At 66.6% G+C, this 55108-nt stretch carries 59 protein-coding genes and 1 tRNA gene (1 of these 60 cut by a window edge); 28 read left to right on the top strand and 32 right to left on the bottom strand.

The window, feature by feature from the left end; genetic code table 11:
- Positions 1-112 precede the first annotated feature (112 nt).
- A complete protein-coding gene (locus ACX0GZ_RS03190) occupies positions 113-2104 on the bottom strand; it encodes a TonB-dependent receptor domain-containing protein (RefSeq protein ID WP_458813317.1) in 1992 nt (663 codons plus the stop codon).
- Positions 2105-2283: 179 nt separating this feature from the next.
- Here ACX0GZ_RS03190 and ACX0GZ_RS03195 point away from each other — a divergent pair, with 179 nt between their 5' ends.
- Complete coding sequence (locus ACX0GZ_RS03195) at positions 2284-3126, top strand: DUF72 domain-containing protein (RefSeq protein WP_458813319.1); 843 nt, start codon at positions 2284-2286, stop codon at positions 3124-3126.
- Positions 3127-3179: 53 nt separating this feature from the next.
- Here ACX0GZ_RS03195 and ACX0GZ_RS03200 read toward each other — a convergent pair whose 3' ends face one another.
- The 5 genes from ACX0GZ_RS03200 to hemC are packed head-to-tail and all read right to left on the bottom strand — an operon-like array spanning position 3180 to position 8056.
- Positions 3180-4289 carry a CaiB/BaiF CoA transferase family protein gene (locus ACX0GZ_RS03200; RefSeq protein ID WP_458813321.1) on the bottom strand — a complete coding sequence of 370 codons (1110 nt, stop codon included), beginning with the start codon at positions 4287-4289 and terminating at the stop codon, positions 3180-3182.
- Between the two features lie 20 nt (positions 4290-4309).
- Positions 4310-5494: an acyl-CoA dehydrogenase gene (locus ACX0GZ_RS03205; RefSeq protein ID WP_458813323.1), complete on the bottom strand. Its 1185-nt coding sequence runs from the start codon at positions 5492-5494 to the stop codon at positions 4310-4312.
- A 14-nt stretch (positions 5495-5508) separates the two neighbouring features.
- On the bottom strand, positions 5509-6438 hold the full coding sequence (locus ACX0GZ_RS03210) for a hypothetical protein (RefSeq protein ID WP_458813325.1): 930 nt from the start codon (positions 6436-6438) through the stop codon (positions 5509-5511).
- A gap of 32 nt (positions 6439-6470) precedes the next feature.
- On the bottom strand, positions 6471-7145 hold the full coding sequence (locus tag ACX0GZ_RS03215; RefSeq protein WP_458813327.1) for a uroporphyrinogen-III synthase: 675 nt from the start codon (positions 7143-7145) through the stop codon (positions 6471-6473).
- Positions 7142-8056, bottom strand: coding sequence for a hydroxymethylbilane synthase (gene hemC, locus ACX0GZ_RS03220; protein ID WP_458813329.1), 915 nt, complete (start codon positions 8054-8056; stop codon positions 7142-7144). The genes ACX0GZ_RS03215 and hemC overlap by 4 nt, the downstream gene beginning before the upstream one ends.
- Positions 8057-8121: 65 nt before the next feature.
- Between hemC and tsaD the strand changes: the two genes are divergently transcribed.
- Positions 8122-9249 carry a tRNA (adenosine(37)-N6)-threonylcarbamoyltransferase complex transferase subunit TsaD gene (gene tsaD / locus ACX0GZ_RS03225; RefSeq protein ID WP_458813331.1) on the top strand — a complete coding sequence of 376 codons (1128 nt, stop codon included), beginning with the start codon at positions 8122-8124 and terminating at the stop codon, positions 9247-9249.
- Entirely contained in the window at positions 9246-10223 is a 978-nt protein-coding gene (locus tag ACX0GZ_RS03230) for an NAD(P)H-dependent glycerol-3-phosphate dehydrogenase (protein WP_458813333.1), read from the top strand. The genes tsaD and ACX0GZ_RS03230 overlap by 4 nt, the downstream gene beginning before the upstream one ends.
- Positions 10224-10353: 130 nt before the next feature.
- Here ACX0GZ_RS03230 and ACX0GZ_RS03235 read toward each other — a convergent pair whose 3' ends face one another.
- Complete coding sequence (locus ACX0GZ_RS03235) at positions 10354-12243, bottom strand: AsmA family protein (RefSeq protein WP_458813335.1); 1890 nt, start codon at positions 12241-12243, stop codon at positions 10354-10356.
- A gap of 40 nt (positions 12244-12283) precedes the next feature.
- Complete coding sequence (locus tag ACX0GZ_RS03240) at positions 12284-12445, bottom strand: DUF1674 domain-containing protein (RefSeq protein WP_458813337.1); 162 nt, start codon at positions 12443-12445, stop codon at positions 12284-12286.
- A 62-nt stretch (positions 12446-12507) separates the two neighbouring features.
- On the opposite strand from ACX0GZ_RS03240, the gene htpX reads away from it, so the two are divergent.
- The 4 genes from htpX to ACX0GZ_RS03260 are packed head-to-tail and all read left to right on the top strand — an operon-like array spanning position 12508 to position 17210.
- Positions 12508-13467, top strand: coding sequence for a zinc metalloprotease HtpX (htpX, locus tag ACX0GZ_RS03245; protein WP_458813339.1), 960 nt, complete (start codon positions 12508-12510; stop codon positions 13465-13467).
- Positions 13464-14765 carry an RsmB/NOP family class I SAM-dependent RNA methyltransferase gene (locus tag ACX0GZ_RS03250; protein ID WP_458813341.1) on the top strand — a complete coding sequence of 434 codons (1302 nt, stop codon included), beginning with the start codon at positions 13464-13466 and terminating at the stop codon, positions 14763-14765. The genes htpX and ACX0GZ_RS03250 overlap by 4 nt, the downstream gene beginning before the upstream one ends.
- Before the next feature lie 46 nt (positions 14766-14811).
- Positions 14812-15477 (top strand): ribulose-phosphate 3-epimerase, encoded by a 666-nt coding sequence (gene rpe, locus ACX0GZ_RS03255; protein ID WP_458813343.1) that lies wholly within the window; start codon positions 14812-14814, stop codon positions 15475-15477.
- Entirely contained in the window at positions 15474-17210 is a 1737-nt protein-coding gene (locus tag ACX0GZ_RS03260) for a heparinase II/III family protein (RefSeq protein ID WP_458813345.1), read from the top strand. The genes rpe and ACX0GZ_RS03260 overlap by 4 nt, the downstream gene beginning before the upstream one ends.
- An 88-nt stretch (positions 17211-17298) precedes the next feature.
- Here the strand turns inward: ACX0GZ_RS03260 and msrA are convergent, their stop codons facing one another.
- The 6 genes from msrA to pabB all read right to left on the bottom strand — a co-directional run bounded on the left by msrA (position 17299) and on the right by pabB (position 22051).
- A complete protein-coding gene (gene msrA, locus ACX0GZ_RS03265; RefSeq protein ID WP_458813347.1) occupies positions 17299-17970 on the bottom strand; it encodes a peptide-methionine (S)-S-oxide reductase MsrA in 672 nt (223 codons plus the stop codon).
- Positions 17971-18010: 40 nt separating this feature from the next.
- Positions 18011-18166: a hypothetical protein gene (locus ACX0GZ_RS03270; protein ID WP_458813349.1), complete on the bottom strand. Its 156-nt coding sequence runs from the start codon at positions 18164-18166 to the stop codon at positions 18011-18013.
- A gap of 133 nt (positions 18167-18299) precedes the next feature.
- Positions 18300-18653, bottom strand: a complete 354-nt coding sequence (locus ACX0GZ_RS03275; protein WP_458813351.1) for a type II toxin-antitoxin system RelE/ParE family toxin — start codon at positions 18651-18653, stop codon at positions 18300-18302.
- A gap of 27 nt (positions 18654-18680) precedes the next feature.
- Complete coding sequence (locus ACX0GZ_RS03280; RefSeq protein ID WP_458813353.1) at positions 18681-18944, bottom strand: type II toxin-antitoxin system Phd/YefM family antitoxin; 264 nt, start codon at positions 18942-18944, stop codon at positions 18681-18683.
- A gap of 84 nt (positions 18945-19028) precedes the next feature.
- Complete coding sequence (locus ACX0GZ_RS03285; RefSeq protein WP_458813355.1) at positions 19029-20228, bottom strand: pyridoxal phosphate-dependent aminotransferase; 1200 nt, start codon at positions 20226-20228, stop codon at positions 19029-19031.
- Positions 20229-20272: 44 nt separating this feature from the next.
- A complete protein-coding gene (gene pabB, locus ACX0GZ_RS03290) occupies positions 20273-22051 on the bottom strand; it encodes an aminodeoxychorismate synthase component I (protein ID WP_458814311.1) in 1779 nt (592 codons plus the stop codon).
- Between the two features lie 129 nt (positions 22052-22180).
- On the opposite strand from pabB, the gene ACX0GZ_RS03295 reads away from it, so the two are divergent.
- Together ACX0GZ_RS03295 and ACX0GZ_RS03300 are read left to right on the top strand one after the other, a co-directional pair.
- A complete protein-coding gene (locus ACX0GZ_RS03295) occupies positions 22181-22840 on the top strand; it encodes an MBL fold metallo-hydrolase (protein WP_458813357.1) in 660 nt (219 codons plus the stop codon).
- 105 nt (positions 22841-22945) lie between these two features.
- Positions 22946-23959 carry a histone deacetylase family protein gene (locus ACX0GZ_RS03300; RefSeq protein ID WP_458813359.1) on the top strand — a complete coding sequence of 338 codons (1014 nt, stop codon included), beginning with the start codon at positions 22946-22948 and terminating at the stop codon, positions 23957-23959.
- A 2-nt stretch (positions 23960-23961) separates the two neighbouring features.
- Here ACX0GZ_RS03300 and ACX0GZ_RS03305 read toward each other — a convergent pair whose 3' ends face one another.
- The 10 genes from ACX0GZ_RS03305 to ACX0GZ_RS03350 all read right to left on the bottom strand — a co-directional run bounded on the left by ACX0GZ_RS03305 (position 23962) and on the right by ACX0GZ_RS03350 (position 32610).
- Positions 23962-24465, bottom strand: a complete 504-nt coding sequence (locus tag ACX0GZ_RS03305; protein WP_458813361.1) for an MAPEG family protein — start codon at positions 24463-24465, stop codon at positions 23962-23964.
- A complete protein-coding gene (locus tag ACX0GZ_RS03310; protein WP_458813363.1) occupies positions 24437-26260 on the bottom strand; it encodes a M61 family metallopeptidase in 1824 nt (607 codons plus the stop codon). Before ACX0GZ_RS03310 ends, ACX0GZ_RS03305 begins: the two co-directional genes overlap by 29 nt.
- A 95-nt stretch (positions 26261-26355) precedes the next feature.
- Positions 26356-27099, bottom strand: a complete 744-nt coding sequence (locus ACX0GZ_RS03315) for a FliA/WhiG family RNA polymerase sigma factor (RefSeq protein WP_458813365.1) — start codon at positions 27097-27099, stop codon at positions 26356-26358.
- Positions 27096-29177, bottom strand: coding sequence for a flagellar biosynthesis protein FlhA (flhA, locus tag ACX0GZ_RS03320; protein WP_458813367.1), 2082 nt, complete (start codon positions 29175-29177; stop codon positions 27096-27098). The genes ACX0GZ_RS03315 and flhA overlap by 4 nt, the downstream gene beginning before the upstream one ends.
- A 4-nt stretch (positions 29178-29181) precedes the next feature.
- A complete protein-coding gene (locus ACX0GZ_RS03325; RefSeq protein ID WP_458813369.1) occupies positions 29182-30072 on the bottom strand; it encodes a lytic transglycosylase domain-containing protein in 891 nt (296 codons plus the stop codon).
- Positions 30073-30151: 79 nt separating this feature from the next.
- Positions 30152-30469, bottom strand: coding sequence for a flagellar protein FlgN (locus tag ACX0GZ_RS03330; protein ID WP_458813371.1), 318 nt, complete (start codon positions 30467-30469; stop codon positions 30152-30154).
- A complete protein-coding gene (gene flgM, locus ACX0GZ_RS03335; protein WP_458813373.1) occupies positions 30456-30743 on the bottom strand; it encodes a flagellar biosynthesis anti-sigma factor FlgM in 288 nt (95 codons plus the stop codon). Before flgM ends, ACX0GZ_RS03330 begins: the two co-directional genes overlap by 14 nt.
- An 87-nt stretch (positions 30744-30830) precedes the next feature.
- Positions 30831-31367, bottom strand: a complete 537-nt coding sequence (locus ACX0GZ_RS03340) for a flagella basal body P-ring formation protein FlgA (protein ID WP_458813375.1) — start codon at positions 31365-31367, stop codon at positions 30831-30833.
- Positions 31364-31945 carry a flagellar motor protein MotB gene (locus ACX0GZ_RS03345; RefSeq protein ID WP_458813378.1) on the bottom strand — a complete coding sequence of 194 codons (582 nt, stop codon included), beginning with the start codon at positions 31943-31945 and terminating at the stop codon, positions 31364-31366. The genes ACX0GZ_RS03340 and ACX0GZ_RS03345 overlap by 4 nt, the downstream gene beginning before the upstream one ends.
- Positions 31942-32610, bottom strand: coding sequence for a motility protein A (locus tag ACX0GZ_RS03350; RefSeq protein ID WP_458813380.1), 669 nt, complete (start codon positions 32608-32610; stop codon positions 31942-31944). Before ACX0GZ_RS03350 ends, ACX0GZ_RS03345 begins: the two co-directional genes overlap by 4 nt.
- A 299-nt stretch (positions 32611-32909) precedes the next feature.
- On the opposite strand from ACX0GZ_RS03350, the gene flgB reads away from it, so the two are divergent.
- The 13 genes from flgB (at position 32910) to ACX0GZ_RS03415 (ending at position 43809) form a co-directional block, all read left to right on the top strand.
- Entirely contained in the window at positions 32910-33260 is a 351-nt protein-coding gene (flgB, locus tag ACX0GZ_RS03355) for a flagellar basal body rod protein FlgB (protein ID WP_458813382.1), read from the top strand.
- 2 nt (positions 33261-33262) lie between these two features.
- Complete coding sequence (gene flgC, locus ACX0GZ_RS03360) at positions 33263-33673, top strand: flagellar basal body rod protein FlgC (RefSeq protein WP_458813384.1); 411 nt, start codon at positions 33263-33265, stop codon at positions 33671-33673.
- Positions 33673-34353: a flagellar hook assembly protein FlgD gene (locus ACX0GZ_RS03365; protein WP_458813386.1), complete on the top strand. Its 681-nt coding sequence runs from the start codon at positions 33673-33675 to the stop codon at positions 34351-34353. Before flgC ends, ACX0GZ_RS03365 begins: the two co-directional genes overlap by 1 nt.
- Positions 34354-34373: 20 nt before the next feature.
- Positions 34374-35642, top strand: coding sequence for a flagellar hook protein FlgE (locus ACX0GZ_RS03370; RefSeq protein WP_458813388.1), 1269 nt, complete (start codon positions 34374-34376; stop codon positions 35640-35642).
- A 26-nt stretch (positions 35643-35668) separates the two neighbouring features.
- Entirely contained in the window at positions 35669-36415 is a 747-nt protein-coding gene (gene flgF, locus ACX0GZ_RS03375) for a flagellar basal-body rod protein FlgF (protein WP_458813390.1), read from the top strand.
- 12 nt (positions 36416-36427) lie between these two features.
- Positions 36428-37216, top strand: coding sequence for a flagellar basal-body rod protein FlgG (gene flgG / locus ACX0GZ_RS03380; RefSeq protein WP_458813392.1), 789 nt, complete (start codon positions 36428-36430; stop codon positions 37214-37216).
- Between the two features lie 13 nt (positions 37217-37229).
- The gene (locus ACX0GZ_RS03385; RefSeq protein ID WP_458813394.1) at positions 37230-37922 is read left to right on the top strand and encodes a flagellar basal body L-ring protein FlgH; all 693 of its coding nucleotides are present in this window, start codon (positions 37230-37232) and stop codon (positions 37920-37922) included.
- 14 nt (positions 37923-37936) lie between these two features.
- On the top strand, positions 37937-39037 hold the full coding sequence (locus ACX0GZ_RS03390) for a flagellar basal body P-ring protein FlgI (RefSeq protein ID WP_458813396.1): 1101 nt from the start codon (positions 37937-37939) through the stop codon (positions 39035-39037).
- 11 nt (positions 39038-39048) lie between these two features.
- Positions 39049-39393 carry a rod-binding protein gene (locus ACX0GZ_RS03395; protein WP_458813398.1) on the top strand — a complete coding sequence of 115 codons (345 nt, stop codon included), beginning with the start codon at positions 39049-39051 and terminating at the stop codon, positions 39391-39393.
- Positions 39390-40736: a flagellar hook-associated protein FlgK gene (flgK, locus tag ACX0GZ_RS03400; RefSeq protein WP_458813400.1), complete on the top strand. Its 1347-nt coding sequence runs from the start codon at positions 39390-39392 to the stop codon at positions 40734-40736. The genes ACX0GZ_RS03395 and flgK overlap by 4 nt, the downstream gene beginning before the upstream one ends.
- Positions 40737-40742: 6 nt before the next feature.
- Positions 40743-41642 carry a flagellar hook-associated protein FlgL gene (flgL, locus tag ACX0GZ_RS03405; RefSeq protein WP_458813402.1) on the top strand — a complete coding sequence of 300 codons (900 nt, stop codon included), beginning with the start codon at positions 40743-40745 and terminating at the stop codon, positions 41640-41642.
- A 176-nt stretch (positions 41643-41818) separates the two neighbouring features.
- Positions 41819-42682: a flagellar motor stator protein MotA gene (motA, locus tag ACX0GZ_RS03410; protein WP_458813404.1), complete on the top strand. Its 864-nt coding sequence runs from the start codon at positions 41819-41821 to the stop codon at positions 42680-42682.
- A gap of 206 nt (positions 42683-42888) precedes the next feature.
- The gene (locus ACX0GZ_RS03415) at positions 42889-43809 is read left to right on the top strand and encodes a flagellar motor protein MotB (RefSeq protein WP_458813406.1); all 921 of its coding nucleotides are present in this window, start codon (positions 42889-42891) and stop codon (positions 43807-43809) included.
- Between the two features lie 183 nt (positions 43810-43992).
- Here ACX0GZ_RS03415 and ACX0GZ_RS03420 read toward each other — a convergent pair whose 3' ends face one another.
- The 4 genes from ACX0GZ_RS03420 to dapB form a co-directional block, all read right to left on the bottom strand.
- Positions 43993-46845 (bottom strand): TonB-dependent receptor, encoded by a 2853-nt coding sequence (locus tag ACX0GZ_RS03420; RefSeq protein WP_458813408.1) that lies wholly within the window; start codon positions 46843-46845, stop codon positions 43993-43995.
- 157 nt (positions 46846-47002) lie between these two features.
- Positions 47003-47079, bottom strand: a tRNA-Arg gene (locus tag ACX0GZ_RS03425).
- A gap of 50 nt (positions 47080-47129) precedes the next feature.
- Entirely contained in the window at positions 47130-47786 is a 657-nt protein-coding gene (nth, locus tag ACX0GZ_RS03430) for an endonuclease III (protein WP_458813410.1), read from the bottom strand.
- A gap of 4 nt (positions 47787-47790) precedes the next feature.
- On the bottom strand, positions 47791-48519 hold the full coding sequence (gene dapB / locus ACX0GZ_RS03435; RefSeq protein ID WP_458813412.1) for a 4-hydroxy-tetrahydrodipicolinate reductase: 729 nt from the start codon (positions 48517-48519) through the stop codon (positions 47791-47793).
- A gap of 156 nt (positions 48520-48675) precedes the next feature.
- On the opposite strand from dapB, the gene ACX0GZ_RS03440 reads away from it, so the two are divergent.
- A complete protein-coding gene (locus ACX0GZ_RS03440) occupies positions 48676-49056 on the top strand; it encodes a VOC family protein (RefSeq protein WP_458813414.1) in 381 nt (126 codons plus the stop codon).
- A complete protein-coding gene (locus tag ACX0GZ_RS03445) occupies positions 49053-49751 on the top strand; it encodes an NAD-dependent deacylase (RefSeq protein WP_458813416.1) in 699 nt (232 codons plus the stop codon). Before ACX0GZ_RS03440 ends, ACX0GZ_RS03445 begins: the two co-directional genes overlap by 4 nt.
- Positions 49752-49822: 71 nt before the next feature.
- On the opposite strand, the gene hisN is transcribed toward ACX0GZ_RS03445, so the two are convergent.
- Positions 49823-50605 (bottom strand): histidinol-phosphatase, encoded by a 783-nt coding sequence (gene hisN / locus ACX0GZ_RS03450; RefSeq protein ID WP_458813418.1) that lies wholly within the window; start codon positions 50603-50605, stop codon positions 49823-49825.
- Between the two features lie 68 nt (positions 50606-50673).
- Here hisN and ACX0GZ_RS03455 point away from each other — a divergent pair, with 68 nt between their 5' ends.
- On the top strand, positions 50674-51240 hold the full coding sequence (locus ACX0GZ_RS03455) for a peroxiredoxin (protein WP_458813420.1): 567 nt from the start codon (positions 50674-50676) through the stop codon (positions 51238-51240).
- Between the two features lie 54 nt (positions 51241-51294).
- Here the strand turns inward: ACX0GZ_RS03455 and ACX0GZ_RS03460 are convergent, their stop codons facing one another.
- On the bottom strand, positions 51295-51609 hold the full coding sequence (locus tag ACX0GZ_RS03460) for an antibiotic biosynthesis monooxygenase family protein (RefSeq protein ID WP_458813422.1): 315 nt from the start codon (positions 51607-51609) through the stop codon (positions 51295-51297).
- A 115-nt stretch (positions 51610-51724) separates the two neighbouring features.
- Here ACX0GZ_RS03460 and ACX0GZ_RS03465 point away from each other — a divergent pair, with 115 nt between their 5' ends.
- The 3 genes from ACX0GZ_RS03465 (at position 51725) to ACX0GZ_RS03475 (ending at position 54120) form a co-directional block, all read left to right on the top strand.
- The gene (locus ACX0GZ_RS03465; protein ID WP_458813424.1) at positions 51725-52747 is read left to right on the top strand and encodes a GGDEF domain-containing protein; all 1023 of its coding nucleotides are present in this window, start codon (positions 51725-51727) and stop codon (positions 52745-52747) included.
- A gap of 304 nt (positions 52748-53051) precedes the next feature.
- On the top strand, positions 53052-53174 hold the full coding sequence (locus tag ACX0GZ_RS03470; RefSeq protein ID WP_458813426.1) for a hypothetical protein: 123 nt from the start codon (positions 53052-53054) through the stop codon (positions 53172-53174).
- Between the two features lie 94 nt (positions 53175-53268).
- A complete protein-coding gene (locus tag ACX0GZ_RS03475; protein WP_458813428.1) occupies positions 53269-54120 on the top strand; it encodes an SDR family oxidoreductase in 852 nt (283 codons plus the stop codon).
- Positions 54121-54268: 148 nt separating this feature from the next.
- Here the strand turns inward: ACX0GZ_RS03475 and ACX0GZ_RS03480 are convergent, their stop codons facing one another.
- A complete protein-coding gene (locus tag ACX0GZ_RS03480) occupies positions 54269-54892 on the bottom strand; it encodes a YbhB/YbcL family Raf kinase inhibitor-like protein (RefSeq protein ID WP_458813430.1) in 624 nt (207 codons plus the stop codon).
- Between the two features lie 40 nt (positions 54893-54932).
- Positions 54933-55108, bottom strand: partial view of a glutathione S-transferase family protein gene (locus tag ACX0GZ_RS03485; protein ID WP_458813432.1) — the 3' portion only. 499 nt of this gene lie beyond the right edge of the window; only the last 176 of its 675 coding nucleotides appear in the window; the start codon falls outside the window, past its right edge; the stop codon is at positions 54933-54935.

The following is a 55108-nucleotide window of genomic DNA, read 5'->3' on the forward strand; positions in this document are numbered from 1 at the left end:
CCGCTGCCGCGAAATAGCGGCAGCTATTTCGCACATCAGCAGCGTGCCCGGACGGCGGTGCATCGCACCGACCGACGACGCGGCTTTGCCGCGTCGGCCCCCGACAACACCATCAAAAATCCACCGTGAGGTACAGCGACCCCGTCCGCCCCGAAATCGGCGCATAGGCCCCCGCCCCGCGCAGGTCGAAGCCATAGGCATCACCCACATTGCGCACCTGCCCGCGCAGCGTCGCGCTGCGCTCGCCCAGTTTGAAGCGATAGCGCGCGCCCAGATCGACCAGCGTCCTCGACGGAATCTCGACCAGATTGCTGGTGGTCGCGGGCACGTTGCCGCTGTGCGCCACGCGCAGGTCGAACGACAGCCCCGCCACCGCCTTCACCCGCCAGTCGGCGTTGAAGTCGATCAACCGCCCGGAAATCCCCACCGGCCGCTCGCCGACCCGACCCAGTTCGACCGCCGCGCCGGTCACGCGCGGGCGCGACAGCACGCCGCCTGCGACGATGTAGAGATTGGGCGTCACCGTTCCCGCCAGCGACAATTCCACGCCCCGGCTGACGATATCGCCGAGCGGCCCGAACCGCCCGCTCGCGTCGAGATTGTTGTACGGCTTGCGCAGGTCGAACACCCCGCCCACCGCGCGCAATCCGTCGCTCAGCTGATAGCGGAACCCGGCATCGATCTGGCGGGTAAGGATCGCGGGCAGCGGCTGGTTGCGGTTGACCGCGTTGGCGGGCGCGATCCCGCTTTCCTCCAGCCCGCGCGCATGGCCCGCATAAACGGTCAGCCGCTTGCCCAGATAGGCGGCAGCGGTGACGTTGTAGAGCCAGGGATCGGCGCGGGTTTCGACCGCGGCCATGCCCGGCAGTTCGAACCGCTTTCGATAATCGGTGCGCGACACGCCGAAGCTCAGCTCGCCCACGCCCCGCCAGCGCCCTTCATAGGCGATGCCGCCGGTCCACTGCCGTACGCCGTCGCGAGTCTGTTCGGTAAAGGCGTAATCGGGCTCGGGCGCATCGAACGCTTCGCCGATCACGGTCGGACCATAGAAATGAAAACTCGATCCCCCGTAACGCTGGCTGCGGTCGCGCCCTCGAACCGAGAGATGCACGACGTGCAGCCGGTCGCCCTCGGTCAGGCTGCGGGTGACGCGAAACTCGCCCGAGGTCGAGACGAAGCGGCTGTGCGGATCGGCGATGATGAGGCGATCGGCGGCGCCATCGGGCGTCACGTCCAGCAGCAGGTGCGCGAACGCCGACGGCTCGTCGAGCAACGACCGAAACAGTCCTGCGCGGATCAGCCAGTCGCTGGCGGGCGCGACATTGGCAAGCACCCCCTGCAACACGCCGACGCTTTCCAGATCGGTCCAGTCCGGCCCCGCATAGCGCCGCCGTTCGATACGTGGCGGCAGCTGCGCACCCGCCGGAATGTAGATGGGCGGCGCTTCGTCGTCGATCAGGTGGCTGCGCTGATAGAAGGGGATGACCTCGACCGCGTCGCTCGGCCGCCAGCGCAGCGCGGCGGCCGTGTTGTAGGTCCAGCTCTTCACCCCGTCGACGAAATGATAGCGCTGGACCTGTCCGCCCAGCCCCAGGCTGAGCGTGTCGCCGATGGGCACCACCGCATCCGCCTCGATACTGGCATTGCCATAGGTGTCGCCGCCCGCCATCGCCGATAGGGCGAACGCCTCTCCGGGTTTGCGAAACCGGAAATCGACGATGCCGGTGGGCGAGGGGAAGGGATAGCCCTGTGCCGACAGCCCCACCTTGATCGAGGTCGACCGGCGCAGGCGCGTGAGCAGGCTGGCATAGGGATCGAAATACAGCCCCTCGATCCGAACATTGCCGGCGGCAAAGGGGGAGAAGCCGCGAACATTGCTCTGGGAATAGATACCCAGCGTCTCGCGCCCCACCGAAAAGCCGAACCCGTCCTCCGCCTGGGTCACCGCATTTTCGGCGGCGCGTCCCTGCGCGGGCGGCGGCGCGGGGACAGGAGCCGGGGCGGGCGTGGCTTGGGACGCGGCGGGCGGCGGTAACGGTGGCGCGGTTTGCGGGTCGGGCGCATCGGACGTCGCCGCCAGCAATGCCGGAAGAATGAACTTCACCTTCGCGCACCCCCCGAACGCAACATGCGTGCAGACTGGCACCGCCGGGGTTGGATTGACAAGCGGAATTGACGTGATTTCAACGCCATCACCGGCCACTGGATCGTCATTCATGCAAGCCGGGCGCAGAATAACATGTTTCGGGTCGCTCTGGGATGGGCACCGCTTATGCTGGGGGGATGAGCGACATTCGAATCGGCATCGGCGGCTGGACCTACGAACCGTGGCGCGGGGGCACCTTTTACCCGCAAGGCCATCCGCAGAAGCGCGAACTGGAATATGCGTCGCGCGCGGTGACGGCGATCGAGGTCAACGGCACCTATTATTCGAGCTTCGAACCCGACACCTTCGCCAAATGGGCGGCCGAAGTGCCCGACGATTTCGTCTTTGCCGTCAAGGCGTCGCGCTATGCGGTCAACCGCAAGCGGCTCGACGAAGGCGGCGAATCGATCGCCAAATTCCTGGGGCAGGGGATTGTCGAACTCGGATCAAAGCTGGGGCCGATCCTGTGGCAGCTGGCGAACACCAAGAAATTCGACCACCACGAGATTGCGGGGTTCCTGAAACTGCTCCCCGCCAGCCAGAACGGCATTGCGCTGCGCCATGCGGTGCAGGTGCGGCATGACAGTTTCCATGTGGCGGAGTTCGTCGATCTGTGTCGCGAAGCGGGCGTGGCGATCGTTTATGCCGATTCGGCGGATTATCCGGCGATCGCGGATGTGACCGGCGATTTCGTCTATGCGCGGCTGGAAAATGCGGAGGCCCGGTTCGCGGCGGGCTATGCGCCGTCGAAGCTCGACGAATGGGCGGAAGCCGCGCGGGTCTGGGCGAAGGGCGGCGTGCCGGACGGGCTTCCGACCTTTGGCGCGGCGGCAGACAAGGAGGCGCGCGACGTGTTCGTGTTCATGATCAACGGGGCGAAGGAGAAGGCACCGGCGGCGGCGATGGCGTTGATCGAGCGACTGAAAGACAAATCGCAACTCATCCGTTTGTTTCGAGCGAAGTCGAGAAACGTGAGCTAGTGACTCGTGAGCGCTTCTCGACTTCGCTCGAAACAAACGGGTGGCGGATGAGGTTAAACGGGCCGCTCTGGGCTGGGCTTGTCCGCGACCATGCGTGTCCCATCGATGACGATCGGGCTGGCGACGCCGGGGAGGCCATCCAGCATCACCTGCATGCCGCGGGCGATCACCTGCGGGTCGGCGAAGACTTCGGCGACGGTGTTGATCGGGCCAGCGGGGATGCCCGCGGCCTCCAGCGCTTCGTAGAGCGCTGCCTTGTCCCACGCACCGATCGCGGCGGCGAGCAGCGGGATCATGGCGCGGCGGTTCTCGACGCGGGCGGGGTTGGTGGCAAAGCGCGGATCGTCGCCTAGATCGAGGCCGAGCACCGCGCACAACCGCCGAAACTGTCCGTCATTGCCGACCGCGATAATCAGGTCGCCATCGGCGCAGGCGAATGCCTGATACGGGGCAAGGTTGGCGTGGCCGTTGCCCATGCGGTGCGGCACCTTGCCCGACGCCATCCAGTTCAGCGCCTGATTGGCGAGCACCGCGACCTGCGTGTCGAGCAGCGCCATGTCGATATGCGCGCCGCGTCCCGTCGTATCGCGCTGGCGCAGCGCAGCGAGGATCGCGACCGCGGTATACACGCCGGTGAAGATGTCGGCATAGGCGATGCCCGCCTTCTGGGGCGCTCCGTCGGGCTCGCCGGTCAGCGACATGATCCCGCCCATCGCCTGAATGATGAAATCATATCCCGCGCGCGGCGCATAAGGGCCGGTCTGCCCGAACCCGGTGATCGACGCCACGATCAGGCGCGGGTTGAGCGCGATCAGGCTGGCGGGGTCGAGACCGTATTTGACGAGGCCGCCGACCTTGTAGTTTTCAATCACGACATCGGCCTCGGCGACCAGCGCGCCGATTTCGGCCTGGCCCTCCGGCGTCGTGATATCGACCGCGCGGCTGGTCTTGCCGCGATTGGTCGAATGATAATAGGCGGCGTCGAGGTTGCGACCGTCCGCGTCGTGAAGGAAGGGCGGCCCCCAATGCCGGGTGTCGTCGCCCGCACCGGGGCGTTCGATCTTGACCACCTTGGCCCCGAGATCGGCGAGCAGCTGCCCGCACCACGGCCCGGCGAGGATGCGGGCGAGTTCGACGACTTTCAGGCCTGCGAGTGGCTTCAATCCACCCTCCGTTGATTAGGCTAGAACGCCGCGATCCCCGTGATCGCACGGCCCAGGATCAGGCCGTGGACGTCGTGCGTGCCTTCATAGGTGTTCACCGTTTCCAGGTTGATCGCATGGCGCAGGACGTGGAATTCCGCCGCGATGCCGTTGCCGCCGTGCATGTCGCGGGCGACGCGGGCGATGTCCAACGCCTTGCCGCAATTGTTGCGCTTGATGATCGAGATCGCCTCGGGCGCGAGCGTGCCTTCGTCGAACATGCGGCCGGCGCGCAGGCAGGCGTTGAGGCCGAGCGCGATTTCGGTCTGCATGTTGGCGAGCTTCATCTGGACGAGCTGCGTCGCCGCCAGCGGCCGCCCGAATTGCTGGCGTTCGAGCGTGTAGCTGCGCGCCGCCTCCATGCAGAATTCCGCCGCACCCATCGTGCCCCAGGCAATGCCGTAACGCGCCCGGTTGAGGCAACCGAACGGCCCCTTCAACCCCTGAACCTCGGGCAGCAGCGCGTCTTCGCCGACTTCGACGCCGTCCATCACGATTTCGCCGGTGATCGACGCGCGCAGGCTCAATTTGCCCTCGATCTTGGGCGCCGAAAGCCCCGCCATGCCCTTTTCGAGCACGAAACCCTTGATCCCGCCGCCATGTGCGTCCGATTTCGCCCAGACCACGAACACGTCCGCGATCGGCGAATTGGTGATCCACATCTTGGTGCCGGTCAGCCGGTATCCGCCGTCGATCTTTTCCGCCCGCGTCCGCATGCCGCCGGGGTCGGACCCCGCATCGGGTTCGGTCAGGCCGAAACAGCCGACCCATTCGCCGCTGGCGAGTTTGGGCAGGTATTTGCGCTTCTGTTCTTCGGTCCCGTAGGCGTTGATCGGGTGCATCACGAGGGACGACTGCACGCTCATCGCCGAGCGATAGCCGCTGTCGATCGCCTCCACCTCGCGCGCGACCAGACCATAGGCGACATAGCCCAGGCCTGCGCCGCCATATTCTTCAGGCACCGTCGCGCCAAGCAGGCCGAGCTGGCCCATCTCGCGCATGATCTCGCGGTCGAAATCCTCGTCGAGATAGGCGCGGGTGACGCGCGGCAGCAGGCGTTCGCGGGCATAGCTGCGCGCCGAATCGCGCACCATGCGCTCCTCGTCGGTCAGTTGCGCGTCGAGCGCGAAGGGGTCCTGCCAGTCGAAGCGGCCCATATCTGCCATGTCGAATTCGTCCTTCAGTTCGTCGGGGGCGCCGCTTCGGGCGCGGGTGCGCCGCCATCGGGCGCGGTATTTCCGGGGAGGATGGTCGAAAGGTCGGGCACCTGGATTGGGGGTGCGGCCGGCACTACAAGCCGTCCCTGACCCCGAATCGCGGCGGTTTCGATCCGGTCGAGCGCGCGTCGGGCATTCACATAGCGCCGCGCCGCGAGCATCCAGCTTTGCGCGTTGTCGGCGCCGGGCAGCCGCTCGATCTCGGCAATCGCGCCTTCGACCTGGCCCTCGTTCAGCCGCTGGCGCGCGCGTGCCAGCCGGTCGGCGGGGCGCGGGCTTTGCGATCCGCGCTGGCGAATGACGATCAGACTGCCCAGCGAACGGCGGATCGCCGGACCCCAGCCATCGGACAGGTCGGTGCGGATCAGCGAGGGCGCGATCGTTTCGAGTGCTTCGCGCAGGTCGCCGATGGTGACGGGCTCGCGGGCGTTGCGGGTGACGATCGCCACCGCCTGGGGCTCCGATTCGGCGAAGCGCAGCCGCAACTGATCCTCGATATAGCCGAGCGCCAGCCCGCGATCGAGCGCGCGCCGCGCGGCGAACGCGACCATCAATCCTTCGGCACGCGAGGCAAAGCCCGATGCGGTGCGAGAGCCCGTATCGACATCGTCCAGCCGCCGTTCGAGTTCGGCAATCCGCATGGTCAGCGTATCGGCGCGCGCCTGCAACGCGACGGGATCGTTCTGCGAAGGCTGTTCGGTGGGGACGGTCAGCGCTGTCTCTGTCGGGACCGGTGCGGCACGTTCGCCCAGCCACCAGCGCATCCCCAGCGCCATCAGCGCCAGCCCAGCGACGAACGCGATCATCGCGACGATCAGCACCGGGCTGACGCCCTGCGCGCGGGATTCGCTGGTGTGGGCGGGCGGCAGGTCCGGCCCGGTGTCTAAGGTCATGCGCGTCCTTATCCCCGTCGCTCGTGCCAGCGTCAATCGGCGAGGGCGGTTGCCACGGCCAGCAGCGCGGCATCGTTGGGCTGTTCAGCGGCCTTTACGGTTTCCCAGCCCGATCCCGAAGCGTCAGCCACCGCCTCGCTGATCGCGGCGATGGCGATCGATCCGCGGTCCAGCCCGCCTGCATCGACGGCGAGCGCGAACCGCATCGCGGCGCGTGGGGAATGAAGCAGGGCGACGCAGCCGACCAGCCGGACGACATCCTCGCGCGGCACCGCGACCGCTTCGCTGGCATAGACGATGCGGACGTCGGACAGGTGCAGCGCGTCGACGATCACCCGGTCGCGTCCCGCCAGATGCAGCGCGCGGCCGATGCGGTGCTGACCGAGTGTTTCCGAGAGTTCAGCCAGCCCGCCGCTGCCGATGGCGGTGACCTTCAATCCCGCCGCTTCTGCTGCCAGCGCCGTCGCCTTGCCGACCGTGAACACCGGCAGATGCGCATAGTCGTGGAGCCGCGGCCCGGCATTGCGCACCGCATTGGCGCTGGTCAGCACCAGCGCGTCGTGCGCGGCCGGGTCGGCGGGTTGCCAGGCCAGCGCGCGAATCTCGAACAAGGGCAGGCGGACGACGCGCAGCCCCAGCGCGAGAGCGCGGCCAGCGGTCGCGGCGTTGCCGGGTTCCGGCCGCAGGATCGCGACCGGCCGGGTCATGGTCCCGCGAACAGCTTGGCGACCGCGCTCGGCGCGCGTTTCAGCAGGTCGCGGGCGAGCGCTTCGGCGGCGGCATCGTCATCGCCATCGCTGATAATGTCGCCGGTGATATGGTCGCTACCGTCCTCGGCCAGCAATTCCGCGCGGAGCGTCAGCCGATCATCCTCGACTTGCGCCAATGCCGCGACCGGCGAGTGGCAATCCGCTCCCAGCACCGCCAGCAGTGCGCGCTCGGCCATGACGCAGCGCCAGGTCGGTTTGTGGTCGATCGCGTCGACGATGCGGCACGCGTCCTTGTCGTCGGCACGCACCTCGATCCCGACCGCGCCTTGCGCAGGAGCCGGGAGCAAGTCGTCGATGGCATGGCCGATGTCGGACTGGCCCAGCCGGTCGAGTCCGGCGGCGGCAAGCAGGGTCGCATCGGCTTCGCCCGCCTCCAGCTTCGCCAGCCGGGTCGCGACATTGCCGCGGAACAGGAGGATTTTCAGGTCGGGGCGCAGGTTGAGCAACTGTGCCGCGCGTCGAGGTGAACTGGTGCCGACCCGTGCGCCCGTTGCCAGCGCCGCGATCGTCGTCGCCCCGATCAGCCTGTCGCGCACATCGGCGCGCGGCAGCATCGCGGCGATGCGGATGCGGGTCGGGCGGATCGTCTCGACATCCTTCATCGAATGCACCGCGCAGTCGATGTCGCGGTCCAGCAGCGCGCGGTCGAGTTCCTTGGTCCACAGCGCCTTGCCGCCGATTTCGGCGAGCGCGCGGTCCTGCACCCGGTCGCCGGTGGTCTTGATCGGCACGATCTCGACGCCCTCGTCGGTCCAGCCATGCGCAGCGATCAGGGCGCTACGCACCATATTGGCCTGGACGAGCGCCAGCGGCGAACCGCGCGTGCCGATGCGGAAAGGGGCAGTCATGCGAACAGCGCCTAGAGGATCGCCCGCCCCTTCGACAAGCGTGCGGATCGGGCTATGGGAGGGACATGGCACTCATCCTCGGGATTGAATCGAGCTGCGACGAAACCGCCGCCGCGATCGTCGGCAGCGACCGGCAGATACTGTCGCACCGGTTGGCGGGACAGGAAAAGGCGCACGCTCCGTTCGGAGGCGTCGTCCCCGAAATCGCGGCGCGCGCGCATGTCGAGGCGATCGGGCCGCTGGTTCAGGCGGCGCTGGCGGACGCAGGGGTGACGCTGGATCAGGTCGATGCGATCGCCGCGACCGCCGGGCCGGGATTGATCGGTGGCGTCATGGTGGGCCTCGTCACCGGCAAGGCGCTGGCGCTGGCGTCCGGCAAGCCGCTGGTGGCGGTCAATCACCTCGAAGGCCATGCGCTCAGCCCGCGATTGTCGGACCCCGACCTCGAATTCCCCTATCTGTTGCTGCTGGTGTCGGGGGGACATTGCCAGTTGCTGCTGGTCGAAGGGGTCGGGCGGTATCGGCGGCTGGCGACCACGATCGACGATGCGGCGGGTGAGGCGTTCGACAAGACCGCCAAGCTGTTGGGGCTGGGCTTTCCCGGTGGGCCATCGGTCGAGGAAGCCGCGAAATCGGGGGATGCCGGGGCGGTTCCCCTGCCGCGCCCGCTGATCGGGACGGCGGAGCCGCATTTCTCGTTTGCGGGGCTGAAGAGCGCGGTGCTGCGGGCGCGCGATGCGGGCATCCACAAGCCGGAGGATATCGCGGCGTCGTTCCAGCAGGCGGTGGTCGATTGCCTGCTCGACCGGACGCGGCGGGCGCTTCAGACAATCCATACCCCGTTCGTTTCGAGCGAAGTCGAGAAACGTGATCCGGGCGCGCGTGAGCGTTTCTCGACTTCGCTTGAGACGAACGGGAGGGGCAGGGTTAAACCCACCGCGCTTGTCGTCGCGGGCGGAGTCGCGGCCAACCGCACCATCCGTGCCGCGCTCGAACAACTCGCCTCCGAACACGGCCTGCGCTTCGTCGCGCCGCCGCTGTGGCTCTGCACCGACAACGCGGCGATGATCGGATGGGCGGGGGCGGAGCGGTTTGCGGCCGGGCTGACCGATCCGCTCGACGTGGCAGCGCGACCGCGCTGGCCACTCGATCCAACGGCGGAAAAAGCGCGCGGCGCGGGGGTGAAGGCATGAAGATTGGCGTGATCGGCGCAGGCGCATGGGGCACCGCCCTGGCGCAAGTCGCAGCGTCGGGCGGCGAGGAGGTGCTGCTCTGGGCACGCGAGGCCGATGTCGTCGATTCGATCAACGAAGCACATGAAAACCGGCTGTTCCTGTCGGGCGTGACGCTGTCGTCCGCCATATGCGCGACGTCGGACTTCGCCGACCTCGAGGGCTGCGACGCGCTGTTGGTGGTCGCTCCAGCGCAGCATGTCCGCGCCGTGCTGACCGAAGCGCAGGTCGGGGCGACGCCGCTGGTGCTGTGCGCGAAGGGGATCGAGGCGGGGACCGGGCTGCTGGTCGGCGAGGTCGCCGCGCAGGTTGCACCGGACGCGCCGATCGCGGTGCTGTCGGGGCCTACTTTCGCGCATGAGGTGGCCAAGGGATTGCCGACTGCGGTGACGCTGGCATGCGGCGACGACGCGCTGGGGGCGGCGTTGGCCGCCCGGCTCGCGGCGCCGACCTTCCGCACCTACGCCTCGCGCGATGTGATCGGCGCGGAGATCGGCGGGGCGGTCAAGAACGTACTCGCCATCGCCTGCGGCGTGGTCGAGGGCGCGGGGCTCGGCCTGAATGCACGCGCCGCCACGATCGCGCGCGGTTTTGCCGAGATGACGCGGTTCGGCGTTGCGCGCGGCGGGCAGGCGGAAACGCTGGCGGGCCTGTCGGGTCTGGGCGATCTGGTGCTGACCTGTTCGTCGACCAATTCGCGCAATTTCTCGCTGGGTGTCGGGCTGGGTCAGGGCAGGGCGGCGGGAGAATTGCTGGCCGATCGCCGGACGGTGGCGGAGGGCGCGTTCACCGCGCCGGTGCTGCGCGAGGAAGCGCGCAAGGCAGGCGTCGAGATGCCGGTGACCGACGCGGTGTGCGCGCTGCTGGACGGCGCGCCGGTCGAAGCGGTGGTGCGGGATTTGCTGGCCAGGCCGTTGAAGGCGGAGGGGTTCTAAGTTCCTCCCCGGCACGGGGAGGGGGACCATCCGCAGGATGGTGGAGGGGGCAGGCCGCAAGCGATGTGCTTTGTGGCACTCCCCCTCCCTCAGCGCTCCGCGCTGCCACCTCCCCGCATACGGGGAGGACTTATTTGAGCGCCCGCATCGCCAGCACGCCGCAATTGGCATCGGTCGCCAGCGGCTTCTGGTCGCCGGTGATCGCCTTGCCCAGCAAGCGGAATACTGTCCCCACGTTGCGCGCGTTTTGCGGCGGGAAGGCGTCGGGGTTCTTGATCGTGCCGCCGATCGGCAGCGGGCGGTCGTAGCGCAGCAGGCTGCGCTGCTTCGGCGCGCCGGTCAGCGACCAGTTCAGGCGATCGGTCTTCATGTCGATCGTGCCGGTCACGTTCGCCTGACTTTTCGACGTATCCACCACCAGCGGGTTCAGCCGCCCCGTGCCGCCGCGCACATCCATGCGAAAGACGAGGCAATTGAGCCGCGCGCGCTCGTCCGAATCGCCGGTCACGCCGCGTCCGATGTCGAGGCCGATGAACGATGCCATCCGTCCCGGCAGCACGCCGTTGGTGGCGACCAACCCGACCATGCCGTTCGAATTGGCCACCGCCTGACGCAGCGTTCGCCCCGGCCCGGTCAGTTCGGCGCGCCCGCGTAGGGAGCCCGAAATATCGCCATGTCCGGCAAAGGTCGCCAGCGTCGAATCGGCCAGTTTTAGGTCGAGCGTCACCATCGGCACCTCGCGCCCGCGCGCGTCGATGAAGATGCGGCCCGACACGCCGCCGCGCGTCAGCGCCGCCGACAGCGGTTCGACGGTCAATTGCCGGTCGTCCATCGTCAGCACGCCGCGCGCCGAGCGGAACGGGGCGGGTTGGCGCCAGAGCAGGCGGCGCAGGTTGAATTCGATCCGCCCGTCGGTGGTATCGATGTTGCCGATATCGATATCGGTGTCGGGCACGACGCGCGGTCCCGTCCGTGCCGCCTTCGCCGCGCCGCGCGCGCGCCCGGCATCGTCGGCGAGGTCGTCGAAATCGAAGCCCGACGAATCGAGCTTGCCGGTGAGCTTCGTGCGACCGTCGCGCTTCTCGACGGTCAATTCGCCCGAAAAATTCGACCGTCCGACCGTTCCGTCCAGATTGGTGACGATCCAGTCGGGGCTGCGACGTTCGATATCGGCGGTGAAGCGAATCGGTTGGGTGCCGGGCAGGCCCGCTTCGATGATCGCATCAAGCGTTTTGAGCGAATCGCCGCGTGCAGTGACCTTGCCCGTGAAGCGCCCGGTGTCGAGTGCCTGCGCCATCCGTCCGTCGAGCCGCATCGACAGCGCGTCGCCCGTCACCTCGGCGCGGAAGGGCCAGGGGCCATCGCTGATCGGCGCGCCCACCGCGACGATCCTGACCGGTCGGTCGCGCACACTGCCCTGGCCACCGACGCGCAGGCCCTGTGCATCGAACGCAACCCGCACCGTGGCCGAGCGGTTGCGCTGGGCGTCGTCGTAGCGGACGACCGCATCCTCGATCGTCAGGTCGCTGAGCCGCATCGGCGATCCGCTGCCCGCATCGTCCTTGCGGTCGCGCTCCCAGTTGCGACGACCCTCTTCATCGCGGATCAGATGCGCGCGCAGGCCGGTGATGCGGACGCCATCGGGTCGGATCTGCCCGCGAATGGCGCGCAGCACGGGGATGCGGAACCGGGCTTCGTTCAGGGTCAGCAGATCGCCGTCGCCTGCCCAGTCGGGCTGGGCGATATGCACATCGCGGACGATGATCGTGGGGGTGAAGGAGAACGCCTCGGCACGCTCCACGCTGGCGACCCGCGCGGGCGCGCCGGTGGCGTCGGTGATCGCGGTCTCGATCCGCGGTTTCAGCCAACCGACGGGTGCGGCGGCGATCGCCAGCACCGCGATCAGCAGCAATGCGACCAGCGCGACCCCGATCCGAATCGCCCAGACGCGAAGCTTGGCGTTGCGATCATCGCGAGCGGCGACCGCGTCCTGGCCCGCCTCGGCTTCGTCAGTCGTCAATCCGGCACTCCCCCAAGCGCTTAGGCGCCGAAAACCGGCGTCAGAAATCCACCGCTATGCCGTTTCGTTCCCAGTCGCCATAGCGAACCGGATCGGTGCCCAGCGGATCATCCGTTGGCCGCACCAGCGGCTCGGGTTTCGGCACCGGCGGGCTTTTGGACAGATGGGCAGGCGGCTTCACATGATCGGGTCGTTTGGCCATGGCGGATATCCTTGCGAAAATCGGGACTTTCCCCACATTATGGGGACAAGGAGTGACTTCAAGTGAACGGTTTCAAGACGACGATGCTGCTGGCGGCGATGACCGCCCTGTTCATGGCGCTGGGCTTCACGCTCGGCGGGCGCGGCGGCATGATGATCGCGCTGCTGGTGGCGGTCGGGATGAACTTCTTCACCTATTGGAACGCCGACAAGATCGTCCTCAAGATGCACGGCGCGCGCGAAGTGGATGACGCCAGCGCGCCCGAATTCGTAGGCATGGTGCGGACGCTTGCCCAGCGTGGCGGGCTGCCGATGCCCAAAGTCTATATCGTCGACACGCCGCACCCAAATGCCTTCGCGACCGGCCGTAATCCCGAAAACGCTGCGGTTGCCGCGACGACGGGGTTGATGAACATGCTGACCCGCGACGAACTGGCCGGCGTGATGGCGCACGAGCTGGCGCATGTGAAGAACCGCGATACGCTGATCATGACGATGGTCGCGACGATCGCGGGCGCGATTTCGATGCTTGCCAATTTCGGGCTGTTCTTCCGCGGCGGCGACAGTCGCGGCAATATGATTCCGATGATCCTGGCGGTGATCGTTGCGCCCTTTGCCGCGATGATCGTCCAGATGGCGATCAGCCGCACGCGCGAATATGGCGCCGACAAGGGCGGTGCGGAGATTTCGGGCAACCCGCGTGCGCTTGCCTCCGCGCTCGCCAAGATTTCGCGCGGCGCGCAAGCCGTGCCGAACGAGACGGTCGAGCGCAATCCGGCGATGGCGCAGCTTTATATCGTGCCTGCGCTGCGCGGACGCGGCGGCGACAGTCTGTTTTCGACGCATCCCGATACCGGCAATCGTATCGCCGCGCTTGAGGCGCTGCACGCCGACATGGGCGGCGCGGCGGCGTTCGTGCCCGAACAGGTTGCGCGGGTCGAGCGTCAGGTCGGGAGCGCTCCGGGCATCCCGTCCGTCCGCCGCAAGCGTTCGAGCGCCCTCAACCCGACGCAGCGCAATTGAGCATCAGCCCCAACCGCCCGCGCCTGGCGCCCGAAGCGCCGGGGGTTCCCGCACGTCGCGCCGCGTTGCGCCTGATCGATGCGGTACTTCGCCGCGGGCAGGCACTGGAACAGGCGCTGGATGGCGCGGCCAAGGATTTGGAGCTGCGCGAGGACCGCGCGCTAGCCCATGCGCTCGCCGCGGCCGTGCTACGCCGCACCGCCGATCTCGACACGCTGATCGACAGCGCGACGCGGATGAAGCTGGCCGACGATGCCAAGGCGCGGACCGTGCTGCGCATGGCGCTGGCGCAGGTGCTCGACATGGGCACGCCGCCGCACGCCGCGATCTCCACCGTGTTGCCGCTGGTCGATGGTGGTCCGCGCAAGCTGGTCCACGGCGTGTTCGGCACGCTGATGCGTGGCGAGGTGACATTGCCCGAATCGGTTGCGCTGCCGCCTGCCGTCTCCCATCGCTGGCGCGGCTATTGGGGGAACCAGGTCGTCCGCGATGCGGGGCAGGCGATCGCCGCGCCGCCGCCACTCGACCTCGCGCTTGCCGATCCTTCGCGGACCGAGGAATGGGCGACGAAGCTGGAGGGGGTCAGCTTGATGCCCGGCCATGTCCGCTTGCCCGCGGGTGCGGCTGTGCCGTTCCTCGACGGGTTCGACGAAGGTGCGTGGTGGGTTCAGGATCTGGCGGCGTCTCTGCCCGCACGGCTGCTGGGCAAGGGTGGCGGCCGCGTGCTCGACCTGTGCGCCGCGCCGGGTGGCAAGACGATGCAGTTGGCCGCGGCAGGCTGGGACGTGACCGCGGTCGATGCGTCCGAAAGTCGTCTGGCGCGACTTTCCGAAAATCTCGCGCGCACCAATCTGACGGCGCAGGTTGTCGCCGCCGACCTGCGCAACCGCAACTGGCAGCCCGAAGGCGAGGCCGATGCGGTGCTGCTCGACGCGCCCTGTTCGGCGACCGGAATCTTCCGCCGCCACCCCGACGTGCTCCACCGCGCGCACGGACGGCTGATCGCGGAAATGGCCGAGCTTCAGGGGCAATTGCTCCACCGCTCGGCAAAATGGGTGCGACCCGGCGGGACACTGGTGTTCGCAACCTGCTCGCTGGAACCGGTCGAGGGAGAGGAACAGGTTCGGACGTTCCTCAACAGCCGCCCCGACTTTGCGATTCAGCCCGTTTCGGGCGATGAATTGCCCGTGGGTGTGACGCCGCAGTCGGAAGGCTGGGTGCGGACCTTGCCGGGGATGCTGGCGGATGTCGGCGGGCTCGACGGGTTCTTCATGGTGCGATTGAGACGTCAGGACTGACCCACCAGCCTTGCGAGCCGACGCCTACATGCTAGAGGATCGGTCCATGCCCGCCAAACCCGTCCGCATCGCGCCGTCCATCCTCTCCGCCGATTTTTCGAAGCTGGGGGAGGAGGTTCGCAGCATCGACGCCGCCGGCGCGGACTGGATTCACGTCGATGTGATGGACGGCCATTTCGTCCCCAACATCACCATCGGCCCGGCAGTGGTGAAAGCGCTGCGCCCGCACACCACCAAGCCGTTCGACGTTCACCTGATGATCGCGCCGGTCGACCCGTATCTGGAGGCCTTTGCCGAGGCGGGTGCCGATTGCCTGTCGGTCCATCCCGAATCGGGGCCGCACCTGCACCGCACGCTCCAGACGATCCATGCACTGGGCAAGCGGGCGGGGATCGTGCTCAATCCCGCAACCCCGCTGGAAATGGTCGCCCCGGTCATCGACCTGCTCGACCTGATCCTGGTGATGAGCGTCAATCCGGGCTTTGGCGGGCAGAAGTTCATCGACAGCCAGTTGGGCCGGATCGAGGCGCTGCGGCGGATGATCGACGATAGCGGGCGCGACATCGATCTTGAGGTGGATGGCGGCGTCGATCGCAATACCGCGCCGCGGGTGATCGCGGCGGGGGCCGACGCTTTGGTGGCGGGGACCGCGACCTTTACCGGCGGCCCCAGCGCCTATGCCGACAACATCGCCGCGCTGAGAGGCGCGTGACAACCCCGCCCGAGGACGGTCCCGGCGCCGACGGGATCGACCAGGGCAAGCGGCTGATCCGCAGCGGCGGCGACAGGGGACTGTCGCTGGCCGAGCGGATTTCCGAGCGTCTGCAACGGCTGGCATGGCGGACGCCGCTGCATAGCGTGCGGTTGCGCGGGCGTTATCCGCTCAAACTGATCGCGGTCGCCGACGACCCGTTCTTCGGCGATGTGGCGCGCGGCCAGGCGCTGCTCGACGGCATGGTCAGCCATCTGGGCGAGACGCAGAATCTGAGCGGTCTGAACCTGAGCCGCCCCAGTTTTTCGGCCCGTTTCGGCGACTATCTGCACAGCTTCGAATGGCTGCGCGACCTGTCGAGCGTGACGACGCGCGCCAATGCGGTGCCGATCGCGGAGGCGATCATGCGGCAATGGCTCGCCGCGCACGCCGACAAGGTGTCCGATCCCGCATGGCGCGCGGACCTGTGGGGGCGGCGGATGCTGTTCTGGATCGCGCACGCTCCGCTGATCCTGTCGTCGAGCGACCTGATCTATCGATCGAAGGTGCTCAACACGCTGGCGCGCGGCAGCCGCCATCTGGAACGCACCGCCGACAAGGCGCCCGAGGGGCTGCCGCGCGTCGCCGCCTGGTGCGGGATCATGGCATCGGGGCTGATGATTCCTGGCGGCGATCCCCGCCGCGGGTGGTGCGAGGCCGGGCTGTTCCGCGCGATCGACGGCGCGATGTTCGACGATGGCGGCACCATCGGGCGATCGCCCGCGTCGCAGCGCGACATGGTGATGCTGCTGACGATGGTGCGCGAATGCTATGCCGCGCGTCGCCTCGATCCGCCGGAGCGGTTGCAGGGCGCGATCGACAGCCTCGTCGCGGCGATGCTGGGCGTGTGTCACGGCGATGGCGGCCTTTCGAGCTGGCAGGGTGCGGCGCCCATATCGGGCGAGATGATCGCGCAATGCGTCGAAGCCTCGGGCGCGCGCGTCCGACCCCTGCGTCAGGCACGCGAATGGGGGTATCAGCGGCTGGTCGGCGGCAAATCGGTGCTCATCATGGACGCCGCCCCCCCGCCGTTGGCACGAGTCGCGGAAGGCGGCTGCGCATCGACGTTGGCGTTCGAATTTTCGGACGGTCCGGCGCGCGTCATCGTCAATTGCGGGGGCGGGCGTCAGGCGCATGTCATCGTGCCCCCGGCGCTCGCCGCCGGGCTGCGCACCACCGCCGCGCATTCGACGCTGACGTTGGCGGACAGCAATTCGACCGCGATCCATCCCGACGGGACATTGGGCAAGGGCGTGGGTGAGATCGAGCTGAGTCGCCACGAGGGCGAGAATGCCGCTCGGATCGAGGCGAGCCATGACGGCTATGTCCGCCGTTTCGGCCTGATCCACCGGCGTCAGGTCACGCTGTCGAAGGATGGCGGCGACGTGCGCGGTGAGGATATGCTGTTGCCGTCGGGCCGCAAGCGCAAGCGGGGCGACGTGCCCTTCGCGATCCGGTTTCATCTGGGCGCGGGGGTTCAGGCTTCGCCGACCGCCGACGGGCTGGCGGCGTTCCTGCGATTGCCCGGCGGCGGGCTCTGGCAATTCCGCGCGAAGGACGCGGCGCTGTCGATCGAGGACAGTTTGTGGATCGGCTTCGACGGTCGCCCGCGCGCGACCAGCCAGATCGTGCTGACCGGCACCGCGCCCGCAGGTGGCGCGCATGTCAGCTGGGTGATGCACAAGGCGAAATAAGGACTTGTACTCCTGCGAAATCAGGAGCGTTGGCAGTCAAGATCGCGCGCGAAATCCAGCACTCCTGCTTTCACAGGAGGACAGCCAACTATTTCGCGAGGCTCGGAAACCCGGCCTTGAACGCCGCCAGCTTGGGCTTGTCCCAGCGCAGGATGTAGGGATGCGCGGGGTTCTTGCGCATGAAGTCCTGATGATATTCCTCGGCCGGGTAGAAGGTGCCGCTTTCGATCCGCGTCACGATCGGGCGCGGATACGCCTTTGCCGCGGCCAATTGCGCGATGTAGCGTTCGGCGACCAGCTTTTGTGCCGAGCCCTGCGGAAAGATCGCCGAGCGATAGCTGCGCCCGACATCCGGTCCCTGCCGGTTCAACTGGGTGGGATCGTGGGCGACCGAGAAAAACACCCGGAGCAGCGTGCCATAGCTGACCTGCGCGGGATCATAGACGATGCGGATCGCCTCGGCATGATCGGTCGCCTCAGCTGCGACCTGCTTGTAATTGGCGGTCGCTTTCGTGCCGCCCGCATAGCCGCTGGTGACCGATCGCACGCCCTTCACCGCTTCGAACACCGCTTCGGTGCCCCAGAAACAGCCGCCCGCGAATACCGCGGTTTGAAGTTTACCCTCAGGCTTCACGTCCATCTTGGGCGCCGGGATCGGCACCGCGCGTTCGGACGCGGGCGCACCGGTGAGGGCGATGGCAGCAAGCGCGGCCGCGCCGCCCAGGGCAAGGATCGTCTTCATGGTTGGCATATAGGTCATCGTCGGTCCTGTCGCAAAACCGGACGAAACGGGGACGGCATCAGCCGACCGGCGTCACCACTGCCGACTGGGTATAGTCCACGGGCGCGGGCGCATCGACATTGTGCGTCAGCTGCACGCCGACCAGCGCCACCGCGCCGAGCGCGAAACCGCCGATGAAATGCCGGAAGAATCCGGTGCGCTTGATCGTCCGCATGGTCCATCCCCTTATCGGGCAAGTGATTAACGAGCCGCAAATGCCGACCCCGTCATCGTCACCCGATCAGCTACGTGTCGGGCAAGAGATGGGATGCGCGCATCCGCATTTGGAGGGATAGATTTAATGCAGCCTAGCTGAACCATCGCTTGGGCGGTCGTTCATCTGGCGGTCGGGTTCGTCGCGACAACAGCCGGGTGGCCAATAGCGATTGCAGGTCGCGACGACCGTCCGCGATCATCACTATGGTCACCTGCGCCGGATCGACGCGATAGATCAGGCGGTAAGGTCCCATCGGCGACTGGCGGAACAGGTCCATGTCGAGCCCCACAATCTCTCGCGGGACGGGACCGCGGAGCGGATAAAGTTCCAGTGCGTCGATCCGTTCAATGACGCCGTCGAGAGAGGATTCCGCCGCGTCGATGCCGCGATCGTCGGCGATCCAGCGGTGGATGTCCGCGAGATCGCCCTGCGCGCCTACGCTCATCGCAACGCGGTATCGCTCGCTACCGGATCAACGCGCGCGGAGCACAGCCACCGCGTCGCGAGCATCGCGCATGTCGCCCGCTGCCATGTCCTGTGCACCGAGCGCCAGCAGCTTGAGCATCGCAAGCGTTTCCTGCGTTGCTTCGTAGCTGGCGAGATCCTGCAACACGGCTTTCGCCTCGCCATTCTGGGTGATCACGACCGGATCGCCGCGTTCGGCGAGCCGGGCGAGGATCGCGGCGGCATCTGCCTTCAACTGGCTGATCGGCCTGACTTGCCCTGACAATCGCATCGCTTGGCCCCTCGGATCGAATATGGTCCGAATATAGTCCGGCCTATCGGCCCGTGTAACCATCAGCCCATACAATAAGGGGCCTCAGGAAAGCGCCTTGCAGGCTCCCTGAATCCGCGCGCACGCCTCGTTCAGCGCCTCGTCGCTGGTCGCATAGCTGATCCGCATGGCGGGGGAGAGGCCGAAGGCAGCGCCCTGAACCGCCGCGACGCGCGCCTCGTCGAGGAGATAGGCGACGAAATCCTCGTCACTGTCGATGCGCTTGCCCTTGGGCGTCGTCCTGCCGATCAGGCCGGACAATTCGGGATAGACGTAGAAGGCGCCTTCGGGCGTCGGACAGGTCATCCCGTCGATTTCGTTCAGCGCGGCAACCACCAGGTCGCGGCGGCGCTGGAAGGCGGCGTTGCGCTCCGCCAGGAACGACTGGTCGCCGTTCAGCGCGGCGACCGCAGCGGCTTGTGCGATCGAGCAGGGGTTGCTGGTCGATTGCGACTGGAGCTTGGCCATCGCCTTGATCAGCCGCTCGTCGCCGCCCGCAAAGCCGATCCGCCAGCCGGTCATCGCATAGGCTTTCGAACAGCCGTTCACCGTCAGCGTGCGCTCGTAGAGATTGGGACAGACGCTGGCGATCGTCGCGAAGTCGAAGCCCGGATAGACGATGTGTTCGTACATATCATCGGTGAACACCCACACATGCGGGTGGCGCTCGAGCACCGCGCCCAGCCCGCGCAGTTCGTCGGCGGTATAGCCCGCGCCGGTGGGGTTTGACGGCGAATTGAGGATCACCCATTTCGTCCGCGCGGTAATCGCGGCGTCGAGCTGTTCGGGGGTGATCTTGTACCCCTGATCGGCGCCCGCCGCGATGAACACCGGCTTGCCGCCCGCGAATTGCACAACATCGGGGTAGCTGACCCAATAGGGCGCGGGCACGATCACCTCGTCACCCGCGTCGATCGTCGCGACGAACGCGTTGAACAGCGTATGCTTGCCGCCGACGTTCACGCTGATCTGGCTGGGGGTGTAGGTCAGGCCGTTGTCGCGGGCGAATTTGGCGGCGATGGCCTCCTTCAATTCATGCGTGCCATCGACATTGGTGTATTTGGTCTGGCCTGCGCGGATCGCTTCGATCGCGGCGTCCTTGACGAAATCGGGGGTGTCGAAATCGGGCTCGCCCGCGCCCAGCCCGATCACCTCGATCCCCTGGCGTTTCAGCTCGTTGACGCGCGCGGTGACGGCGAGCGTGGGCGAAGGCTGGATACGGCCGAGCGCGGCGGAGGTCTGCATGGTTCAGGTGGCCCGTTTCGCTGGAGGAGCAAGCGGTCGAGCCGTTAGCGCGGGCAGTGCTGCGGCGCAACCATTCGCGCAATCATCAGCCCGCGAAGCGCGTTTCCGATGTAAAAATCTTGCGCGAGGTCGGCGGCGGTCAGCACGCCTTCGACCGCGCGACCGGTGCTGAGCAATTCGTCGCGCAACACGCCGCGCAGCAGGCCGGGCGCGGGCGGCGTCACCAACACACCATCCCGCTCGACGAACAGATTGGTGAAGCTGCCTTCGGTCAGCCGTCCGTCAGGCGTGACAAAGACCACTTCGAACGCGCCCGCTTCCCGGCGAGCCGCGTCGTAGAAGCCGCGATCGGTAGTCTTGTGGTTCAGCCGGAAATCGCGCTCTGCAACCGGCAGCGGCGCGATCGCCACCTCGACCGGGCCGGTGGGCGGGGGCGGCATCGCGCCGGTCTCGATCGCGATCGCCCCGCTTTTCGCAAGCAGCAACCGGATGCGCGCCGGGGCGAGCAGGCGAAAACTCGCCACCTGAAGCGCGTTGCGCGCGGTGTGGCGGTCGAATTCGTAGCCGAAGGCGCGCGCGCTCGCTTTCATCCGTTCCAGATGGCGTTCGAGCAACACGATGCCGCTGCGCGGATCGAACGCCATCGTCTCGATCAGGTCGAATCCGCGCTGCCCGGCGGTAACGAATGCGCCCTTCGCCAGGCATTCGGACCATTCCTCATGGGCGCGAGAATCGGCGACGACGCCCGAGCCGAGGCCCATCCGGAACGCGTCGCCGTCCGCCGCCCACAAGGTGCGGATCGCGACGTTAAACATCGCGTCGCCATTCGGGTCGAGGCGTCCGATCGCGCCGGTATAGGGGCCGCGCGGCTCGCCGTTTTCGACTGCCTCGATCACCTGCATGGCGCGGACCTTGGGCGCGCCGGTGATCGAACCGCAGGGGAACAAGGCTTCGATGGCGTCCACTGCGTCGCGGTCGGGGGCGAGCGTGGCGGTGATGCCCGAGACCATCTGATGCACGCTGGGATAGGTTTCGACCACGAACCGCTCGGGCACCCGCACGCTGCCCGGCACGGCAATGCGGCTGAGGTCGTTGCGCAGCAGGTCGACGATCATTAGATTTTCGGCGCGCTGTTTGGGATCGTTGCGGAGGGTTTCGATCGCTGCGCGGTCGGCGTCGGGGGTGCTATCCCGGCGCGCGGTGCCCTTCATCGGGCGGGCGCGAAGCTCGCCGTCCTCCAGCGCGAAGAAGAGTTCGGGGGAGAAGGACAGCAGCCACGCCGCCCCGGTCCACAGCAGGGCGCCGAACGGGGCCTGCGCGCGCGCCCGGATCGCGGCATAGAGCGTGATCGGATCGCCTTCGCTCGCAAGGCGCGCCTGAAAGGTCAGATTCGCCTGATAGATGTCGCCTGCGGCGATGTAATCGGCGACCTGCGCCGCCGCCGCGAAATAGGCGTCGCGCGTGACGAGCGGCTGCGGCGCGCCTACCCATGCGCCTGCCGGATCGGGCAGCAGCGCCGCCACGTCGGCATTGGCGATCTCGCGATAGCCCTCGAACAGTCCGAACCAGGCGACCGGAAGCGGCCCCGGTGCGACGGGGCCACCGGTCGGCTCGAACGCCGGTCCCGCGCCATAGCCGAGCCACCCTGCGGCATGGAGGCCGTCGCGAGCGGCCTGCCGCAACCGCGACATCAGGTCGGGCACTTCGTCGGGGGCCTTCGCTTCCAATTGCTTGACGGGTTCGACGTAAAGCCGCGCCGGTCCGCCGCCGGGTCGGGCGTCGTCAAGCAGGACGAACGGTCTATCGGCGGTGATCGGCCCCATCGGATCGTCGATGCCGCGCTTGCGCGTGCGCTTCAACCCCTCGAACGTCGCTCGTGCTTTCCCGCGCGGGCGGGTGAGCAGGCGGGACGCGCATTGCGAGCCACCGCCCCGCCGCCTATGTCGCCTCTCATGGAACAGCCCCCGCTTCGCGCCGCGATCGTCCCCGTCACCCCGCTCCAGCAGAATTGCTCGCTGATCTGGTGCACGAAAACGATGCGCGGGGCCTTCGTCGATCCCGGCGGCGACTTGCCGCGGCTGAAGGCGGCGATGGCGCAACACGGGGTCACCATCGAAAAGATCCTGCTCACCCACGGCCATATCGACCATTGCGGCGAAGCGGGCACGCTGGCCAAGGAACTGGGCGTGCCGATCGAAGGGCCGGAGGAAGCCGACCGCTTCTGGATTTCGCGGCTGGATGAAGACGGGAAGAATTACGGCATCCGCGGCGCGGTGTTCGAACCCGACCGCTGGCTGGTTCAGGGCGATACGGTGACGGTCGGCGATCTGACGCTCGACGTCTATCACTGTCCCGGCCACACGCCGGGCCATGTCGTGTTCCATCACCCGGCGTCGAAACTGGCGATCGTCGGCGACGTGCTGTTTCAGGGTTCGATCGGACGAACCGATTTCCCGATGGGCAATCATCAGGACCTGATCGATGCGATCGTCACGCGGCTGTGGCCGCTGGGCGACGACACCGCCTTCATTCCGGGGCACGGCCCGATGTCGACCTTCGCGCATGAGCGGCGGAGCAACCCGTTCGTCGCAGATGCGGCGCTGGCGGGTTAGCCTATTCATTCCCCGTTCGTTTCGAGCGAAGTCGAGAAACACGGGCTAGGCGCACGGGTCGCGTTTTTCGATTTCGCTCGAAACGAACGGCGATAGGGAGTTCTCATGCTCAAAATCTTCGATCCCCGCCAGCTGGCCCACGCCCCCGCGCAGGAACTGCACAATGGCAGTTGGGCGCCGCATGCCGATGTGCCGTCACGCGCGGAGAGCATTCTTGCCGCGATCGGCGACACGACCCCGCCGCGCGATTTCGGGATCGATCCCATCCGGGCGGTGCATTCACCCGGCTATCTCGATTTCCTGCGATCGGCGAATGCGATGTGGCGGGATGCGGGGCGCGAAGGGAGCGCGGTCGGCTATGTCTGGCCGGTGGTCGGGCGTCGTCCGCTAACCCTGTCGCGAATCGACGCCTTGCTCGGACGATACAGCTATGATGCGGGGACGCCGATCACGCCCGAGACCTGGGACGCGGCCTATTGGGGCGTGCAGACCGCGCTGACGGCGTTGCAACCGCTGCTCGACGGCAGCGCGCGATCGAGCTTCGCGCTGTGTCGCCCGCCGGGCCATCATTCGGGCGCGGACTATCTCGGCGGCTATTGTTACCTCAACAATGCGGCGATTGCGGCGCAGGCGGCGGTGGATGCGGGCGCCGGACCGGTCGCGATCCTCGACGTCGATTATCACCACGGCAACGGCACGCAGGATATCTTCTTGGAGCGCAGCGACGTGTTCTTCGCGTCAGTGCACGCCGATCCGGCGACCGACTATCCCTTCTTCTGGGGCCATGCCGACGAGCGCGGCACAGGCGCGGGGGAGGGCGCGACGCTCAACCTGCCGCTGCCACGCGGGACCGATTTCGCCCGCTATCGTGGATCGTTGGCAACGGCGATTGAGGCGATCGCGGCGTTCGGCGCTCGAACGCTGATCGTCTCCTACGGCGCCGACACGTTCGAGAGCGATCCGATTTCCCATTTCAGGATCCGCACCTCCGATTACGCCGACATGGCGTCGGACATCGTCGCGCTGGGCCTGCCGACCCTGGTGGTGATGGAAGGCGGTTATGCGGTCGATGCGCTGGGCGCGAATGTGGTCAGTTTCCTGAGCGGGTTTTCCGACTGAGTTCACCCCATTGCAGGTGGCAGGGGTATCGCGACATTGCTCGCGCTGCCGCTCGCGAGGATAACGATGGCATAGATCGCCAGTCCCGCCGTCACCGCCAGCGACACGATGATCCCGAATCCCCGCGCAGGCATGTTGCCGTCCATCCCGATCGGATGCGCGATCCGAGCCAGAACGAATGCCGCCGCCGTGACCCAAAGCCCGATGCTCGCCCCGCGAGCCAGTTCGGTCAGCGCGAGCAGGATCAGCACGATCGGCGCGAATTCCGCAAAGTTTAGTTGCGCACGCATCCGCGCCGTCAGCCGTTCGTTGCCGCCGTCGCCGATGCTGATCTTCTCCGCGCGCCGGATCGCCCCGATTCGCATTGCCAGCCACAGGTTGATGAACGCGCATGCCGCCGCTGCACTCAGCGTCACGGGGAGTGTCAGTCCTGCCATCGTCGTCTCTCCTTCAACCTTGGTCTGATAGGGGCGGTCATCACGGCTGCGCGCCCAGCCACGCGCCACGAAACTTCGCCTGGGCGGGCGTCAGCGTCCCTCCGACGGCCTCGGTCCGCACCACTTCCAGCGTCGGGTCCGCCGCCAGCGTCATCGTCGCGCGGCGCTCCTGGCCGAGATGGGTGAACGCGATCTCCACCCGCTCGCCCGGCTTGCGCGCGGCGAGCGCGGTGGTCCAGTCGCCTTCGCTCGCGATCGGCTTGCCGCCCAGCGCGGTGATTCGCGCGCCCGCACCGACTGCGGCGTCGTAAAGCGGCGTGCCCGGCGCGGGATAACCGGCGACCGTCACGCCGCTTGCATCGCCCCGCACCGGCGTCGGGCCGACCCAGGCACGACCCGGATTGGCCGGACGCAGCACCAGGCCCGCCTGCGCCAGCAACGGCGCGAAGTCGGGCAGCTGAGACCCCTCGATCTGGGTCGCGAAGACGCTGTCGGCGAATCGCTGGTCGGTCACGGTCGCCAGCGCCGCTTTCAGGTCGGCGGTGACGAACGGCCGTTCGGTGACGCCATGACTGCGCCACAGCGTCTGCATATAGTGGTCGAGCGTGGTGCCACGCTGGCGCAGCGCGAGGTCAAGTCCCGCGGCGATCACCGCGCCATAGAGATAATAGCTGGTGAAGATGTGGTCCTGACGCGGATCGATCGCGGTTGCGGCATCGACGAAGGGCGCGCGCAGGCTCATCTCCATCGGCCCGTGATAGCGTCTGCCGGGGCGGTTGAGCGTGTAGTTCAGCGCACGGCTGAGGTCGGCGAGATATTCGTCGACGCTCCACACCCCAGCGCGCGCGATGGTCAGTGGCCCGTAATAGCTGGTGAAGCCTTCGGCGAACCACAGGCTGGGCGTAGGGTTCGCACGGGTAAAGTCGAAGGGTTCGAGTTCGGCGGGGCGCAACCGTTCGACCAGCCAGGCGTGGAAGAATTCGTGGCTTAACGTGCCGATCTGCGAATAATTGGCCTCCGCCAGCCCGCGATTTGCCGTGAGGATGGTCGAGTTGCGATGCTCCATCCCGTCGCCTGACGCCTGCGGCACATAAGCGGCGATGAACGTGTATTCGCCGTGGTCGAAATCGGGGACGTCGCCGCCGAACACCTTGATCTGCTCGTCGACGACTTTCTTCGCCATGTCGGTGAAGCGATCGACCTCGCTTTCCGCGCCATTGTGATGGACCGCCAGCCGGATCGTGCGGGGGGTGCCGCGATCGTCGACCTGCCATTCGCGGACGTCATGGTCGGCGAGCGTCGTCGGGCTGTCCATGAAATATTGCAGATCGGGCGCGCCGAACGTCCAGGGACGGCTGGTGGGGACCAGTTGAGTCGCGACTTTCCACCGGTTGTTCGCGGGCCGGAATCGGACGGTGATCGGGCGCGCGTCCTGCCCCTGCGCCCACAGGAAGGTCGCGGGCATATTGAGATGCGCGTGGGTAGGATCGACCTGGGCATAGGTGCCGTCGGCGCGATCGGCGAACAAGGTATAGGTGATCGTGACGGTGCCGTCGTGCTTGGCGACGGTCCAGCCATAGGGATCGGTGCGGGTTATGGGCAGATCGCGTCCGCGGCTGTCCCTGGCGCTGACCGCATAGACGTTCTTGGCGAATTCGTGGATCGCGTAACGACCGGGCGACGACCGGGACATCTGAAACCGCACCGGTTCCGATGGAAGGTCGGACACGGTGACGGTGATGCGCGCTTCGTTGTGAACCGCGTTTTCGAAGCTGACATCATATTCGATCGGGCGCGGCGCATCCTGTGCGCTCGCCGATGTTGCCAACGCAATCGCTGCACAGCCCGCCATCCAACGCCGCATCGTCCGTTCCCCTATCTGCCACCGGCGCTCAGGCCGAGCGCATTGTTGCGACAGGGCTAGGCGGGAACGGTCGCGCGGGCAAGATTTGTGCGCGGTCAGCTCAGGCGGCGTTGCAATGCGCGTTTCAGCCGGTCGTGCGCGGCTTTCTTGATCTGGCAGACCCGCGCCGATCCGACGCCCAGCACCTGGCCGATTTCCTCAAGGTTCAATTCCTCGACATAATAGAGCTGGATCACCTGCGCCTCGCGCGTCGGCAGGTCGCCGATCGCCCCCACCAGCGTTTCGCGCAGCTCGCTGTCGGCGAGCGCCTCGAACGCGTCGGGCGTGTCGTCCATGAACCACGGCGCGTCGTCCGCATAGACGTCGTCCAGCGAGTCGAACCGCACGGCTTCGGCGCCCGCATAATCGGTCCGCAGCTTGTCGAGGTCCACGCCCAGCCGTTGCGCGATTTCGGCATCGTCGGGCGCGCGGCCCAGAAACTGGGTAAGCGATGCGACCGCCTGGCCGTAAGCCTTGCGCCGCCGCATCGCGCCGCGCGTCATCGTCGCCTGACGACGCAATTCGTCGATCATGCTGCCGCGGATACGGGTGTTGAGATACTGGTCGAGCGTGACCTGCCCGCGATCCTCGAAGCTGGTGCAGCCTTCGACCAGCGCGACGACGCCGATCTGGATCAGATCCTCGACCTCGACGATGCTGCTCATTGCGCCGTGAACGTGCCAGGCGATGCGGCGCACCAGCGGGAGGTGCTGGCGCACCAGTGCCTCGGTATCGCGCGGGCCTTGTGCGGGCGTGTAGGTCAGCGGCTCGCCGACGACGGGGTGGCGGAGCGGCATCATGCGGGAATCGCCTCGGGCGCGCCGATGACGGCGACGACCTCGACCGACTTGTCCTCGGGCACTTCGAAGAAGCTCATGACCGGCGTATCGGGCAGCACGGTCTTGACCAGCTTGCGGATCGCGATGCGGATCGAGGGCTGGACGACGAGGACGAACGGCTTGGCCTCGCCCACCAAAGGCTGCGCGGCGCGCTGCAATGCATCGACGATGCGGCGGCCCAGATCGGGTTCGATCGTGTGGCGGCGCGACGGGTCGGAACGCACGGCCTGGCCGAGCAACGCCTCGAGCTGACCTTCCAGCGTCATCACGCGCAGCGGCTCGCGCACGCCGCACAGTTTCTGGATGATGAGGGGGCCGAGTTCGGGGCGGATCGTCTCGACGATTTCGTCGGCGTCCAATGTTTTCTGCGCGGCGCTCGCGATGGCGGCGGCGATGCGGCGGAATTCCTTCAAGGGGATGTTCTCCGCGAGCAGCGCGCGCAGCACTTGCGTCAGCGTGGTCAGCGACACCGGTTGCGGGCAGAGCGAGGCGACCAACTGCCCGGCGCGGTCCTTCAATCCGTCGAGCAGCGACTGGACTTCGTCGGGGCCGAGCAGATCGGCGGCGTTCTGGATGAGCAGCTGGTTCAGATGCGTCGCCATCACGGTGCCCGCATCGACCACCAGATAGCCCGCCGCCGTGGCCGCATCGGCGTCGGCGCTGGAAATCCAGCGCGCGTCGAGGCCGAAGGTCGGATCCTTGGCTTCCTTGCCGCGAATGGGGGCGACCGCCTGGCCGGTATCGAGCGCGAGCATTTCGTCGGGCGACGCCTGATCCTCGCCGACCACCACGCCGTTGATGACGATGCGATAGGTAAAGGGCGCGAGATTGATGTCGTCGCGCACGCGCACCTGCGGCACGACGAAGCCCAGATCCTTCGACAATTGGCGGCGCACCCCGGTGATGCGACCCATCAGCGGCGCGCCCTTGCGCTCGTCGACCAGCGGCACGAGGCCGTAACCGATGTCGAACATCACCTGCATGTTGTCGGTCACCTCGTCCCAGCCGATCTTCGACAGGTCGGCGGGTGGTGCTGCGGGTTCGGGCGGTGGCGGCAGTTGCGACACCTTGTACATGCGCCACGCCATGTACCCGGCCCCGGCAGCGGCGGGCATGATGATGAGCGCGGGCATGCCGGGCAGCAGGCCGAGCAGCACGAGGATGCCCGATACCGGTGCCCAGGTGCGATGCGAATTGAACTGGCTGCCGATCTGGCCCTGCAAATCCTTGGCCGACGACACCCGCGTCACGATCGCGGCGGCGGCGATCGACAGCAGCAGCGCCGGCACCTGCGCGACCAGCGCGTCGCCGACCGACAGGTTGATATAGACTTCGGCGGCTTCGGACAGGCTCAGCCCGTGGCTGACGGGGCCGATGATGAGGCCGCCGACGATGTTGATGAACAGGATCAGCAGGCCTGCGATCGCATCGCCCTTCACGAATTTGGACGAACCGTCCATCGCACCGTAGAAATCGGCTTCGGTCGCCACCTCGACGCGGCGCGCGCGCGCTTCGTCGGGGGTCATCAGCCCGGCGTTCAGATCGGCGTCGATCGCCATCTGCTTGCCCGGCAACGCATCGAGGGTGAAGCGCGCCGAGACTTCGGACACGCGGCCCGCACCCTTGGTGACGACGATCATGTTGATGATGATGAGGATCGCGAACACCAGCAGCCCGACGACGTAATCGCCGCCGATGATGAAGCTGGCGAACGCCTCGATCACATGGCCGGCCGCGTCCGACCCCTCATGCCCCGACCCCAGCACCACGCGGGTGGACGCGACGTTCAGGCCCAGGCGAAACAGGGTGACGAACAGCAGCACGGTCGGAAAGGCCGAGAAGTCGAGCGGCTTTTGCGCATTGAGTGCGACCATCAGCACCGCGATCGACAGCATGATGTTGGTGATGAAGAAGATGTCGAGCATGAACGCCGGGATCGGCACCACCATCAGCACGACGAGCAGCAGGATGGCGGCCGGCAACGCGCCCGAGCGGAACAATGGCCCGGCACCGCCCTTGGCACGATCGAGGAACGTCATGGCGTCAGGCTCCGAGACGGGCGAGCATCAGATAGGCGAGCCGCGCGGTGGCGGGCGTCGGGCGGAGCATCGATGCGCGGTCCGGCGCGTCGGGGTTCGCCGGGTTGCCGCCTGAGGCGGGCGAACGCTGCGCGAACCGGTCGAGCGTCGAGGCGAGCCAGTCGCGGTCGCCCGCATCGCTTTCGCTCCCCAGCACGACCTCGACCGCGTGGTCGAACTTGAGACCGCCGACCGAAGCAGGCATCCCGCCCGAGGCAAGGCCGGTCGCGCCGACCGCCGCCGCACCGCGATCGAGCTTGTCGGCGAAGCGGCCATAAATGTCCGACAAGGAACGCGGCTGGCCGTTCGAGGCGTAGAAGATCGAACGGTTGGCGCGCGCGGCGGCAGGGAACATCGATGCGGCAGTGCGGTCGGGATTGTCCTGCATTGCCGACAGGAATTGCTTGGCCCCGCCCAGCCCAAGGAAATGCGCCATATAGAGGTCGGTGCCAGTGGTCCCGCGCCCCAGCGACCCTTCGAGCGACGCCTTGTTGTCGGCGGCATGTTCGGCGGCCATCAGCGAGGCGACCTGCGGATTGTTGCGCAGGTCGAGGATCGCGCGGCGGGTGGCGGCGTCGGATACGGTGAAGCGGCCATTGCCGTTCGACTGGATCGCGTCGACGGCCCAGCCGATGCCGTGCGCCGCGCCGTGCTTCTTTACGACGCCCAGCCAGCTCTGGTCGATGAACTGATAAAGTCCGGTGGCGCTGGAGGTCGCGGCGCGCGCATTGGCGCGCATTCCGCTTTCGACCTGCGCCTGACCCAGCAGATAGTTGAAATCAACGCCGGTCTTGCGGCTCGCGGTTGCGATCGCCGACTGGACGCCGGTTGCCGCCGCTACCTTGGTCACGCTCATAATTTCTTGCCGTGGCTATCCATATCGGACAGCGATCAGCAATTATCGTGCCAGTTGATCGTTCAGCCGGTTGTCCGCATCAGGCGTAGGCGCCCATGCCCCCGCCGCGCCAGGTCTGCCCGGCTTCCCCGGCAAGCATTTGCAGCCGACGGCGGACATTTGCCGCCATCAGGTTGACATAGATGCGCGCGGTTTCGTTCAACCGGTGCGCTTCCTCTGCCAGCGCGCGGATTTCGGCGCTGTGCGGCGCTTCGTCGTCGTTGGCGGCAAGCGTTTCGATCCCCGACAGCTTGGCAGCGGTCGCGGTTTCCAGCGCGGCGACATCGTTCGCCTTCAGCGCCGCGATTTCGGCGTGGAGGCAGTCGATCACGCGGATCAGGGCGTCACGCCGGGTCATTGGCCACCCATTCGGATTTCATGGCCAGCATCCGGTCGGCAATCGCACTCGCGTCGATCCGATAAGATCCGTCGGCGATTCTGCGTCGCAGCGCGTCGACGCGCATCGCATCGACCGGTGGCTTGGCGGCGAGTTCCTTCGCGGTGATCCGCGCCGAATGCGGCTCGAGATCGGTTGTCGAATCCTGCGGGGGCCGCTGCGTCGCCGAGGCGCGCGTCACCGCAGCGACGGAGTCGCTCGGTTTGACGGGCCTGGGGCCGACGGGGTCCACCATGTTTCGGTTCCTGCATGTTTGCGTTCCCCACCAAAAACGACCCCGACCGAATAAACTTTAGGAAAAAATTAGGAGCGGTGCCGAACGTCAGTTCGCCCAGCCCGGCAGCGTCGCCCGGCCCGGCTCGATCGCCACGGCCTGAATCGGCGGCTTCGACGGATCGACGCGGACCATGAAGCGCGCGCCCGGTGCGGCGTCGCCCATCGCGATGCCGTCGCGGGTGATCGAAAAGCCGGTGGTGCCCGCAGCGACGGTCACCGGATCGCCGCGCTTGATGACGGGTTCGGCGCGCAACGGCGCGGCGGCGACGGTCATCGCCGCGGACTGCTGCATAACGGGTCGCGGCTCTGCCATAACGGGCACATAGATGCGCCACACCGGCGTCATGCACCGCACGACGACCGCGTCCTGGGCGGGCGAGCGCCATTCGACCTGCGGCAGCGGGCAGGCGGCAAGTTTCAAACGACGATCGACCGCGGTGCGCGCGCCGCCCTCCATCCCGATCGCCTGACCGGTGAACTGCGCGACCGCCATGTCGAGCATCGCGGTGTCCTGAAACTTCGCCTGCGCGGCAGCGGGGGTGGCAGCCAGCAGCAGCGGCAGGCTCCAGATCCAGCGGGTCATTGCATTCTCCTTTGAACGGGCAAGGACGCGTCCCCGGCAAAGCCGATCGCAATCAAGACGCGGCGTCCTTTCGGGGCGTCCTCGCCCCCGGCAAATTCGATACGGTCGGGGGCGATCGCGCCCGCTTCGACCAGGGCAACGGCGACGGCGCGCGCGCGGTCGGCGGCGAGCAGCGCGGCGCTGCGCGTGACGGGATCGACGTCGCCGGACGTTCCATCCGTTCCCGCCGACAGGCGGACCCGAGTGCGCGGATCGGCGGTCGCGCCCCTCACCCAACGGGCGAGCGCGGCGGTGTCCTGCGTGATTTCGGCGCTGCCGGAGGCGAAACCATCGACGCTCCCCAGTTCCTGCGCCATCGCTGGTTCGATGACGGGGGGCGCGTCTGGTTCGGGCGTCGTCGCCACAGCCTCGATGCCGAACCCTTCGCGAATGCTGGCGCTGAGCGCGGCGGGGTCGAGATGCTGCGAGGCTTGGACGAAAACAAAGAAGCCGAGCAGCAACAGGCCGAGATCGGCGAGCGTCATCAGCCAGAGCGGGCGGGCGGGCGCGTCTTGCGTATCGAAGGGGGTGAGCGTCATGCCGCTTCGGCCCGCTTGTGCCAGCGCGGCGCTTCCCGGCTGGCGAGCGCCTCCAGCGGCGCGATCAGCCGCGCGCGCTCGACATATTCCCGGCGCGCCAGTGTGCGAAGCCGCGCCGAAATCGGCATCGCGACAAGCGTCGCCAGCACCGCGCCATAGAGAGTGGTGAGCAAGGCGATCGCCATCGCACCGCCGATCGCGGTCACGTCCTCCATCGCCAGAAACATGCGGACCAGCCCGACCAGCGTGCCGATCATGCCCATCGCAGGCGCGATCTCGGCCGCCGAAGCCCAGAAATCGGATGCGGCGCGGTGGCGCTCGGCGCGCGCGTTCTGGCGGTCGGCAAGATGCGCGGCGACGGTCGTGCCGTCCTTGCCGTCGACAATATCGGCAATGGCGGCGGCAAGATCGGGATCGGTGATGACCGACCGGTCGAGCGTCATCACGCCGTGCTTGGCGGCGATCCGCGACAGCGCGTCGATCTGGGTAATGAGCGGCCCGGCGTCGAAGCGCTTGCGCCCCAGCGTCCTGAGCGCCCCGATCGCCCGCCCGACATCGCCCAGCGGCGTGCGCAGGATCAGCGCAAGCGCCGTCCCCCCGGCAACGATGCCGAACGCGAGCGGGTCGAGAAAGGGGGCGATGAACGCCTGAACCGACTGGATCATGCACGGGGTTAAGCAAGGGTCGGGCCAGTTTGCAGATGGGGTGATCAACCCGCCTTGCATTTCGATCGTCATTGCGAGCGCAGCGAAGCAATCCAGACACGCGCCCGCAACGCTGGATTGCTTCGCTGCGCTCGCAATGACGGGTGGCGGCAACCCACCGGCAAACGCATTGCCGCCCCCGGCAACATCTTGCCGCCCCGCGCCACCTCCTTACTCAAACCCACGCAAATCCGCCATTCTTCGCAAACTGGCACGGCCTTTGCTGAAAACACCCGTGCATTAATCGCGGGAGACTGCACATGGCCAACGACACGCTCTTCGGCGTCCACGGGACGGCGCTACAGCTGCGCTCGAAACGGATGGGATTGCTGGCGTCGAACATCGCCAATGCATCGACCCCCGGTTACAAGGCGCAGGATCTGGACTTCGCCCAGGCGCTCAAGTCCGCCAACGCCGCGGGCGGGATCGACCGGGCGATGGACGGCGCGACCAAATATCGCGTGCCGCTTCAGCCTTCGATGGACGGCAACACGGTGGATCTGACCACCGAACAGACCGCCTTCGCCGAAAATGCCGTCGCCTATCAGACGACGCTTTCCTTTCTCAACGGGCGGATCAGCACGATCACCCGCGCTCTGAAGGGCGAATGACGATGAGCAATCCGGTCAGCATCTTCCAGGTTTCGGGTCGCGCCATGTCGGCGCAGCTCGCGCGGATGAACACCACCGCGTCGAACCTCGCCAATGTCGGCCAGGTATCGAGCACCGAAGCGGGCGCGTATCGCACGATGAAGCCGGTGTTCCGCACCAGCTTCGACGCGGCGTCGGGCATGGCCACGGTCGATGTCGAACGCATCGTCACCGCGGGCGAGGCCCCGGTCAAACGCTACGACCCCGGCCATCCGATGGCCGACGCCGACGGCAATGTCTTCGAAAGCGCGGTCGATGAAACCCGCGAGCTGGTCGACATGATGGAGGCCGCCCGCACCTATCAGAACAATGTCGAAGTGATGCAGACGGCCAAGTCGCTGATCGCCCAGACGCTCCAGCTGGGACGTGGATGATGGCGACGAGTTTCGACGCAGCGATCGGCAATCTGGGCATTGGCCGCACCGGCACGACGACGGGCAATTCGGCGCTGGGTTCGCAGAATCTGGGGCAGAATGATTTCCTGAAACTGCTGACCGCGCAGATGCAGAACCAGGATCCCTTCGATCCCGTCGACAACACCCAGATGGTCGCGCAGATGGCGCAATTCTCGTCGCTGGCGGGCATCACCGAGATGTCGTCGACGCTCAAGGCCATCGCCGACAAACTGGGCGGCACCAGCATGTCCGACGCGCTTGGCTATGTCGGGCGCGCGGTGCTGGTCGAAGGCGCCACCAACTATCCGATGACCAACGGCACGGTGGCAGGGGCAATCGAACTCGACGGCAATGCGACCGACGTGAAGGTGACGATCACGGGCGCGAGCGGCGCCGTGATGAAGACCGTGTCGCTGGGGCCGCAAAAGGCCGGCATCATCGATTACGAATGGGACGGATCGACCGACAATGGCGATCCGGCGGGCGAAGGTCCCTTCACCATCAACGTCACTGCGGCTGCGGGGGCGAATACCGTCCCCGCCCGCAGCCTGATCTGGGCGCCGGTCCAGTCGGTGTCGCTCGACCCGAGCGGCACACCCACGCTTACCATCCCTGGCGTCGGCCAGCTTCCCACCACCGCCGTCCGCAAGGTCGGCTGAGCTTTAACGGAGTAACCAAAATGTCCTTCTACACTTCGCTCAGCGGGCTTCGTGCGGCCCAGACAGACATGTCGGCGATTTCGCACAACCTCGCCAACGTCACCACCAACGGCTTCAAGAAGAGCCGGGCCGAATTTGCCGACGTGATCGCGTCGAGCCTGGATCAGTCGCCGACGATGATGATCGGGTCGGGCAGCGTGACCAAGGCGATCCGCCAGCAATTCTCGCAAGGCAATCTGAACCAGACCGGTTCGTCGCTCGACCTCGCCATCGCCGGTGACGGTTTCTTCGCGGTCAAGCCGAACCAGGATGGCAGTCAGGTGAATTTCACCCGCAACGGCAGCTTCATGGTCGATAACGACCGTTACGTAACCGACGCGCAGGGTGCCAAGGTTCAGGTGTTCCCGGTCGACGGTTCGGGCGCGGTCATCGCCAGCGGCCTCGACCAGACGATTGCGCTGCGCCTGCCCGCGACCAGCGGCACGCCGGTTGCGACGGCTGCCACCGCGCTCAACGTCAATCTGTCGGCCAATGCCGCGGTCAAGACCGGAGCGTTCGACCGGTTCGATCCTTCGACCTACAATCAGACGACGCAGACGACGATCTATGACGCCAGCGGCAACGCGTTGACCATGACCCAATATTTCGTCCGCACCCAGGCAGCGGGCGGCGGCACGCCGACCAGCGAATGGCAGGTCTACAGCTTCGTCGGCGACCGTCAGCTGGGCGTGGACGCCGCCAATCCGCAGCCGATCACGATGAGCTTCGACACGAACGGCGTCATGACCGCACCCGCGGGACCGACCCAGTTCGCGGCGGTCGGCCTGGGGGGATCGACCATCGAACAGGCATTGTCGCTCGACCTGACCGGATCGACCCAGCTCGCACAAGCCTTCAACGTCAATGCGCGCAGCCAGGACGGCGCCGCGGTCGGCCAGTTGCAGGGCGTGACTGTCGGCAGCGACGGCACCGTCTTCGCCAGCTTCTCCAACGGCGAAAGCCAGGCGCTGGGCAAGGTGGTGCTTGCCAACTTCCCCAATCCATCGGGCCTGCGTCAGCTGGGCAATTCGAACTGGGCCGCAACCGGGCTGGCCGGTGAAGTGTCGCTCGGCTCGCCCGGCGAAAAGGGCCTGGGTTCGCTGATGTCGTCGATGCTCGAAGGGTCGAACGTCGACATGACCGAGGAACTGGTCGGCCTGATCGCCGCGCAGCGCGCGTTCCAGGCGAATGCGAAGGCGCTCGATACGTCGAGCCAGATCTCGCAGTCGATCCTGAACATCCGCGCCTGATCGAAACGACGACGGGGGGATAGGACATGGACAGGCTGGTCTATACGGCGATGTCGGGGCTCAAGGCCCGGATGGCGAGCCAGGCGGCGATCGCCAACAACATCGCCAACGCATCGACCACCGGGTTTCGCGCGGATCGCGTGAATTTCGAGCGGATGATGCTGAAAGGCCAGCCGCTCGAAACCCGTGCGCCCGCCACCGCAGAGGTGATCGACGCCGATCGCCGCGCAGGCGCGATCATGGCGACCGGCCGTCCACTCGACATCGCCGTGCAGTCGGATTCGTGGATCGCCGTTCAGGCGACCGACGGAACGGAAGCCTATACGCGCCGGGGCGACCTGAACGTCGCCGCGTCCGGCGTGCTGGAAACCGGCGACGGTTTCCCGGTGATGGGGTCGGGGGGCCCCATCACCGTGCCTCCGCACGAAAAGATCATGATTTCCGAAGACGGCACCGTGTCGATCGTGCCTCCGGGCGCGGCGCCGGGCACCGATCCGCAGATTATCGACAGGATCAAACTGGCCTCCACGCAAGGCTCGGACACGGTCAAGGGCCTCGACAATCTGCTTCATGTGCGCGGCGGCGGGGTGCTGCCCGACGACATGGAAGCGCGGGTTCAGTCGGGGTCGCTCGAACAATCGAACGTTAACCTGACGCAGGCGCTCGTCGACATGATCGAGAACCAGCGCGGTTACGAAGTACAGGCGAACCTCCTGAAAGAGGCGCGCAAGATGGACGAAGGGGGCGCATCGCTGATGCGCCTGCCGGGTTAAGGAGAATAGGTCATGGGTAGTGCGGCAATGCACATCGCGCGCACCGGGCTCGACGCCCAGGACATGCGCATGCGGACGATTTCAAACAACCTGGCGAACGTCAACACGACGGGGTTCAAGCGCAACCGCGCCTCGTTCGAAACGCTCGCCTATCAGGTGGTGACCGCCGCCGGCGCGCCAAGCACCAATGAGACGCGCTATGCGACCGGCCTCAATCTCGGCACCGGTGTCCGCGTTCAGGGGACGGCGACGATCAATACGCAAGGGTCGCTCAACACCACGGGCAACGCGCTCGACCTCGCGCTCGACGGCGAAGGCTATTTTCAGGTCCAGCTTCCCGGCGGGCAGCTCGGCTATACCCGCGCGGGGAATTTTACCCGCTCGGCCGAAGGGATGATGGTGACCGCCGAGGGGTATCAGGTGATGCCCGGCATCACGATCCCCGAAGGCGCGACGTCGGTGACGATCGGGTCGGACGGTACGGTGTCGGCAATGGTCCCCGGCCAGACCGAGGCCGCCGAGATCGGCCAGATCCAGATCGCGACCTTCCCGAACGCGGCCGGACTCCAGCCCACCGGCGACAATTTCCTCATCGAAACCGGGGCATCCGGCGCCGCTGCGCTGGGCATCGCGGGCCTCGATGGTCGCGGCAATGTTCGCCAGGGGATGCTCGAGGGATCGAACGTCAACGTCGTCGAGGAACTGGTCGACATGATCGAAACCCAGCGCGCGTACGAGGTCAATTCCAAGATGATCTCGGCCACCGACGAAATGCTCAAATATGTCAACCAGCAGCTCTAAAGGGACCGGATTGATGAAATTCGCATCCGGCCTCGCCATCGGCGCGCTCGCGACGATCGTGTTCGCCGCGTCGGCCAGCCCCGCCCACGCGCAGCTGTTCGGCAAGAAAAAGCCCAAGGAGGATTTCTCCGCAACGGTCGTGCCGGTCGCACAGCCGGTCGCCGCACCCGCCAACGGGTCGATCTTTCAGGTCGATCAGGGCTATGCCGCCTATCACGAAGGCACGCGCGCGCGCCGGGTCGGCGATCCGCTGACGATCGTGCTGGTCGAACGCACCGTGGCGTCCAAATCGGCAGGGACGAAGCTCGACAGCGGCGGCGGGTTCAGCCTGATCCCGCCATCGACCGGCAACCTGGCGCAATTCCTGCCCAGCGACATTGCGATGAGCGGCAAGCGCGGCTTCAACGGCGCGGGCACCGCCGACCAGTCCAATGCCCTGTCGGGCGAAGTCAGCGTGACCGTAGCCGAGGTCTATCCCAACGGCACCATGCTGGTTCAGGGGCAGAAGCGTGTCACGCTTAACCGCGGCGACGAATTCGTGCAGATCAAGGGGATCATCCGCGTGGCGGACATCGACGCGAACAACCGCGTCGCATCGACCCGCGTGGCCGACGCCCAGATCGCCTATACCGGCAAGGGCGACGTCGCCCGCGCCAGCCGTCAGGGGTGGCTCAGCCGCTTCTTCCAAGTCATCAGCCCGTTCTGATGGGGACCGATACGATGTTTCGCACCCTTCTTTCGATCGCCGCCGCATTCGCGGCGCTCGTCGCCACGCCCGCCTCCGCCCAGCGGATCAAGGATCTGGGCCATTTTCAGGGCGTCCGCACCAACCAGCTGACCGGTTACGGCATCGTCGTCGGTCTGGCGGGGACGGGGGACGACAACCTCGAATATACCGTCCAGTCGGTGAAGGCCGCGACCTCCCGGTTCGGCCTGCAATTGCCGCCCGGCGTCAATCCGGGACTGAAGAACGCCGCCGTCGTCATGATCACCGCCGAACTGCCGCCCTTTGCCAAGGCGGGGCAGAAGATCGACGTGACGATCGCCGCGCTGGGCAAGGCGAAATCCCTGCGGGGCGGCAGCCTGATCCTGACCCCGCTGATCGGTGCCGATGGCCAGATCTATGCGATGTCGCAGGGCAGCCTGGCGATCGGCGGTCTGGGAGCGGAAGGCGCAGACGGGTCGAAGGTCCAGGTCAACATCCCGACCAGCGGCCGTATTCCCGAAGGTGCGACGGTCGAGCGCATGGTCGATACCGGCTTTGCCAACACCCCCTATCTGACGTTCAACCTGACCAAATCGGACTTCACCACCGCACAGCGCGTGGCGGATGCGATCAACGGTCGCTTCGGTTCGGGCGTCGCGCGCATGGTCGACGGGGTGTCGGTGGCGATCAACGCACCGCCGGGCAACGAAGCGCGCGTGGCGATGATGAGCATGGTCGAGAATATCGCGGTCGAGGCGGCGGAAGCGCCTGCCCGCGTGATCGTCAATGCCCGCACCGGCACCGTCGTCATCAACCAGTCGGTGCGCGTCGCGCCCGCCGCCGTCAGCCACGGCAAGATGACGGTGCGGATCGACGAGAGCGAGCGCGTGGTCCAGCCCCAGCCCTTTGCCAACGGCCAGACCGCCATCGAACAGCAATCGGCAGTCACTGTAGAGGAAGAGCGCAATCCCATGTTCCTGCTGGAGCCCGGCCCGCGCCTCGCCGATGTGGTCAAGGCGGTGAACGCCATCGGCGCGAGCCCGGCCGATCTGGTCGCGATCCTCGAAGCGCTGAAGGAAGCGGGCGCGCTCAAGGCCGAACTGGTGATCCTGTGATGACCGGCGGCATGAACCTTCCCAGCTTGAATCCTGCCGCCAGCCAGTCGCTACGCCTCGACGGCGTCGCGGGCGACACGTCGCGGCTGGCGTCGGCGGAGAATTTGAAAGCCGCGGGCGAACGGTTCGAGGCGATCTTCGTCAACATGATGTTAACCTCGATGCGCAAGGCTTCGCTGGGTGAGGGATTGTTCGACACCAAGGCGGTCGAACAGTTTCGTGACATGCAGGACCAGAAGCTGGCGGAGACGATGGCAAGCACCACACCGATCGGAATCGGCAAGGCGATGACCGACTTTCTGTCGAAGGCTCAGCCGACTTTGATCGACGGCGCTGAAGGCACGGCTACCCCGTGACCAACCTGCTCGCCATCGGGTCGACGGGCGTTCGCGCCTATCAGACCGCGCTGACCACCGTGTCGGAGAATATCGCCAATGCGGGCGCGGCGGGCTATTCGCGCCGCACCGCGACCGTCGGCGAGATCGTCTCCTCCGCGTCGGCGAACGCGACGATGAGCGGGCAATTGTCGGGTTACGGCGTCCGCGTCACCGGCATCGACCGGCAGACCGACGCCTTTCGCGTCGCCGAAACCCGTTTCACCGGCGCGGAACTCGCGCGCAGCAATGCCTCCGTCCAGTGGCTGGAGCGCATCGAAAGCGCGCTGACCGGCTATGACATGCCCGCGCGCATGACGGGGTTCTACGCCAGCGCCAGCACGCTTGCCGCCGACCCCGCATCGGGCGCCCCGCGCGCCGCGATGGTCGAGGCGGCGACCGCGCTCGCCACGTCGATCCAGGGCACGCACTCAACCTTGTCGGCCGCGATGGCGGATCTCGACGGCACCGCGCAGGCGAGCGTCGGCCAGCTCAACGACCTGTCGCAACAGGTGGCCAAGACCAATGTCGCGCTGGCTCGGGTTGGTCCGGGCACGGCGGCTCAGGCGCAATTGTTCGACGAACGCGACCGGCTGCTCGGCGCGATGAGCCAGTTGACCGACATCGACGTTCAGATCGACCAGCGCGGCCTCGCCACCGTCCGTGCGGGCGGATCGACCGGCCCGGTGCTGGTCGAACTGGCGGAAACCGGCTTCGTCCGCGCATCGCGGTCGGACGGCGCGCTGGGCTTCACCGTCGAACGCGCCGGCAGTTTCGACACGCTGCATCCGCGCGGCGGCGCGCTATCCGGTCTGGTCGAAGGCGCCCAGCGCATCGGCGACGCGATCGACGCGCTGAACGTCATGGCGCGCGACCTGGCCGATGGGATCAACGCGATCCAGGCGGGCGGCGAGGATCTGGACGGCAATCCCGGCGCGCCGATGTTCGCGATGGGCGCCGACGCTTCCGATTTCCGCATGGTGCTTGCGGGTCCGCGCGGCATCGCCGCGTCGTCGCCGGGCGGCGGGGTGCGCGACAATGGCAACCTGGTCGCGCTCGAATCCTTTCGCCGGTCGAGCGCACTCGAAGACCGCGCCACCGGGCTGGCCGTCGGCAATGCAACGACACTCGCCGGGCGCCGATCGGTGGCGAGCGCGCAGGCCGCGATCCACGACAATGCGATCGCCGCGCGCGATTCGGTATCGGGAGTCAATCTGGACGAGGAAGCGGTCGATCTGATCCGCTTTCAGCAAGCCTATAACGCCTCCAGCCGCATCATTCAGGTGGCGCGCGAAACCTTCCAGTCCATCCTCGACGCGAGCTAAACGGCCATGCGGATCACCACCAGCCAGATGTTCGACCGGTTGAACGGCCAGATGGGATCGCTGTCGGTCGGTGCCGACCGGATCCAGACCCAGATCAGCACCGGCAAGAAGCTGGTGAACCCGTCGGACGACGCGGTCGCCTATCTGCGGCTGACGGGGCTGAAGCGGGTCGATGCCGATCACAATGCCGCGACCACCAACGCCAATCTGGCGAACATGGTGCTGTCGCAGACCGACACGACGCTGGGCAGCGTCGAGACCGAATTGCAACGCGCGCAGGAACTCGCCATCGCGGCCTCCAACGGCACGATGAATGCGGAGAACCGCGCGGCGACGGCCGAGGCGCTCGAATCGATTCTCGACCAGTTGTTCGTGCTGGCCAATACCCGCGACGCGCGCGATCAGCCGGTCTTCGGCGGCGCGAGCGGCGATGTCGCCTATCTGCGTGCCCCCGACGGCACGATCACCGCCGCAGGCACCGGCGAACCCGCCGCAATTCCCTTGAGCGACGGTGCGACGGTGCGGGCGAGCGTGCCCGGTTCGTCCGTGTTCGGCGCGGGCGACGATCCGGCGGTGAACGACATGTTCGCAACCCTGTCGGGCCTGATTTCCGAATTGCGCAGCGGCCAGCCCGCAAGCCAGGCGTCGATGGACGGCATCGCCGCATCGCTGACCAATGTGGGCGCCACCCGCGCGTCGGTAGGCGCGCGCATGGTGCGCGTCGACATGGAAATCGCCCGGCTGGGTGAACTGGGCCTGGCCCGCGAAGTCAGCCGGTCCGCGATCGAGGACACCGACGTCGCGTCGGCGATCACCGAGCTGCAAAAGACGCTGACCATCCTTCAGGCGACCCAGGCGAGCTTCGGCAAGCTGACCAGCACCAACCTGTTCGACTATTTGCGCTGATCTCCGTTCGTCATTGCTTCGCTTCGCGCGCAATGACGATTGGGTTTCAGAGCGCCCCGAGAATAAAATTCTCGCGGCGGTAACCATTTCTCGACGGATTGACGGCTAAGCCGGGAACAAGGCGTTTCGCGTGTCCGCGGCGTCGGGGGTAATTCGTTCAGGAGCTTGAGCCGCCCATGTTTCCCGCAATCGGCTTCGTCGTGCTGATCCTGATGGTGTTCGGCGGTTTCGCCATCACCGGCGGGGCGCTCGGCCCTGTAATGAAGGCGCTTCCCGCCGAAATGATGATCATCGGCGGCGCCGGGGTCGGCGCGCTCATCATCGGCAATTCGATCAAGGAACTGAAGGCGCTGGGCGGCGGCTTCATGAAGGTCATCAAGGGGCCGAAATACGCCAAGCAGGATTATCTCGACACCATTTTTCTGGTGTCGAAACTGATGAAGCTGCTGCGCACCGACGGCCCGATCGCGCTGGAGCCGCATGTCGAGGATCCCAAATCCTCGCCGATCTTTGCCGAATATCCCAAATTGCTGGCCGACCACACGCTCGTCAACCTGATCGCCGATACGCTGCGCCTGGTCGTCGTCTCGTCGGGCACGCTCGATGTCCATGCGGTCGAGGATGTGATGGACAACGCGATCAAGACCCATCACCACGAGGTCGAACAGCCGCAACAGGCGTTGCAGGGACTGGCCGATGCGCTCCCCGCTCTGGGCATCGTCGCGGCCGTGCTCGGCGTCGTGAAGACGATGGGATCGATCGACCAGCCGCCGTCGGTGCTGGGCGGAATGATCGGTTCGGCACTGGTCGGCACGTTCCTGGGCGTGCTGCTCGCCTACGGCCTGGTCGGTCCGCTCGCCGGTCGGCTGAAACAGGTGATCGAGGCCGATGCCGCCATCTATCACGTCGTCAAACAGATCATAATCGCCTCGCTCCACGGCCATCCCCAGCCGCTGGTGATCGAAGCCGCACGGTCGGGCATCGCGCATGCAAACCAGCCGGGTTTCGCCGAAGTGTTCGACGGACTGCGCGGGCGGTGATGATGATGTCCGTTCGGTATCAGGTTTCGGAAACGTCCGGGGAGCCTATGGCTCGCCCCTTGTTTCCGTTCGTTTCGAGCGAAGTCGAGAAACCTGGATTAAATGTTTTGGGTGCATTTCTCGACTTCGCTCGAAACAAACGGACCGGTTATGCGCTGGACATATCGTCGGCGTCGCCTTCGCCCATTTGCGCGGGGGCCTGACAAATGCCTTCCGCGCGCGCTCCTCATGGCAACAACCAGCCACCCAAGATCATCGTCAAGAAGGTCTATGTCGAAGGTCATGGCGGCCATCATGGCGGCGCCTGGAAAGTCGCCTATGCCGATTTCGTCACGGCGATGATGGCGTTCTTCCTGCTGATGTGGCTGATCGGCGCGACCAACGAGAAACAGCGCAAGGCACTCGCCGACTATTTCGCGCCGACCCTGGTCGAGCTGAAGCAGAACAGCGCGGGCGCGAACGGCATGTTCGGCGGCGAATCGCTGATGGACAAGGACAATTACCCGCACAAGGCGTCGCAGACGGGAACGCGCGCGCTGACCGTGCCGATGGGGGCTACCGGCGGCGACAATACCGGCAGCGGCGACCAAGGCCAGCTGAAGCGCCAGCGCTTTGCCGAGGATCAGGCCAATTTCCAGCGGATGCGCGCCAAGATTCAGGCGCAGATGGCGTCCAATCCGCGCCTGTCACGCCTCGCCAAGCATGTCCGCTTCGTCCCGACCCGCGAAGGGCTGCGCATCGACCTCATCGACAATGCCGATTATTCGATGTTCGCGCTGGGCACGACTCAGATGGTGCCGGATGCCGATGCACTGGTCGGGCTGGTCGCCGAATCGATCGCAGGCGTCGGCAACGACATCATGATCCGCGGCCACACCGACAGCCTGCGCTACGGCAACCCGGCGGTCATGAACAACTGGATGCTGTCGAGCGGCCGCGCTGAGGCGACGCGGCGGCGACTGGCCGAAGGCGGCGTCACCGAAGCGCGCTTCAGCCGCATCGAAGGCGTCGCCGACCGCGAACCGATGATCGCGAACGACCCCAGCGATGCCCGCAACCGGCGCGTCGCGGTAACCCTGCTCTACCGCGAAGGCGAACAGCCGCGTGGCACAGGCCGCGGGCGATAAGGCCTTACACCTCTCCCCGTTCACATCGAGCTTGTCGACCCGAAGGGCGGCGTAAGCCAAATGCTGTCCTTCTTGGCACGACGAAAAGGACAGTGCCCTTCGACTGCCTGCCAAGGCAGGCGCTCAGGACAGCCTTCGACAAGCTTAACACAAACGGGGAAGGGGCCTTAGCTCAACTTTTCCTCACATCCCCCTCCTGAGCGCGCCGCGGGTCGGCAGACCCGGCAGGAACAGCTTGCGGAAACTGATCCTTACCGTCCGCCCCAGCGGGTCGAGATAATCGGGCTGATAGCTGAGCGGCACCACCCCGTTCGCATCGGTCACCCGCTGGCGCGCGTCGAAGAGGTTGTTCACGTCCAGCCCGATGCGCGCACCACGCAGCCACGGCGCCTTCACCAGCAATTCGGGCTGCGACCCCAGATCGATCCAACTGCGCAAGTCGAAGGTCGCGAGGCTGTCGAAATCCAGACGTTCGCCACCGCTCGCACCGCCATCGACGAACGTGCCGCTGCGCCAGTTCCCGTGCAGCCGGACGCCGATGCCGTCGCGCGACCAGCCGGTCCGCACCTGAACCTCGTGCCGCGCCTGTCCGCCCGACGATCCCGTCGCCGATCCGCCGAGCAGGTCGAGCACGGGAACACCCTGGCGGATCGTGATTTCGTCCTTGAAGACGATGGTGTGATAGGCGCTGAACTGGATGCGCCCGCCGCCCTGACCGCCGCCGCCGCCACGGCCTGCGAACCCGCGCCCGCCAAAGCCCTGCCCGCCGCCGCGCGGACCTTCGGCGGCCTGCGGGGTTGCCTCACCGGTCGCCGGCGCAGCGGGCGGGGTGATGCCATCGGTGGCGGGGGGCGTCGTTTCGCCCTCGGCCTGACCGCGCTGACGCCGCTCGCCGCCGCCGCGTCCGCCGAACATGCCCTCTGGGATTGCGCCCGCATCGCGCAACGCGCGAAACCGGCGCGGCAAGCTCGATCCGATCGACTTCGAGAAATTGACGCCCCAGCGCAATTGCTCGCGCTCGGACGATTCGAAGTTGATGGGACGATTGTCCAGCTGCACCAGCCGCCCGGTCGCATCGCGCACGAACCGGTCGGGGAAGGCCGCCTCGATCTCCGCCGTTGCCGCCGGGAACGACGCGATCGGATTGTCGATCCGCGTGTTCGTATAGTTGGCGGTCAGCGTCAGGTCGGTCTCCGACAGCGGACGCAGCGTCAGCCCCGTCGAGAAGACCCGGCGGCTGTCCGACACCAGGCCCGGATTGCCGCCGTCCAGCCGGGTGATGTCCACCGTCTCGCCGCGCACGAAATCGAACACCCGCGCGTTCGGCGTCGCGATCAGCGGGTTGCCGAGTTGTCCCGGAGACGGCGCGCCGTCCTCGTGCGTCATCGACGCGATCAGGCGAATCTCGGTGATCGGCGACCAGCGAACGCCATAGCCGATCGTCGTCAGCGTGCCGAAATCCGACAATTGCTCGACCTCGACATTGCCGTTGACCGACAGGTCACCGATGCCGCCGACGCCGCTTCGCCTGCTGGTGATCGGCAGCTCGACATTGGCCTGAACATTGCCGCGCGTCCGCCCGATATCGTTGGTGGTCAGGATGCCCGATCGCACCGACCGGCTGTCCTGCCCCAGCGTGTTGAGCCCGACGCGAACCGACGTGGACACGCGCCCGGCGGGCAGCTCGAACAACGACCCGTTGACCAGCCCGTCGATCGACGCGTTCGACGACACCGACCGCGCGGTATCGGTGACGAGCGGCGCACCACTCGCGAAATCCGCCGCGAACGGATTGGCCCCGTCGTCGACGGCGGCTTGCAACAGCCCGGTCTGCACCCCGCGCTCGGTCTGCGAATTATTCAGCGTGCGCTGATAATTGCCGGTTACGGTCCAGCGCCATTGATCGGGCAGGTCGCCGTTCAGGCTGAACCCGGCTTCCGCCTCCAGCCCGTTCGAGCGCCGCTCGAGCGGATCGACCCCGGCATAGCGGAACAGCCGCGTATCCCCCGCAAAGGGCGAAAACGGATTTGCCCCCGGCAGCGTCAGCGCATAGCCGGGCAGGCCCAACAACGCGCTGCTCTCGGTCGCCTCCAGCCTGAGCGTGCCGGTCGCTGCGACATCGCCCAGCACCGTGCGCGACACGACCGCATTGGCCGACAGCCGCTGGTTGGCCGGGCGCAGCGTGCGGAACCCGGTCGTGTCGGTGACGTTCGCCACCCCCGCGGTGCTCGCGAAATCGCCCAGCCCCGGCTGCGCGTTCGGCACGCCCGCAATGGTCGCAGCCCCCAGCATCGGGTCGATCGCCCCGCCGTCGATCCCGGTCACATTGCCGCGCAGGTCGAAGGGCGACGACGGCGCGGCGGCAACGATGTCGCGTTCGGATTCGAGGAGCCGCGAATCGCGCTCATATTCGACGTCGAAATTCTCGCGGCCCTGGCGGTTGATCCGCACCAGACCCAATTCGGCTTCCAGGTTGCTGGTGCCCCCCGCGGTCGGCGTACGGCCTTCGAGTTCGGCGGTGTAGGAGCGGAATCGCGGCCGCAGCACGAAATTCACCACCCGCTGATCGGCGCGATAGCCATAGGTCAGCGCGACTTCCTCGGGCAGGATGTCGACCCGCAGGATCGCTTCTGTCGGCAGGTCGCGAATCTCGGAAAAACTCCCGATCCGCCGCCCGCTCAGCAGGATCACGGGCCGCCCGCCGCCGCGCCCGCGCCCCGATCCGGTCTGCGGTTCGAGTTCGGTCAGCAATTCCGCAATCGAACTGACGCCGTACGCGCGGATATCGGCGGGGTTCAGCACCAGCTCGGGCGGAATGTCGCCATCGACCGACCCCGGCGGGCGCGATCCAGTGACGATGATTTCGTCATATTCGGTTTCTTCTTCGGCGGTGGCGATGTCGGTGGCCGAACTGCCGTCCTGCGGGGCGTTTCCCCCATCCTCGGGCGTGCCGGTCGGTGACGACTGCTGCGCGGCAAGCGCCGCAGGAGAGCTGGCAAGCAGAAGAAACAGCGCAAAGCGACGCATGACGATCATTGAAAATTCCGACGTTAAGGCTGCACGAGGCACGATAGGAGCAGCGACCTGGTTCCGGCGCTACACGGCATTTGTCGCAAAATTATATCAATTTATGAGCAGCCATTCCGAAATGCGCGTGGCGACGTCGGATGGGGCGCGTGCCGCTGCGGGAAGGTGGCGCACCCGACAGGATTCGAACCTGTGGCCTCTGCCTTCGGAGGGCAGCGCTCTATCCAGCTGAGCTACGGGTGCCTAGGCTTGTGCGCCTAGCAAAGGGGGGCTGGGTGCGCCAGTGACTTTTATCACGCGGCCTGCTTCGCCTTGGGCGCGGGCGTTTTGGGCTTGTACGCGCACAGCTCGGCGACCGGGCAGCGCCAGCATTCGGGGGTGCGCGCCTTGCAGATATAGCGACCGTGGAGGATCAGCCAGTGGTGCGCGTGGAGGCGGAACGGCTGGGGGGTCGCCTTGTCGAGCGCCTTTTCGACCGCCAGCACCGTCTTGCCACGGGCAAGCCCGGTGCGGTTGCCGACGCGAAAGATATGGGTATCGACCGCGAACGTCTCGTGCCCGAACGCCGTGTTGAGCACCACGTTCGCCGTCTTGCGGCCGACGCCGGGCAGCGCCTCCAGCGCGTCGCGGTCCTGCGGAACCTGCCCGCCGTGCCGATCGACCAGCGCCTGCGATAGGGCGATGACGTTCTTCGCCTTCGAATTGAACAGGCCGATCGTCTTGATGTGCTGTTTCAGCCCGTCCTCGCCCAGCGCCAGCATCGCCTCGGGCGTGTCGACTTCCTGAAAGAGCTGCCGCGTCGCCTTGTTGACGCCGATATCGGTCGATTGCGCCGACAGCGCAACTGCGACGAGCAGCGTGTAGTCGTTGACGTAGGCCAGCTCGGTTTCGGGATGCGGGTTCGCCTCTGCCAGCCGGGCGTAGAATTGAACGACGTCTGCCTTCTTCACCGCGTCAGAGTCCGAGCACCTGGTCCATCGTATAGCGGCCCGCGGGCTGATCCTTCAGCCACAGTGCCGCCTTCACCGCGCCACGCGCAAAGATCGCGCGGTCCTCTGCCCGGTGGATCAGCTCGATGCGCTCACCGTCGCCTGCCAGCACGACGCTATGGTCGCCCGCCACCGTGCCCCCGCGCAGCGACGCAAAGCCGATCGTCCCCTCGGCGCGCGAACCGGTCAGTCCGGCGCGACCGATGACCCCGCATTCGGACAATGGCGTCCTCAGCCCTTCGGCAGCCGCTTCCCCCAGCATCAGCGCGGTGCCGCTGGGGGCATCGACCTTTTGTCGGTGATGCATCTCGACGATCTCGACGTCCCAATCGGTGCCCAGCCGCCGGGTCGCATCGCGGACCAGCGCGCACAGCAATGCGACGCCAAGCGAGGTGTTACCGGTCTGGAGTACCGCGATTTCCCGCGCGGCGACGTCGATCAGGTCATGGTGGGACCGGGCAAGGCCGGTGGTGCCGATGACCACCGGCGTGCCGCCCGCTCGCGCGGCGGCAAGATTGGCCTCGAGCGCGGCGGGGGCGGAGAAATCGACCAGCACATCGGCCTCGCGTGCCAATGGGACAGGGTCGTCGCCAATATCCACGCCGCCAGCGATGCGCGCGTTCAACGACGGCGCGACATCGGCAATCGCCTGGCCCATGCGCCCGAGCTTTCCAAAGATGCCGATGCTCGTCATGCGATCCTCACGTCCCAGATTTGCGTCAAGCTGTGGCAGAAAGCGGCTGCGGGGGACAACATATATCAGGTTGTCGGGCAACCAATCCACGGTTGAGGGAGGGAAGCTTGCCTTGACGACGCCCCCATCCGAATAGAGGCCGCAGGGAGCGACGCGATGCAAGTCAAAGGAATATCCTGGATCGGGGTCGGCACCGATACCTTCCAGCCGACGCTGGACTTTTTCACCACCGTCCTCGGTCTGGAGACGAAAATCGTCGATCCGCGCGGCGTGGCAATGCTGACGGCCGGGCATGGGCAAATTCTGGAGTTGTTCGGCCCCGGTACGGCCGGGCGGGCGCTTACGTCGCCACCGGTCATCGCATTCGAAGTCGACGACGTCTCCGCCGCGCACGCCGAACTGATCACCAAAGGCGTGGAAATCATCGGTGACGTGGGTGCGTGGAACGGGTTCGAATGGCTTTATTTCCGAGGTCCCGACGATCACATCTATGCGGTGAAGAAGACGCCGCCGCCCGGCTGGGAGGACACCGCATGACCCAGAACATCGTCGTCCTGACCGGTGCCGGCATTTCGGCCGAAAGCGGGGTGGCGACGTTTCGCGGTCCCGGCGGCTTGTGGGAAGGGCACCGTGTCGAGGATGTCTGCACGCCAGAGGCGCTGGCGCGCGATCCCGAACTGGTCCACCGATTTTACGACCTACGGCGTGCGGCGCTTGCGACCGTCGAGCCGAACGCGGCGCACCGGGCGCTGGCGCGGCTGGACGCGGCATGGCCGGGGAACCTTCTGATCGTCACGCAGAATGTCGACGACCTGCACGAGCGTGCCGGGGCGAAGCGGTTGCTGCACATGCATGGCGAACTGAACGCGGCGCTGTGCGCGGCGTGCGATGCCCGACGGCCCTGGGCGGGGGACATGCCGCCGGGGACCGCGTGCACGGCGTGCGGCGCGCCGGCGATGCGGCCCGACATCGTGTTCTTCGGCGAAATTCCCTACCGGATGGAGGCGATTCAGGCCGCGCTCGCCGAATGCGACCTGTTTGTCTCGATCGGAACGTCGGGCGCGGTTTATCCGGCGGCGGGGTTCGTGCAGCTGGCCAATGCGGTCGGTGCGCGGACGCTCGAACTCAATCTCGATCCTTCCGAGGGAAGCGACTTGTTCGACGAAAGCCGGTTGGGGAGCGCGGGGGTGCTGGTGCCGCAATGGGTGGACGAGGTGCTGGCGCTGACCTGATCGGGTTGATCGCGAGGGCAGGGGTGACGGAGGGGATGGGGTGAGAGTTCAGTCCGATTAATTGAAACGCCTCAATGCCCCCGGCATGCCATCAGGTCGAGAATATCGTCGATCCGCGCCGGGTCGCCCGCCGCTATTACCTCGCCCACGCTGTCCGCGCGCAGCGGATCGCCCGCCCAGTCACACATCCGTCCGCCCGCACCCTCGACCACCGGCACCAGCGCGGCGAAGTCGTGGAGCTTCAGCCCCGCCTCGACCACGATGTCCAGATGCCCGCTCGCCAGACACGCATAATTATAGCAATCGCCGCCCAGCACCGTCGATCGAACGCCCGCGTCGAGATGCTCGAACGCGTGCAACTGCCCGTCGTCGAACAGCGCGGGCGAGGTGGTGGCGAGCAGCGCATCGGCCACGTCGCGGCAGCGCCGGGTGGTCGCTGGCCGACCGTTCAATGTCGTCGGCTGGCCGACCACCCCCAGCCAGCGCTCGTCGAGAATGCCCTGGTCGATCACCCCCAGCAGCGGCCAGCCCTCCTCGATCAGCGCGATCAGCGTGCCATAGATCGGCCGCCCCGCGATGAACGACCGGGTGCCGTCGATCGGATCGAGCACCCAGGTCCGCCCGCTGGTGCCCTCACGCGCCGCCTCTTCCTCGCCGATGATCCCGTCCATCGGCCGCTCGGCGATCAGCAACCGGCGCATCGCCGCTTCCGCCGCCTTGTCGGCGAGCGTGACGGGGGAGGCGTCGTCCTTGACCTCCAGCCCGTGTTCGGCGCGGAAATAGGGGCGGATCGCGGCGCGCGCGGCATCGGCGAGGCGACCGGCGAGTTCGATATCGGATGCGGATACGGACATGACTGAACCGCCTAGCGATCCGAAGCGCGCGCGGCTAGACTGACGGTGGCGCGAGGGGCCATGAGAGGATGATCGAGATGCGTAACGTGATGATCGCGGCGGTTGCCGCAGCGGCAATGGCGCTTCCGGCGCAGGCAGCACTCGCCCCCGGCGCGCGCGCGCCCGATTTCACGACGCAGGGCGCGCTGGGCGGCAAGGCGTTTCGCATCAACCTGGCTCAGCAATTGAAGAAGGGGCCGGTGGTGCTCTATTTCTTCCCCGCCGCCTTCACCTCGGGCTGCAATGCCGAGGCCAAGATGTTCGCCGACAAGGTCGACGCGTTCCGCGCGCAGGGCGCAACCGTCATCGGCATGTCCGCCGACGGGATTGAACCGCTCAAGAAATTTTCCACCGAACATTGCGCGGGCAAATTCGCGGTGGCCTCGGCCAGCCCGGCGGTGCTTAAGGGATATGACGTGGTGCTGGAGACCAAGGGCAAGGACGGCAAGCCGCGGATCATCAGCAACCGCACCAGCTATGTCATTGCGCCGGACGGCCGTATCGTCCACGCGCACAGCGACATGAGCCCGGCGGAGCATGTCAATTCGACGCTGGCGGCGGTGACGAAATGGCGGGCGGCGCGACCGAAAGGCTAACGCCCCACCCCCGTTCGTTTCTCGACTTCGCTCGAAACGAACGGGGATTGAAATTCAAGAACGCGCGCGATCGAGCAGATCGTCGGTGACTTCCATCGCAAAGGCCACCCCGCCGTCCTCGACGGCTTCCACGAACACGCGCCGCGTCTCCGGCGCGTCATAGACCATCTTCACGTCCATCGCCGCCTGCCAAGTCGCCTCGTCCGGCCACTCGGCGGCGCCGACGAACCGCCCGTCCTGCGCGCGGTGGAGGCGCGAGCCCAGGCCGCCGTATTTTTCGCGGATCAATTCGGTGCCGTGCCGCCATGCCGCGCGGAACCGATCTTCCTGTCCGGGCTTTATGCGCCACCAATAGACTGCGACGAACATGTGGGGGCCTTTCCACTTGGTAAACCGCAAAGTCACTGGATTTTAGCAACTGGTTCGTTACGCAGGTGGCAAGGTTTCATCGGCATTTACCGAGCCGGAAACCGGACGGGGACCAATGAGCAACGCCAACGCCATCCGCAGTGTAGGGGACAATGACGCCGCCGCGCGCATGTTCCAGGCGGTGGGCGGTTTCCTTCGCGATCAACGGCTTGATCCCAATCCCACCAACTATACCTTTGCCTGGCATGTGCTCGCCAATCCATCCGGGCCGCTGGCGAAGGCAGTCCATCAACTGACCGATGGCGGCATCCGCCTGACCCAGAAGGACATCGATTCGCTGGGCGCCGAGGTCGATACCGACACCGAATCGGCGACGGTCGAGGGGCTGGTCGCCCGCACGCAGATGAAGATCGAGAGTTTCGCCGACATGATGGGCAGCCTGCACGAAGACACGCGTGGGTTCGGGCGCGATCTTCAGGCCAGCGCCGAGGCGATCGCCGCATCGCGCGAACGCTCGCAGGACGGCATCGCGCTGGAGGAAGTCGCCCGGATCACCGCGTCGATGATCGAACGCGTCCACGCCGCCGAAGCCCAGCTCGAAAGCGCGACCAGGGAAGCCAACGGTCTGCGCGAGGATCTGGAAGCCGCGCGCAAGGACGCGCGCCGCGATCCGCTGACCGGCCTGCCCAATCGCCGCGCGTTCGGCGAAGCGTTCGCCGCGCAACTGAACGCGGGAAGCCAGCTGTGCCTGGCGATGTGCGACATAGACCATTTCAAACAGGTCAATGACCGCTTCGGCCACCAGGTCGGCGACCGGGTGCTGAAGGCGATCGGCGAAACGATGGCCAAATATTGCGGCGGCCAACTCGTGTCGCGTTATGGGGGCGAGGAATTCGCGATCCTGTTCTCAGGACTGACGCTCGACCAAGCCGACGCGATGCTGACGCTGGCGCGCGAAGCCACCGCGGATCGTTTCTTTCGCGTGCGCGATGGTGACGAACCCATCGGCCATGTCACCTTTTCCGCAGGGCTTATCGCGCTGCGCGAAGGCGAGGTGCAAAGCGACGCGTTTCACCGGGCAGACCGCAACCTCTATGCCGCGAAAAGCGCAGGCCGGAACTGCATCGTCAGCAATTAGCGATTTGCGCCAGATATAATTAGCAAGAAATTCTGTTCATCTGGCGTAAATCACGAAATTTGAACGACTGGAGGGGTGGAAGGCCCGGAAATCCCGGCCTCGCGCAAACTGGCACGCTCCCTGCAGTTCCCTGAGCAACGGCGGACGGATGGTCCGATACCGCCGATACTCAGGGAGTTACCACCATGTTCGCTCAAATCGGGACCGTCTCGCGCAATGCCGTCGCTCTCGTCGGCTCGGTCTTCTTCACCGCGATCCTCGTCGCTGCATCGGCTCCCGGCCTGCCGCTGGCGTAACCCGCATGATGCGGCGCACCCTCGGAGCGAATGCTGCGCTCCGACCCGTCCTGATCGGCATCGGATCCTTTTCCACCACGGTCCTGCTGATCCTCGGCTCACACGCGCAAGGGCTGGGCATCCTCGCCTGACCCTTGCGCCACCGGCCCTTACGCTAGCGATCGGGGGACGGAACCTTCGACACGGTCCCACGCTTCTCCGGCATGGCCTGAACAGGAGCGCGCGATGACCGAGACCGTCGAAAGGATCCACGAAGATCAATTGCCCGGCCATGAATCACGGCTCGATCCCAAACCCGAATGGCAACCGCGCTATCCCGGTTCCGGCCGGTTGAAGGGCAAGGTCGCGATCATCACCGGCGCCGACAGCGGCATCGGCCGCGCAGTCGCCGCGCTCTACGCGCGCGAGGGTGCCGACATCGCGATCCTCTATCTGTGCGAGCATGACGATGCCGAAAAGACCGCGCGGATCGTCCGTGACGAAGGGACGCGCGCGCTGACCATCGCGGGCGATATCGGCGACAAGGCGTTCTGCGACGATGCGGTCGCGAAGGTCATCGCCGAGTTTGGCACGCTCGACATCGTCGTCAACAATGCGGGCGAGCAGCATCCCGATCAGGACATTATCGACATCACCGAAGAACAGCTGAAGCGAACGTTCCAGACCAACATCTTCGGCATGTTCTTTCTTGTGCAGGCCGCGCGCCCTCATCTGAAACCGGGCGCGGCGATCATCAATTGTACCAGCGTCACCATGTATCAGGGGTCGAAGGAACTGCTTGATTATTCCTCGACCAAGGGCGCGATCACGGCCTTTACCCGGTCGCTGTCGGAGAATCTGATCGAGCACGGCATCCGGGTGAATGCGGTGGCGCCGGGGCCGATCTGGACCCCGCTCAACCCCTGCGGCGGCGCGAGCCCTGAGAAATTGGAAACATTCGGGGAAAGCACGCCGATGGGACGCCCCGGCCAGCCCAACGAGGTCGCGCCCAGCTTTCTGTTCCTGGCGTGCGACGACGCCAGCTACATGTCGGGACAGGTGCTGCATCCCAATGGCGGAATGATCGTCAACGGGTAGCGAGCCTACCCGCGCCATCTCAACCGTCACCCCGGACGTGTTCCGGGGTCCACCGAGCGGCAGATGGTGCGATTGATATGCAGTGTTCGCGCAATCGGCTTAGTGGACCCCGGAACACGTCCGGGGTGACGAAGAGGTTCTGCGGGGCTCAGCCGCCCACCGGAACCGCCGCGCTGACCGGACCGCTCGGCTTTTCCTCGCCGCGTGAATAGGTGCCGGTGAGGATTCCGGCGGCCAGCACGCGACCCTTCATCGCCTTCAATATTGCCGAACGGCTGGGGGTGTTGCCGGGGTCGGGACCTTCCGAAATCGCGAACAGCTGAAATGCGTAATGATGCGCGCCGTGGCCGGTCGGCGGATCGGGGGCGAGCCAGCCTTCGGTGAAATAGCCGTTGCGGCCGACGTCCGGGCCGCCGATTTCGCCGTCACCGTCCTTCTGGATTGCGCCTTCGGGCAAGTCGCCGTCCTCCGCCGCCAGATCCCAGACGATCGCATGGACCAGCGGCTGGAGCGCGGGCGCGTCGGGATCCTCGACCAGCAATACCAGCCGCGCGGTGCCCTCGGGCACGCCGGTCCAGAACAGGGGCGGCGATACGCCCTCGCCATCGGCGGTAAAGCGCTCGGGCAGGCGCGCACCGTTCGCAAAGGCGGGGCTTGCCAGCCGCAGCGGCTCGAAACTGCCCAGGCCCGGCTGGACGATCGCCAGCTTTTCCTCGCCCGCGCGCAGGCCCTTCATCGCCTTGCCGAGCCAACCGGGAACATGTTCGAGCATTCGCGCCTCCGTTGATCGGCAGACTAACGCGGTTTCGGCCTTACAGGTCCAGATTTTCGTAATCGGCGGGCGGGCTGATGACCTCCATCCGCTCGGCCAGCAGCGGGCGCATCGACGGACGACTCTTCATGCCAACATACCAGCGCTTGGCCTGTTCGTGCCCTTTCCAGTCGATCCCGCCCAGATAATCGGCGACCGAAATATGCGCCGCGGCGG

The organism is Sphingomonas aestuarii (assembly GCF_054457155.1).

What these genes read in the sequence shown, in the direction of transcription:
- ACX0GZ_RS03195 (WP_458813319.1), top strand. Translation starts at nt 2,284, where the DNA reads ATGAGCGACATTCGAATCGGCATCGGCGGCTGGACCTACGAACCGTGG.
- ACX0GZ_RS03205 (WP_458813323.1), bottom strand. Translation starts at nt 5,494, where the DNA reads ATGGCAGATATGGGCCGCTTCGACTGGCAGGACCCCTTCGCGCTCGAC.
- ACX0GZ_RS03210 (WP_458813325.1), bottom strand. Translation starts at nt 6,438, where the DNA reads ATGACCTTAGACACCGGGCCGGACCTGCCGCCCGCCCACACCAGCGAA.
- ACX0GZ_RS03215 (WP_458813327.1), bottom strand. Translation starts at nt 7,145, where the DNA reads ATGACCCGGCCGGTCGCGATCCTGCGGCCGGAACCCGGCAACGCCGCG.
- hemC (WP_458813329.1), bottom strand. Translation starts at nt 8,056, where the DNA reads ATGACTGCCCCTTTCCGCATCGGCACGCGCGGTTCGCCGCTGGCGCTC.
- tsaD (WP_458813331.1), top strand. Translation starts at nt 8,122, where the DNA reads ATGGCACTCATCCTCGGGATTGAATCGAGCTGCGACGAAACCGCCGCC.
- ACX0GZ_RS03230 (WP_458813333.1), top strand. Translation starts at nt 9,246, where the DNA reads ATGAAGATTGGCGTGATCGGCGCAGGCGCATGGGGCACCGCCCTGGCG.
- ACX0GZ_RS03240 (WP_458813337.1), bottom strand. Translation starts at nt 12,445, where the DNA reads ATGGCCAAACGACCCGATCATGTGAAGCCGCCTGCCCATCTGTCCAAA.
- rpe (WP_458813343.1), top strand. Translation starts at nt 14,812, where the DNA reads ATGCCCGCCAAACCCGTCCGCATCGCGCCGTCCATCCTCTCCGCCGAT.
- msrA (WP_458813347.1), bottom strand. Translation starts at nt 17,970, where the DNA reads ATGACCTATATGCCAACCATGAAGACGATCCTTGCCCTGGGCGGCGCG.
- ACX0GZ_RS03270 (WP_458813349.1), bottom strand. Translation starts at nt 18,166, where the DNA reads ATGCGGACGATCAAGCGCACCGGATTCTTCCGGCATTTCATCGGCGGT.
- ACX0GZ_RS03275 (WP_458813351.1), bottom strand. Translation starts at nt 18,653, where the DNA reads ATGAGCGTAGGCGCGCAGGGCGATCTCGCGGACATCCACCGCTGGATC.
- ACX0GZ_RS03280 (WP_458813353.1), bottom strand. Translation starts at nt 18,944, where the DNA reads ATGCGATTGTCAGGGCAAGTCAGGCCGATCAGCCAGTTGAAGGCAGAT.
- ACX0GZ_RS03285 (WP_458813355.1), bottom strand. Translation starts at nt 20,228, where the DNA reads ATGCAGACCTCCGCCGCGCTCGGCCGTATCCAGCCTTCGCCCACGCTC.
- pabB (WP_458814311.1), bottom strand. Translation starts at nt 22,051, where the DNA reads ATGGGGCCGATCACCGCCGATAGACCGTTCGTCCTGCTTGACGACGCC.
- ACX0GZ_RS03295 (WP_458813357.1), top strand. Translation starts at nt 22,181, where the DNA reads ATGGAACAGCCCCCGCTTCGCGCCGCGATCGTCCCCGTCACCCCGCTC.
- ACX0GZ_RS03300 (WP_458813359.1), top strand. Translation starts at nt 22,946, where the DNA reads ATGCTCAAAATCTTCGATCCCCGCCAGCTGGCCCACGCCCCCGCGCAG.
- ACX0GZ_RS03310 (WP_458813363.1), bottom strand. Translation starts at nt 26,260, where the DNA reads ATGCGGCGTTGGATGGCGGGCTGTGCAGCGATTGCGTTGGCAACATCG.
- ACX0GZ_RS03315 (WP_458813365.1), bottom strand. Translation starts at nt 27,099, where the DNA reads ATGATGCCGCTCCGCCACCCCGTCGTCGGCGAGCCGCTGACCTACACG.
- flhA (WP_458813367.1), bottom strand. Translation starts at nt 29,177, where the DNA reads ATGACGTTCCTCGATCGTGCCAAGGGCGGTGCCGGGCCATTGTTCCGC.
- ACX0GZ_RS03325 (WP_458813369.1), bottom strand. Translation starts at nt 30,072, where the DNA reads ATGAGCGTGACCAAGGTAGCGGCGGCAACCGGCGTCCAGTCGGCGATC.
- ACX0GZ_RS03330 (WP_458813371.1), bottom strand. Translation starts at nt 30,469, where the DNA reads ATGACCCGGCGTGACGCCCTGATCCGCGTGATCGACTGCCTCCACGCC.
- flgM (WP_458813373.1), bottom strand. Translation starts at nt 30,743, where the DNA reads ATGGTGGACCCCGTCGGCCCCAGGCCCGTCAAACCGAGCGACTCCGTC.
- ACX0GZ_RS03340 (WP_458813375.1), bottom strand. Translation starts at nt 31,367, where the DNA reads ATGACCCGCTGGATCTGGAGCCTGCCGCTGCTGCTGGCTGCCACCCCC.
- ACX0GZ_RS03345 (WP_458813378.1), bottom strand. Translation starts at nt 31,945, where the DNA reads ATGACGCTCACCCCCTTCGATACGCAAGACGCGCCCGCCCGCCCGCTC.
- ACX0GZ_RS03350 (WP_458813380.1), bottom strand. Translation starts at nt 32,610, where the DNA reads ATGATCCAGTCGGTTCAGGCGTTCATCGCCCCCTTTCTCGACCCGCTC.
- flgB (WP_458813382.1), top strand. Translation starts at nt 32,910, where the DNA reads ATGGCCAACGACACGCTCTTCGGCGTCCACGGGACGGCGCTACAGCTG.
- flgC (WP_458813384.1), top strand. Translation starts at nt 33,263, where the DNA reads ATGAGCAATCCGGTCAGCATCTTCCAGGTTTCGGGTCGCGCCATGTCG.
- ACX0GZ_RS03365 (WP_458813386.1), top strand. Translation starts at nt 33,673, where the DNA reads ATGGCGACGAGTTTCGACGCAGCGATCGGCAATCTGGGCATTGGCCGC.
- ACX0GZ_RS03370 (WP_458813388.1), top strand. Translation starts at nt 34,374, where the DNA reads ATGTCCTTCTACACTTCGCTCAGCGGGCTTCGTGCGGCCCAGACAGAC.
- flgF (WP_458813390.1), top strand. Translation starts at nt 35,669, where the DNA reads ATGGACAGGCTGGTCTATACGGCGATGTCGGGGCTCAAGGCCCGGATG.
- flgG (WP_458813392.1), top strand. Translation starts at nt 36,428, where the DNA reads ATGGGTAGTGCGGCAATGCACATCGCGCGCACCGGGCTCGACGCCCAG.
- ACX0GZ_RS03385 (WP_458813394.1), top strand. Translation starts at nt 37,230, where the DNA reads ATGAAATTCGCATCCGGCCTCGCCATCGGCGCGCTCGCGACGATCGTG.
- ACX0GZ_RS03390 (WP_458813396.1), top strand. Translation starts at nt 37,937, where the DNA reads ATGTTTCGCACCCTTCTTTCGATCGCCGCCGCATTCGCGGCGCTCGTC.
- ACX0GZ_RS03395 (WP_458813398.1), top strand. Translation starts at nt 39,049, where the DNA reads ATGAACCTTCCCAGCTTGAATCCTGCCGCCAGCCAGTCGCTACGCCTC.
- flgL (WP_458813402.1), top strand. Translation starts at nt 40,743, where the DNA reads ATGCGGATCACCACCAGCCAGATGTTCGACCGGTTGAACGGCCAGATG.
- motA (WP_458813404.1), top strand. Translation starts at nt 41,819, where the DNA reads ATGTTTCCCGCAATCGGCTTCGTCGTGCTGATCCTGATGGTGTTCGGC.
- ACX0GZ_RS03415 (WP_458813406.1), top strand. Translation starts at nt 42,889, where the DNA reads ATGCCTTCCGCGCGCGCTCCTCATGGCAACAACCAGCCACCCAAGATC.
- ACX0GZ_RS03420 (WP_458813408.1), bottom strand. Translation starts at nt 46,845, where the DNA reads ATGATCGTCATGCGTCGCTTTGCGCTGTTTCTTCTGCTTGCCAGCTCT.
- dapB (WP_458813412.1), bottom strand. Translation starts at nt 48,519, where the DNA reads ATGACGAGCATCGGCATCTTTGGAAAGCTCGGGCGCATGGGCCAGGCG.
- ACX0GZ_RS03440 (WP_458813414.1), top strand. Translation starts at nt 48,676, where the DNA reads ATGCAAGTCAAAGGAATATCCTGGATCGGGGTCGGCACCGATACCTTC.
- ACX0GZ_RS03445 (WP_458813416.1), top strand. Translation starts at nt 49,053, where the DNA reads ATGACCCAGAACATCGTCGTCCTGACCGGTGCCGGCATTTCGGCCGAA.
- hisN (WP_458813418.1), bottom strand. Translation starts at nt 50,605, where the DNA reads ATGTCCGTATCCGCATCCGATATCGAACTCGCCGGTCGCCTCGCCGAT.
- ACX0GZ_RS03455 (WP_458813420.1), top strand. Translation starts at nt 50,674, where the DNA reads ATGATCGAGATGCGTAACGTGATGATCGCGGCGGTTGCCGCAGCGGCA.
- ACX0GZ_RS03460 (WP_458813422.1), bottom strand. Translation starts at nt 51,609, where the DNA reads ATGTTCGTCGCAGTCTATTGGTGGCGCATAAAGCCCGGACAGGAAGAT.
- ACX0GZ_RS03465 (WP_458813424.1), top strand. Translation starts at nt 51,725, where the DNA reads ATGAGCAACGCCAACGCCATCCGCAGTGTAGGGGACAATGACGCCGCC.
- ACX0GZ_RS03470 (WP_458813426.1), top strand. Translation starts at nt 53,052, where the DNA reads ATGCGGCGCACCCTCGGAGCGAATGCTGCGCTCCGACCCGTCCTGATC.
- ACX0GZ_RS03475 (WP_458813428.1), top strand. Translation starts at nt 53,269, where the DNA reads ATGACCGAGACCGTCGAAAGGATCCACGAAGATCAATTGCCCGGCCAT.
- ACX0GZ_RS03480 (WP_458813430.1), bottom strand. Translation starts at nt 54,892, where the DNA reads ATGCTCGAACATGTTCCCGGTTGGCTCGGCAAGGCGATGAAGGGCCTG.